Genomic DNA, 57,671 nt, shown 5'->3' with positions numbered 1-57,671 from the left:
ATATGTGCCAAGGCCGTTGTTCTGGCCAGGAGTAGTCAGCTCGATAAACTCGAGGCGATCTCCACCTGCCTGACCTGTGCCGACAACAGTAATTGTGAAGTTTGACCAGTCAGTGCTGTCTGTCGAATAGACACCATCGCCAACTTCAACACCGTTCCACAGCACTCTCACATCACTGCCCGGATCATTGTTAATGCGGTCAGCAAGGTCAAACGACAACTCATACTGCGTGTTCGCCTCTGTGCTGATGTTCTGATAGATGCCGTCTACTTTATTCGAGTTAGCTCCATCCTTGTCCAGCTCTAGATACTGGCCTCCGTCAGAAGATGGACTGAAGCTGTTGGAATGGATCTCAAACTTAGTGCCGTTGGTAGACATCCAGCCAGACATTGTGTCGACAGCTTTATGCCCTTTAGAACCGATATCAGGATCCTCAAAGGAGCCATTTATTACAAGGTTCTGGCCATAGACGCCGTCGTCAAGCACTGGGCTGTCATCGTCAACCGTCACAGTGAAGTTTGAAGACGCTGTGTCTCCATCACTGTCTTTCGCGACAAAGTTGAAAGTCAGATCAATATCATTCTCATCATCACCCGCTGGATGATCAAGGTTGCCCTTCAAATCAAAGCTGTAAGAGCCTGTGCCCTCATCTGAAAGAGTAACAACGAAAACAACTTCGCTAGAACCAGCCTTCGTCGCTGTAAGAACAGTATCACCCTGGCTAAGGGTATAGACGAGAGATACACCATCAGAGCTCAGCCCTGCTGGCAACACCGAGTTGGATGCAAATGTGACAGAGCGATCACCGGCGCCACCAGCATCACTGTTGGCATTGTCAGCACCCCAGCTGATGTCGAGCGCAACATCGTCAACCATTGTCTCAGTCGCAGCTGCATCACCAGGAGCGTCGTCCTTATTACCAGCTGCCAGACCATCTTCATCAACAACACTATCAGCAGGTGCACCAATCACCGGCATGTCATCATCGACAGTGACAATGAAACTGGAAGAAGCGGTATCCCCATCACCATCAGTCGCAACAAACTCAAATGACAGATTGATATCATTCTCATCAGCACCGGCTGAATGATCAAGGTTGCCCTTCAAGTCAAAGCTGTAAGAGCCAGTACCCTCATCTGAAAGAGTAACTACGAAAACAACTTCGCTAGAACCAGCCTTCGTCGCTGTTAGGACAGTGTCACCCTGACTAAGAGTATAGACGAGAGGCACACCATCAGAAGCCAACCCTGCTGGCAGAACTGAGTTAGAAGCAAATGTGATAGTGCGGACACCATCATCTGCACCCCAGTTGATATCAAGAGAGACATCACTTACTGAAGCTGAAGTTGCTGCTGCATCTCCGCTGGCGCTGTCTTTGTTACCGTCGAGCAGTCCATCCTCATCAACGGTGCTGGCCAATGGCGATCCGATCTCAAGCAGATCATCATTTACAACAACCCTGAAGCTGCCAGATGCAGTATCACCATCACTGTCTTTCGCGGTAAAGCTGAAGTCCAGCAGTAGGTCTTCTTCAGACCCAGCAACATCGTGATCAAGATTACCAATAAGCGTGAAGGTGTAAGAGCCTGCATCTGCATCAGACAAAGTCACTGTAAAGACTTCGTCTCCACCAGGGCCTTTCAATGCCTTAAGCGTGGTTCCATCCGCACTGAACTCATAGACCAGTTGAACGCCGTCAGAACTCAAGCCACTTGGAGGATTGGTGCTCGATGTATCGAAGACAACGGACCTGTCACCAACACCACCAGTGTTGGTGTTCGCATCATCAGCGCCCCACAAGATGCCAAGAGAATCCGTTGCAACAACTGGCGCAGCTCCACCAAGTTCAGCCTCATCAACATACCCTGCTGTTTTGTAAAGCTGGATGTTATCAAGGTACGTCCCAAGTCCATTGTTTTGGCTTGAACCTGAAACCTCAACAAACTCAAGGCGATCACCGCCATCCTGACCAGTACCAACAACGTTAACTGAGATGTTTGTCCAGTCGGTACTATCAGTCGAGTAAACACCAACTTCTACACCATTCCAAAGGACACGCACTTCACTGCTTGGACCATTGTCAGAACGATCCGCCAGACTGAACAGCAGCTCATACTGAGCATCTGCTTCTGTTACGATGTTCTGATAGATGCCATCAACAGCACCACCTGCATCCATATCCAGCTCTAGATACTGCTCACCATCTCTTGGTTGGCTAAAGCTATCAGAATGGATCTCGAATCCAGTCCCATTGGTAGACTGCCATCCATCTATAGAGCTGAAGAAGCTATATGAGGAACCAATATCAGGCTGCTCAAAAGAACCATTTACAACGAGGTTCTTTTCATAAGCGTTGTAATCGACGTAAGGAACATCATCGATGATCTGGATTGTGAACTTACCATTCAGATTGACGCGATCGCCATCACCATCAACAGCGTCGATGACACTTCCAAAATCAATCAGCAGCTCTCCGCTGTGTTCGTTCTCCAGATGGCCAGCAACATGATCAAGCTGATCAAACAGTTTGAAGACCACATCACCATTGTCAGACGTCAACTCAAGTGAGAACACCGGATGATCATTAGCAAAACTGTACTCTGTGTCTCCCGTAGTTTCGAGATATCCAACCAGCTTACTGCCAATCACCACATAAGACAGTTTTCCACCACCTGATTTCAGGTCCATGCCCTCAAGTGTAGAAACAGCGTCATCAGCAATAACAAACGTGCCCCCGTCATTACCAAAATCAACGAGATTGCTAATGTTTTCGGTCACATAAGCAGGGCCTTTGACGTCATTGGCACCCGTAGTCGAACCATCGCCATTGCCATCATTTGGTTGGTTACCCGGCACACCAGATCTGTCACCGACAATATCGTCTTCATCTGCTTTCGCAGAGACTGTATCACCCGTGAGAACAACTTCATCATCCTGAACCGAGATTACAGCTGTTGCTGTCGACGTATCTCCATCACCATCAGTGACAGTAAAGCGCAGACGCAGGTCGATGCTATCGTCGCTACCAGCTTCACCTGTATCTGGATGGTCAAAGCCGAGTATCTGAGTAAACTCATAGGATCCATCAGGCTGAACAACCACCGTAAAGGCAGAGCTACCACTCGTTTCGGTCGTACCTTCAAGTGTGATGATGCCACTCGCATCCGTAGTGCTGGAAAGAACAATCTTCTCACCACCCACAGTCAGGAAATCGCCACGCTGCCCTTGAGGCTCTTCCATGTCATAGCGGCGGACATAGCCCTGAGAATTGCGGAAGTGAGCGCCAGTAACCGTCGCACCATCAGCACCTTCTTCAAACTGCAATTGGCCAGAGACGACAGTTCCAAGATCAGTGGCCTCATCCACCACAATCTGAGAGCCAGAGCGAATGGCATCGGGCTCATCATCATGGAAAATGATCTTGTCGCCAATCACAGTAGTTGCTGTGTCTGTATCACCATCACCATCTGTGATGGTCAGACGAGCAACGATCAGATCACCAAGATCAAGACTGTCGTCATGCCCCGGCTGAGTATGCTCAAGTGAAGCATATTGAACCACACTGACCGTTCCATTGTCATCGATGGAAACAGCAAAGATTACAGCCGCATCACCGTCACCCGCACGACCAACAATCAGATCACCCTCTGTGTAAAGGTTGATCTGAACACCTTCAGTCGTCTGCAATCCGGAGTTCAGACCTTCAGCAGAAATTTCCAGAGAAACGGCAACATCACTAACACCGTCAGCCCCTCCAAAGATCTCAGCATCCAGAACACCCTGCTGCTGGCCAAAGATCGTCTCCATATCCGGATCAACAGCAGCGTCAACCTCAACTGCAGCAAACAATGCACGAATATCAGAATCCGGAGCCGCAGCAACTTCATCATACTGCTCACCGCTTGTCTCATCCAGCTCAACAGTTTCACCGGTGGTGAAAAACTCCTCAATATGTGGTCCGTCATCGTCGAAGGTCAGCAAATGCCCGACAGAAATCTCCGTTGAAACTTCATCACCATCTTCATCAGTAACCGTCAGGATTGCAGTGACTTTTCCATCAAGAGACACATGTTCATCGGAAGAGTCGGTATCCGGATGTTTAATGGACATGTATTGAACCATTGAAACATTGCCGTTCTGATGCAGGTGGATCGCAAACGCTGCCTCTCCACTTGGAACACGGCCAACAATCTGGCCGTCTTCCAGAGTAAGCGTAATCTTTTCACCTTCTGTCGTGGTCAAACCAGACGTAGCATCATCAATGCGGAACACGAGTTCATGGCTGCCACGCTCATCAGCACCAACATGTCTATGGAAGTCCAGAACATCATTGCGCGCGTAGATCGGGCCACTCAGGTCTGGGTCACTGCCTATGCTATCAACGTCTTTGAATGTGTTAAAGCCGAACCAAGGCGGAATATTATCGCTATGAGGCCCTTCAGTCTCATCGATGCGAATATGATCATCCACCCAGATATGTGGTTCTGGAACATCATCAACAACGGTCACATTCAGCTTGCCGTCCAGATCAACGGTATCCCCGTCCCCGTCTGTCGCAACAATCACGGAACCGAAGTCGATGGCATCAATCGTGGAACCATCACTGAGCTGAAGCGCAGTATTCTCACCATGACCGGTAACGTGATCCAACTGGTCCGCCTGCAACACAGCAAACTCACCAGTTTCACTGTTCAGGATCAAACCAATAACCGGACGGCCATCAGCAATGCCGACCATCAGTGTAAGCTTGGCATTCAGCTGAACACTCTGGAACTCAACGGTATCTCCATCTGAGGTCAGTCCCAGATCTGTCAGCTGTTGTTCTGCATCACCTGCAAAGGTGAAGGAACCTGAACCAGCATCTCCATCAGCTCCAAAGTCGACAACACCCTGTAAACTACCAGTATTAATCGCAGAACCGGTCCAGAAGTCAGTCCAGTTGCCGTCACCCTCAATCCCCCAATAATCAGGGCTGGTGCCGGTAGACAGAGGCGTATCGATATCATCTTCATCAATGGTGACATCCCGCTGCTGATTGGTTACACGCGGACCGTCGTCATCAAATGTCAGCAAGCCACCAACAGCAATCTCAGTTGAAACAGCATCACCATCTTCATCTGTAACCGTCAGGATCGCGGTGACTTTTCCATCAAGCGATACGTGCTCATCGGAAGAGTCGGTATCCGGATGCTCAATGGACATGTACTGAACCATTGAGACCTTTCCGTTCTGATGCAGGTGGATCGCAAACGCAGCCTCTCCACTTGGAACACGGCCAACAATCTGACCATCTTCCAGAGTAAGCGTAATCGCTTCACCTTCTGTCGTGGTCAAACCAGACGCAGCATCATCAATGCGGAATACGAGCTCATGGCTGCCACGCTCATCAGCTCCAACATGTCTATGGAAGTCCAGAACATCATTGCGCGCGTAGATCGGCCCACTCAGGTCTGGGTCACTACCTTTATCATCAATGTCTTTAAACAGCTTGCGAATACGCCACTTCGCAGGAACGTTGTCGCTGTGATCACCTTCAGTCTCATCAATGCGGATATGATCATCCACCCAGATGTGAGGCTCAGGAATATCATCAACGACAGTCACATCCAGCTTGCCACCCAGTTCGACGGTATCCCCGTCTCCATCCCTGGCAACAATCACAGAACCAAAGTCAATGGCATCAATCGTGGTGCCATCACTGAGCCGCAATGCAGTGTTCTCACCATTACCTGCAACATGATCCAGCTGATCCGCCTGTAACACGGCAAACTCACTAGTTTCACTATTCAGTGCTAGACCAATAACAGGACGACCATTCGCGACACCAAGCATCAGAGTGATATTTGGTGTCAGCTGAAGACTGTCAAACTGAATGCTATCTCCGTCAGAGGTCAGACCAAGACTGGTCAGCTGCTGCGTGGCATCATTGACGAATGTGAACGAGCTAGCGCCCGCATCCCCATCTGCACCAAAATTAACAACACCTTGCAGATCGCCGAATGAGATTGCTGCACCAGTCCAGAACTCAGTCAGGCTCTCATCGCCTTCAAAGCCCCAGTAATCAGGGCTGGTACCAGTAGAGAAGATGGTATCGATATCATCTTCATCAACAGTAACGCCCTGCTCTTCACCTGTCAGGCTTGGACCATCATCATCAACAATCACAGTGAAGCTTGAGCTTGCAGTGTCGCCGTCGCTATCGGTTGCAACAAAATCGAAAGTCAGGTTGATGTCATCTTCAGTGTTGGCAATTGAGTGATCCAGAGGGCCCATGAGCTCAAAGCTGTAAGTACCTGCAGCGTCATCGGACAAAATCACTTTGAAGACGGCTTCACCACCATCACCTTTGGTCGCGGTCAACTCAGTACCGTCATCGCTGAGGGAGTAGACCAGAGCAACACCCTCGGAGGTCAGTCCTTGTGGCGCCTCAGGAGTTCCGGCAAACTTAACAGAGCGATCACCAATGCCGCCCTGCTCGCTGTCTGCATCATCAGCACCCCAATCAATATCGAGAGATGCTGTTATCGTATTGGAGGTTGCCGGCGCATCGCCATCAGCATTGTCGTTGTTGTTGCCGATATCAGGAATACCATCTTCATCAACGGTACCGGTGGTTGGCTCACCAATTTCTGGCAGGTCGTCAGCAACGTTCACGATCAGGAACGAGTCTGCTGAATCACCATCCGCATCAAAAGCCTGGAAACCAAATTCAAGTGCCAGAATGTCTTTCACATCTGCTTCCAGATGATCTAGATTACCGCGCAGCGTAAAGGTGTACGCCCCCGTCTCGGTAAACGTGTTGAGCAGAACCTCGAAAACAACTTCACCATTCGGCAGCTTAGCTGTCAGCAACTGGCTTCCATCGCCAATTTCATTGGCAGCATCCGCAGTCAAGTCCTGCACTTCATAGGAAAGAGGCTGCCCGTCAGCTGTTAGGCTCAAAGGGTTGCCTGCACGATCAACCGGTACACCATTGTCCAGCTGGAACTGCAAAGAACGCTCAGCAACACCATCAAGACCGAAATCAACGTTCAGATTACCTGTAAAGGAAAGCGGTCCTTTACCAGCATCTGCCCAGTCAGTCTCATCAAGAGCACCAACTTCTGCAATACCGGCAACAGGAACATCATCCACGTCCTGCTCAGGGTCATCATTGGCCGCAGCTGCACCTGCATTGTCTTCTGGCCTCAGCAGATCATTAACATTCAGCCCTGGCCCCAGTGGCCCACCGTCAGGGTTGTCGTCAAAGTCCTGACCGGAACTTCCTGGCTCTTCCAGCTGATCAGCAATCGGCGTGCCATCACCTGCAGCGGTCTGCAGAGTATCAACTGGCAGAATTTCAACCAGAGCCCCAAACTCTTCGATGGTCAGTGCCTGGTTTTCACTCAGGATCAGAGAAGCGTCGGTCTGGTCACCAGTAAAGAACCCTTCAACAAGCAGTGTTCCCCCACCAGAGAACAGGATCTGCAGGCTTTCGCCATATCGGAAGAGACTGACAGGCACCTCCAGCATCTGGCTGAAGTCGACCAGCTGACCTGGCTGCCGAACGAGAACCTCAGAGCTTCCTTCTGCAACAACGCCAATCTTCAGCGTTTGCGGAGGAATCGTAGCTTGGGAGGTGTTGGTGGCTGTGTTCGTGGAAGACGCTTGACGCTCTGACATAGTAGCAAACCCGACGCATAAACAGTTTTAATAAAATTTTAGCAATTGCGCCGATAATTTTGCCAATCCTGATAAAAGTCAAATCATTTCCTTAAGGAAATTTTAACATCGTTAATTCCGTCACAGTACGGCAACACCCTGAAATCGCGCGTTTCTGCGACCAAGGTTTTAATTTGATTAAATTTTATTGAGTATTTTACTTTTTGTTAAACACCGCTCCCTATACAGGGTGGCGAAGTTATTAACGGGATATGGTGCTTTTTGAGAGCTGATTGGCAGGAGAAAGGGCTTCCCGAACAAAAAAAGAGCGCGTTCTTTGCCCCTTGTAACGCGCTCAAAAAATAGGTTTTGTAAACTGGATTCGCGGTTCTAGTTAAACGCGCGGGTCATTGCAGCAAGAGATGTATACTTGGTCTTTTGCGGGAGCTGCTTGCCACTACCGGCAACATGCACCCATTTATAGTTTTTAGTGTCTTGCTTAAGTGCGACACGACCAAAGCGATTATCCAGCACGTACTCCCCTCCTTTATAGGAGAGATTGAGGATCGCGTGGTACTGGCCAATTTTGGTATCATATACCGCAACCACTTTCATATCTTCCGCCGGAATACCAAGCTCTCTCAAGGTCCAGTACTTCAGGACAGCATAATCCTCGCAATCCCCCCGGCGCTGGCTCAGCGTTTCTATCGGAGAAGCCCAGTAGTCGCTTTGCCCCCACACTTGCTGATCACTCTTGTAACTGATCAGCGCGTTAATTCCGCGATTAACGTAGGAAAGCTGCTTGTGACGAGGAAGCTTGCGAGCTGACTTAATAAGATTGCCCCAGGTGTTCAGCACGCTGACTTCACATTTCTCGCTGCTTTTCAAACACTTGGAAGAGCTCGTGATACTATCCATCTGACTGGTAATAATACTCCAGCGCATATCGATAGTAGTTCCTGCAGCAGAGCGAACTACACTTTGAAGCTTGCTGGCAGGCTTATCAAGAACAGCATCAGCCCCATGAGCAGAAGCCGTTTCGATAGCAGGAAGCTCAGGCTTAGCCATTGGCACAGGCATGCGAGCTTTGGCCAGAACCACCGGTTGAGGGGTAGAAACAGAAGCGAGATCCGTTGGAAAATAAGGGGTTTGCGGCTCCAGTGCAGCAGCCGCAGTAACAAACTGAGAAAGTCCAAGCGCAACACCGGCAAATCCGAGAACTGCAGCTTTGTAGACACAATAATCCTTCGTTGCCGCACGGTGTCTGCCGGCGGCCCAAAACCTATTACAAAACATCCTGACGCCCCTTGTCAGGCGCTCGAAATTACCTTTCGCGGAGTGCTTCCGAACGCACTTTGTTTATAGGTTTAAGGATGTAATCCAACACCGTTTTAAAACCGGTTAAAACGTCTACTGAGGCCACCATTCCTGGAATTATTGGTAAAGGATCCGTTTCCGTCCCAAGATAGTTTTTATCTGTTCTGACGTTCACTTTAAAAAATCGATTTCCCTGCTCGTCCTTGGTGGAGTCCGCAGCGATCCTTTCCAGCTTGCCTTTCAGACCACCATAAATGGAATAGTCATAGGCAGTGATTTTGACCGTAACCTCTTGACCTGGCCTAAGAAATGCCACGTCTTGAGGACTGATCTGCGCTTCAATCAGAAGCGTATCTTCCAGCGGAACAATCTCAACCAGAGGCTCTCCAGGCTGCACGACAGCCCCGATTGTGGATATATTCAATTGATTAACCACACCGTAGACAGGCGCCTCAAGATCGGTCCGCTGAACCTTATCGCGAGCAGCTTTAATGCTCTCATTTATTACCGCCAGCTCAGCACGTGCTGCAGCTAGTTCCTGACGGGCCTTGGCATGAAACACAGTCTGCGCATTGGCAATACGTTCTTCCGCCTCCTGCCCCGCTGAAGTCACACGCCGGATAGAAGCATTCAGCACTTCCAAACTGCCCTGAGCCTCGTCCAGCTGGCGCTTAAGACGCAGGAACTCAATCTCTGGAAGCACCTTGCGCTTAAAGAGCCGCTCGTTAATTTCAACTTCACGCGCCAGCGTTTCGGTCGTCACAGTCGTTTTGCGCTGTTCCGCCAGAAGCTCTTCCAGCTCCTGCTCCCGCTGCAAACGCTGATTTTTGAGCAAAGAAATCTCACTCGCCAACTGTTGTTTGCGGGCTAGATAAACCTGCTCTTCTTCAAAGCTATGGCCCGGCGCATTGTTTCTAAGCTCCTCAGAAAGCTCCAGAGGTGCATTGTTGGCCTCCGCCATCAACCTTTCTGCACGCGCCAAAAGGCTCCACTGACGCTGCTGAAGCTCACCAAGCTGCGAGGAAAAGCCTGTATCATCCACGCGCACCACGATATCGCCCTTCTGGACGATCTGCCCTTCTTCCACGAGTAGAGATTTCACGATCCCTTTCTCCGGCGCTTGAACGATTTGGATCTGGCTGGATGGCACAACACGCCCTTCACCACGTGTTACTTCTTCAAGCTCAGCTTGAGATGCCCAGACGATACCGGCAATCAGCGCAACAAAAACAATCAGAATAACGCGTGTTGCTGCCCGTGGTGGGCGCGTCTGCAGGCTGGCGCGGATATCGGTCGCATAATCCCAGTTTTTCATCTTACACGCCCTCTGCACTGCGCTGACGTTGCTCTTGTCGCGTCGTCCCAAGTGTACGTAGCTTTTCAATCACAAGATCCCGTGGACCATCCGCCACCAACTGGCCCTTATCCAGCGCAATCAAACGGTCTGTCAGCTGCAGCAAGGACGTCCGGTGCGTGCTGATAATCATGGTCGTGTCTGGTGAGTTGTATTCTCTCAAGCGTTCCAGAAGACGGCGCTCAGAGGCCGTATCCAGATGGCTGGACGGCTCATCGAGGAACAAAAGACGTGGTTGACGCAGCAACATTCTGGCCAGCGCAACACTTTGCTTCTGTCCACCAGAAAGCAGCCGACCACCCTCACCCACTTGCATATCAAAGCCATGCGGATGGGTCGCAACAAAATCCTCAACACCGGCAATGTGAGCTGCACGATAGATATCTTCATTAGACGCCTGAGGACGCCCGACAACAATGTTCTCCCTCAGACTGCCGCTGAACAGCACGTTATCCTGAGACAGGAACCCGACTCCGTCACGAAGATCAGCCGGATCGTACTGGCGGGTATCAATCTGATCGACGAGGATTGCCCCGTCGGATGGCGTATAGAGCCCTGCCAGCAAGCGACCAACAGTCGATTTACCAGCACCAACACGGCCAATCAGTCCAATCGTCTCACCTGGCCTGATCTCAAAGCTCACATCACGCAGTGAGTCTTCAGCCGCTTCCGGATAACGGAAGGAAACGTTCTGGAAGGAAACTGCACCGGAAGTGATCCGGCTGTTTACATACGTCCGGTTAGGCCTGCGTTCAGCTGGCAGATCCATCAACCCAGACAACATCTTGTAGGAATGCATGGTCTGGCGCAGGCGCGTCAACGTACCCGCAATGGAGGACAGCGGCGCAAGCACACGACCAGAAAGCATCATCGCTGCGATCAGGCCACCCATATTTACAGTGCCCTCATTAACCAGATAAACGCCCCAGACAACGATACAGATAGAAACCAACGCCTGCGCAAAGCCAGTAAGCGACTGCGCCAATGTGGACCAGTAGCGCCCTTTAAGAATGGCAGCAGCACTGGAGGCAACGGAGCGCTCCCACTTGATTTGCATGGAGCTTTCAGCATTGAGCGCACGAATGGTATCGATATTCGCGATACTCTCCACCAGCACCGAATGGCGCATAGCGCTTTCCTTGGTCGCTTGATCAACGGATCCGGCAAGCGCAGGCTGCACCAGCAGATTAATCAGAACAACAACCGGAACCGCAGCAAGCGGCACATAAGCAATCGGCCCAACAATGATGAACAGCACCATCACAAACAAACCGATGAAACACATGTCAATCAGAGCAACCAATGAGGAGGACGTGAAGAACTCACGAACAGTCTCAAACTCTTTGATATGGTTGGCAAACTGACCGGTTGATCCTGGACGGTTCTCCAGATCCAATCCAAGAGCATGGGAGAAAATCCGAGAGGCAATAGCAAGGTCTGCCTGCTTACCCGTCATGTTAATGATTGAGCTGCGCGCAGTCTTTAAAACTCCATCAAACACCAGTGCCAGCACAACCCCAGCAGCAAGCGCCCACAGTGTTGGAACAGCAAAGTTTGGCAAAACCCGATCATACACGTTCATGATAAAGAGCGGAGACGCCAGTGCCAGACTGTTGATCACCAGCGCCGCAATCGCAACGTGAATGTAATCCTTCCAAAAACCCGCGATAACACCCCAGAACCAATGCCCGTCTCGCCCGGAGCCCATACCACTGTTCTCAGAGGTCATGTTCACCGGTTTGAAGAAGATCGCGTGGCCGCTGTAGAGCTTCTCCAGGGCCGCAATAGAAAGGATCTGCTGTTCCTCAGGCTTCTCGGCATCCACGATGGACGCATGCCCGGTACTTTCATTCAGCTCTTTCAAAATACGAAGACTGCCGTCCTCAAACACAAGGATCGCAGGAAGCGAGACTGCCGGAATGGTGGCTGTTTTCTTATTGACGACCAACGCCCGCATCCCGCAGTTGGATGCTGCACGCTCAACCAGCTTGATAGAAAGCCGCTGACCATCGTATGGCAACCCTGCAAGGATGACCGAAGCCGTTGCATAGTTGCCGTAACTTCTGGCGATGTACTTGATCGCTTCAATCAGCGGATCTTTGACGCTCACTTCAGCTGAGTTTTCAGTCTCGACAGTCATTACAATCTCATCATTCCTAACGACAAAAGGGAGCCGCAAAGGCTCCCTTCCTGAAGAAAATTTCGGCTATGCGTGCAGGTTACACCATTAACGAAGTGGTTCAATCTGGAAACCTGCTGCCTGAGGGAAGACTGAAGTATTCCCGCGGCGATCAGCTCTTGCCTCAGCTGGTGGCGTGATGTCGAACATCGCCAGCAGATTACCAGTGGTACCCTGTAGCTGGTAGGTAGAGAACTTGAGGATGTACTCAGCTGAAATCAGATCGATACGGCTGTTAAACAACGCATTTTCTGCGTTCAGCACGTCCAGCAAAGAACGCTGTCCGATGTTGTATTCCTGACGGTATCCGCTCACAACGCGCTGGTTTGCAGAAACAGTCTGGCGCAGTGCAGAGATACGCTCGCGGGTTGTCTGAACAGACGCCCATGCCTGCTCAACAGCCTCATCGGTTTCACGGCGCATACGGTCTACACGAGCCTGAGCTTCAGCAAGCTGCTCAACAGCACGACCACGCATCGCGCTGTCATAGCCACCGTTGTAAAGGTTCCACTTCAGACGCACCATGATGCGGTAGTCATCACTGCGGCCTTCATAACCATTCAGATCATCACCAAAATTAGCTGAACCGTTCAAAGTAACGCGTGGCATGAAAGAAGAGCTGCTCTGCTCAAGCGCAAAACCAGCAGCGTCTGTATCTGCCTCAGCAGAAAGGATCAGCGGGTTGCTCTGACGAGACATGGCAAGCGCAGAAGAAAGGCTCTTAGCAGCAGCAGAGTTTGCGGCAGAAACAGCCATCAGATTATTTGGAGCAACACCAACCACGCGGCGATACTTCGCCATCGCATCCAGCAAAGATTTGCGGACGCTTGCAGTGATCATACGGGTAGCAGCTACACGTTCCTGAACCTGAGCAAGGTCAGCAGCGCCGGTTTCACCGCCGTCGTAACGCTCTTTAACTTCACGTGCGAGCCGCTGGTGAAGAGCGGTGTTCTCTTTAGATCTGTTGAGGATCTTCTGGTGACGCACAACGTCGATGTAAGCTTCAACGGCATCAAGTGCGATCGCTTCAGAACGCTCCAGCACGCGCAGAGCAGCACCATCAACGCGGGCGCTTTGACGGTAGATCTCATTTACAGAGCCAAAGCCATCAAACAGCAGCTGTTCAGCTTCTATGCTAACCTGCTTGGCAGCACGCCACTGTTCCGTTGTGTTGGACTGTGCTCTGCGAAGGCGTTCAGCACCAAAGGATGCGTTCACGCTCAGCTTTGGCATGAAGGCGCTTTGCGAAGCGCGCAGTTCCTGATCACGCGCTCTTCTGTTTGCTGCAGACTCTACAATGTCCGGATTTGTGAGAACGGCGGTTTCAACGGCATCTCTTAAAGACGCGGAATGAGCAGACGTTACCCCCAACGCGCACATCAAAAGTGCAACAGAAGTACCTCGAAAAAGCATTGCCCTACACCCCAATGACTTTTCCACGAACGGCGTTTACCTCAACCAACCAAAGACAATGACATTTCATCTTCACATCGCCCCTGATTTTCCGCCCATGGGAAAAACAAAAAGAAAATCTAAGAGAGTAAAATCACGTGTTGAGATTTTTATCAATATATTTTTTCACATCACAAATGATACCCTTAAATTTAAAGAGAACCCTTGAATATATGCAACACTCAGCACAGCAAACTTATAGAAAACAGCAAGAATACTTAAATAGAGACCCAACACACCCAGAACGCATTACAGCGTTCCTTGAAAAACATATCTATTAGAACTCATCTAGGAAGAAATAGAGTCACCTCTACTCATCCTCGATATAGTACTGAGGAAAATTAGAAAGATAAAATTTTAGAGATATTCATTCCCAGTCGCTAAAATACCACCTGTCATTGAATTTTATTTACGCTACTGGAACCTAAGAAATCCAACAGTTCCCACAAATTAACCATAAGACAGAAAACCGAATACTGATTCTTTTAATTTCCATCGCGGTGAAGCCCTCCACCTCCCCCTTATTTCTCAAGGAACAAGCAAAGAAAAAGGCGGATGCCTGTGGCACCCGCCTTGAATTGATCAGCTCGCTAATTCCGGAACACTTAGTTCAGCAGCAGGTCTGGTACGAAGAGCGCCAACTGCGGGATGAAAGTGGTCAGGATCAGCGTTGGCAGCCACGCGAAGAAGATGAACATCAACGTCGGCTTCAGCATCTTATCGACGGAGGTGTCTGTCACCTTAGACCCCAGATACAGCAGTGGTGCGGTTGGCGGTGTAATGTTCGCCATCCCCAGGTTCACACCCAGAACAGCTGCAAAGTGGATCGGGTCCATACCTACGCCCTGCACGATTGGCAGCAGCAGAGGTGTTGAGAGCAGAATACCAGAGATGTCATCCATCAGCATACCGATGATGATCATCACCAGGTTCACCATCAGCAGGATCATGATCGGATCTTCAGAAACGGAGTAGACGAACTCCTCTGCAATTGCAGGAATGTCTTCAAAGATCAGGAAGCGGCTGACGATCAGAACCATGAAGATCATCGCCATCACCACACCAATGGTAATGCCGGAGCTCAGCACAGTCTCGCGGAAGGTCTTCCAAGTCAGGCCTCGGTAGACGTAGATCGCAACAGGGATCGCGTAGATCACAGCCACACCAGCAGCTTCTGTTGGCGTCATCACACCACCGTAGATACCACCAAGGATGATGACCGGCATCATCAGCGCAGGAAACGCTTTCAGGCCGCGTTTCTTGAACTCGAAGTTGAAGTTCTCAGGACGCTCTTCCAGCTTGATGTCTTTGTACTTGCGCAGCATGATCTGGTTCACCACGATCAGCAGAGTGATCAGGATCAGACCCGGAATAACCGTAGACAGGAACGCGCGCAGCACGGACTGCTGAGCAACCCAGGCATAAAGAATGTGAGAAGCACTCGGCGGGATCAGCAGACCCAGCGGCGCTGCACTTACGATCAGCGCAGCAGACTGGCCTTGCGGATAGTTCGCCTTGCGCAGGTGCGGCATCATGATGCCACCAATACAGGTCAGCGTCGCGTTCGCACTGCCGGAGATAGAACCAAACACGCCGGAAGCCAGAACAGTTGCCGCAGACAGGCCGCCTTTGATGTGCCCGATAAACAGCTCAGCAAGTGCCACGAGAGGCGCAGCGATACGGCCCTTCTCCATGATACCGCCAGCCATGATGAACAGCGGAATAGCCAGCAGCACCACATTGTTCATCTTCCAGTGACCAGTTGGCAGATAACCTGCCACATCGTGACCGCCCATATAGGCGAGGAAAATCAGAATTGCGCCAAACGCCAGATGCACGCTGACACCAAGCAGCAGCAGGCCGCAAAGAATGGCGATAGAACCTACAATAATCATTGCGCAGCCCCTTGTGCTTTTACTTGTTCTTCTTCAGGGTCAACACTCTCCGCGATCTCACGCGGTTCACGCTCTGGCCATTTAGGACCGTTTCTGAGCAGCAGGTAGAAGTGCAGCACAGCAAACAGGGTCATAAACAGGAAGCCGAGGAAAATGCCGAGACGCGGCACGAAGAATGGGATCTTCAGCGCAACAGTAGTCTGCCAGATTGGATAGGAAGCGACCTCTTCCTGAAGCATCAGGAAGCCCCAATACGTCACAGCGGACAGCACACCAATCTCGATGATTTCAACTGCAACCTCACGCCACCAGATGATGCGTGGGTTTTTGATAAGAAAGCCAAGCACGTCTGCGTTCACGTGCTCTTTGCGTGCCGAGGCGACAGCAGCAGCCATGAAGAACATCCAGAAACTGATGGTCATCAGCCATTCTTCATAGGCGAATAGGTTACCACCAAAGCCATAACGGACGATCACCACCATAAAGAATGTGAGCGCCATGATTACACCGCCTGCTGTAATCATGAGGTTCATCAATTTAATGACGCCGTTCAGCGGTTTAGCCACTGGTCTTGGAAGTTCGCTTGTCAGAATACTCATCTGATATGCCCTTCGTTATAAAAACAAAAAACTCATAGAAAAGGCCGACGCAGGGTATGCGTCGGCCTCGAAGAGAAGGGCTTATTTGAAGTCTTTCTTCAGACGGTCAATGGTGTCCTGACCAACAACTTCAGCCATTGCAGGCCAAACCTGCTCACGAACACGCTCAGCCAGAGCCTGTTCCTGTTCTGGGGTGAAGCTCAGGATTTCATAACCGGAGTCTACGAGTTTCTGCTTGAAGTTCGCATCGTTCTCTTTGTTGAACTGGAAGTACTGCTTGGAAGCTTTGTCAAACGCAGCTTTCACAACAGCTTTCTGCTCGTCGTTCATCTTGTTCCAGGTTTTCATGGAACCGTAGAAAGAGTTGATTTCAGAGATCGCGTTGTACTCTACGAAGTACTTACCAACGTTGGATTTTGCGAAGATGGTGTAAGCAGCCTGCTTGGTGCAGCACAGGGTACCATCAACAATACCGGACTGCATTGCTGGGAACATGTCACCCCAAGCCATGGTGGTGGTGTTGTAGCCCAGTGTTTCAGCCATGTCTTTAACAACAGCAGAAGACCAAACGCGGATGTTCATGCCTTTGTCGCCAAAGCCAGCGTAGTCTTCAGGCTTCTTGTTCGCAACAACGCCAACAAAACCTTCTGGGTTGTGGTTGAACAGCTTCAGGCCGAGTTTTTCAAGACGCTCGTTGATGATCTTGTTGTACTCGGACTCTGGGTTCAACATCACGTTTTCCAGATCATCCCAGCTGGTAAACAGGTAAGGCATGGACATGATGTCGAGCACTGGGTCTTTGTGGGAGTAGATGAACGCCATCACAAAGTCCACGTTACCGCGGATGGTATCTTCAACCAGAGACTCACCGGAACCGAGCTGGCTTGCAGGGAAGACAGAAACTTTCAGTCCAACATCTGCAGCCTCAATTTCCTTTTCGATCTGCTTCAGCATTTTAGTGCCTTCGTGATCGACAGGAACCGTACCAGCAATTTTCAAACGCAGGTCAGCTGCGTAAACTGAAGAAGCCAGTGTCAAAGCAACTGCGCTTGCTGCACCTACGCTCAGAACGCGACGGAAACCCTTTGATACAGATTTAAGGCTAGGTTTGTTCATTCTTGTCTCCCTAATAACCATCCAGATATGCATCTATTGCTTATCATTGGCTCCCGGATGGCCGATTACGCCTCTCGCGACACGACGATTTGCACCGGACCGGATCGCTTAAGATTTTTTAGATTGCTACAGCTCAGGGGCCGCGACCGAAAACATCTTTCATTGTTCTTGATGAGTGATGTCCTCGTAAGTGCTTGTCCCCTTTTGCCCGAATAGATGCGAAGAACTGGCAATAAAGCGCAGTGCGTTTCGCATGCATACTTTTACTAACTCGGGAAACATACTAGATATAATTCAAATGATCCATATTTTTTTCACTATTGACCATTTGTCACCTTATGAACTAGTCATATCTACTGAATTTGAAGAAATTTTGGGCGGAAAGCTCTTCAAATTATAGGGTTTTAGGCAAACCAAATGGCAGCAGCAATTTTCTGCATGAAAAAAAGACACTGATATATCAAATTTATATCGGTTCAAAATCGAGAGGAACATCGCAATTGCAGAAGCGCTCCACACAAAAAACGATAATTCAGAGCGACTGATACATTTGATCCATTTGGGTCGAAATTTTTGAAACAATGATTCGTTTGGGAGGGGAAACTATGACGAAAAGCTATCAGGAGACGATCGATCAACTCACGAAGGCCTATCCGAACTTAAGCAAGCAGCTCAAGAAGAGCGCGGCTTATGTGCTGGAGTATCCAAGTGACGTTGCAACACTCTCCATGCGTCAGGTCGCAGCCCGTGCGGAAGTCCCTCCCCCAACAATGAACCGGCTCGCAAAGTCATTGGAGTTCGACACCTACAACGCGATGCGCGATGTCTATCGCGGCGGGTTTGAGGATTTCTCCTCCAACTACCCGTCCCGCGCAGGTGAACTTCAGGCCACACACGGCACGTCTGACATTGAAGCCTCACTACAAAGCTTCAAAAGCGCTGCCATCGGCAACCTGAAACACCTCTTTGACACCATCGATCGCGACCACCTGCAGCAGATCATCTCGTCGCTAGCAACCGCGCGAAACGTGGTTGTCGTAGGCATGCACGCCTCTCATTCACTGGCGAACTATCTCCATTACGTCGCCTCCATGTGCTTTCGCAACTGGCGCCTTATCAATCGCAGAAACGGCGAGATCGCAGATCAGGTCGAGTACATCAATGCCGACGACGTGGTCGTTGCAATCTCCCTGAACCCGTGCGCCGCAGACACCGTGCTCGTGGCAAAGCGAGCCTATGAAGTGGGCGCAAAAGTCATCGGGATCACCGATACCCGCACCTCACCACTTGCCACCTATTCAACCGACCTCCTGCTCACACCAGTCCAGAGCCCGCATTTCTTTGAAAGCTACGTTGCAACAGCAGCCCTGCTTGAAATGATCCTCGGCTTTCTGGTGGCAGACAGCGGACAGGTCGTTATCGATAACATCACAAGGCTGGAACGTTGCCGCAATGAACTCGGCGAATACTGGCCAGACCAATAAGCCAATAAGAACTCGGAATACTATATGACAAAGCTCAGTCTCCTTGCCGGACAGATCAACATCCCTGCGATGACAACAGCAGAGGAAAGAGATGCGCATCTGCGCGTCGTGACCGCCAAGTTGCATCAGCAACTCACCGCAAAACCGCATGATCTGGTTGTTTTGCCTGAGCTTTCCACCGTCGACTACTCCAGAGCAGCCTTTGCCGAACTGAGTGTACTGGCGGAAGACCTGAATGGTCCATCCGTCAAAGCATTCGGCGCACTAGCAAAAGAACACAACACCACCATCGTCTTTGGCATGCCGCGCAAGTCACAGGATCACTTCAAGATCTCTCAGGTTGCCGTTGGACCTGATGGCTCTGTGATCGGTTACTACGACAAGCTCCACATCTGCCAGTATGGTGCCTCCATGGAGAAAGAGTATTTCGAGAAAGGTGATCACCTCTTCTCCTTCTCCGTAAAGGGTGTGAAAGTCGCACCAATCATCTGCTACGACATCCGCATTCCAGAGTTGAGCCGCACTCTGGCCCTGCAGCATGGCGTAGATCTCATCCTGCACAGCGGCGCTTATGCCCGTGATGAAAGCTTCTTCAGCTGGCACGATTTTGTGGTCACCAGAGCTCTGGAGAGCCAAATCTTCTTCCTCAGCCTCAACCGCGCTGGCGAGAACTTTGGCAACTCCACCTTCTGCCCACCATGGACAGACGAGAACACACCACGTGTCTCCTTCCCGCAGACAGACGAGCATTTTGCAAGCATCGAGCTGGACACAGCAACGCTGGATCAGGTGCGCGAAGATTACACCTTCCGCAAAGACCTGCTGAAGGACTACGCCAGGTTGCAGCATCAGGAACCTGAGCTCCTCAACCAATAGCTATCTCTGCTCCCGCAAGTTTTCCCTCTAGTATCACCCGCAAGAATGCGAAGCACAGCGATTTCCTTTGAATTTCAGTTGATTGGAAATCGCACTCAAGGGCTCGCAGCACTACATTTTTCTGGAGGGGAAACACACTATGACAGATCTGCCAAGTCTCACCGATGCAACTCTGACGCTTGAAAACCGCGTCGCGACATTGACCATGAACCGTCACGACCTGCGCAACGCTCTGACGGGATCAGCCCTCATTGACGACATAGTTGCAACTGCGGAGTGGGTGAACACCTGCCCCGATGTCTCTGTCCTCCTCCTCACCGGAGCAGGATCTGCTTTCTCCTCCGGTGGCAACATCAAGGACATGGCCGAGCGCGGCGGCGACTTTGCTGGCAATGTTGCTGAGGTTGAAAATCACTACCGCCGTGGCATCCAGCGCATCCCGCTCGCTCTGCAAAACGTGGAAGTGCCCATCATCGCCGCCATCAATGGCCCAGCCATCGGTGCTGGCTTTGATCTTGCCAACATGTGCGACATTCGTCTGGCCTCCACCAAAGCCAAGTTCGGCGAAACCTTCCTCAATCTCGGCATCATTCCAGGCGACGGCGGCGCATGGTTCATGCAGCGTCTGATCGGCTACCAGCGCGCAGCTGAACTCACACTGTCAGGCCGTGTTATCAATGCCGAGCAAGCCAAAGAATATGGCCTCGTACTGGATGTCTATGAGCCAGAAGAACTGATGAATGAGGCCAACAAAATGGCCATGCAGTTCGCCTCTCAGCCACCAAAGGCCACCCGTCTTACCAAGCGCCTCCTGAAGATGGCCCAGCGTACCGAGCTCAAAGACTTCCTCGATCTCTCCGCCTGTTTCCAGGGCATGAGCCACAATGAGCCTGAGCATCTGGAAGCCGTGCATGCCTTCATGGCAAAGATGAAGTAAGCAAACAAAAAACGCTGCACGCGCTCGGAAGTATCCGGCAGCGTGCAGCGCTTAATTCTAAAAAACCCAATAGCTTACTGCGCAGGCCTGCGAATGGAAGGTTCGGCTTCAACCACCAGCGGATTGAGCCCCTCTCCGCCATCCTTCACAATATCAAACAGCTGCAACCGCATCCGCGGCTCCCAGAAATCATTGATGTGATTGGCAATGCCTTCAACGGCTTCATCATGCGGTTTATGCTTGAAGAAGCTTGCGATCTGGTTTGCCATGTAGGTGAGCTTTTCTGGCGCCATGCTCCAGCTCTCCTCCCTTTTAAATCTTTGTTCCTATGAGCATGGACTGCATAAGCGCCAGATAAATCACCAGCACCCATACAGCCCAGCGTCGGCCCGTTTATTCAGCAGCCTCAATCCGCCGTGAACGCGCGGCATGCTCCTGATACTCTTCCTGCCAGTCTGTCTGACCGTTAGAAAGAGAAACCTGAACCGCTGTCACCTTGTACTCTGGACAGTTGGTAGCCCAGTCAGAATAATCGGTGGTCACCACGTTGGCCTGTGTCGTTGGATGGTGGAACGTGGTGTACACAACACCCGTCGACACACGGTCCGTCACATTCGCCCGCAAGCTGGTTTCACCGGAACGGCTCATAAGCTTGATCCAGTCTCCATCCTTGATACCGCGCAGTTCAGCATCATGCGGATGGATCTCAAGCAGATCCTCTTCATGCCAAACCACGTTGTCCGTACGCCGTGTCTGTGCACCCACATTGTACTGGCTCAGGATACGGCCAGTGGTCAGCAGAAGCGGGAAACGAGGTCCGGTTCGCTCATCTGTCGCCACATAGTCGGTACGAATGAAACGGCCCTTACCACGAACAAACCCATCAAGGTGCATCGTTGGCGTGCCTTCCGGCTTCGCTTCGTTACACGGCCATTGAACAGATCCCTTCTCTTCAAGAAGGTCATAAGTCACATTGGCAAAGCTTGGAGTGGTCGCCGCAATCTCTTCCATAATTTGTGAAGGATGAGTGTAGGTCCAGTTCGCACCCATGGCATTGGCCAGCAGCTGCGTAACTTCCCAGTCAGCATAGCCATTGCGCGGTGCCATCACCTTACGCACCCGGTTGATCCGGCGCTCAGCGTTTGTGAACGTGCCATCTTTCTCAAGGAAAGTGGAACCCGGCAGGAACACATGCGCATAGTTCGCGGTCTCATTCAAAAACAGGTCATGAACAATCACGCATTCCATGGCCGCAAGACCAGCCGCAACATGCTTGGTGTCCGGATCCGACTGCAGGATATCTTCCCCCTGCACGTAAAGGCCCTTGAACGTGCCCTCAACAGCCGCATCCAGCATATTCGGAATACGCAGACCCGGCTCGTCGGAGATGGTCACGCCCCACTGCTTTTCATAGATATCGCGAACATCAGCGTTCTTCACATGGCGATAGCCTGGCAGCTCGTGCGGGAAAGATCCCATATCACAGGAACCCTGCACGTTGTTCTGACCGCGCAGCGGGTTAACCCCAACGCCCTTCTTACCAATGTTACCAGTCAGCATCGCAAGGTTGGCAATACCGATCACAGTGGTGGAACCCTGACTGTGCTCTGTCACACCAAGGCCGTAATAGATCGCTCCATTACCACCACGCGCATAAAGCCGTGCCGCGCCGCGCACTTCCTCAGCAGGAACGCCGGTCAGCAGCTCAACCGCTTCTGGACTGTTGGCAGGGTCAGAAACGAACTCAACGTAGTCCTGAAACTCATCCCACTCACAACGCTCTTGAATGAAGGATTCATCAAACAGGCCCTCAGTCACAATCACATGCGCCAATGCTGTCACAATGGCAACGTTTGTGCCCGGACGCAGTGCCAGATGATGCGAGGCTTTGATATGCGGAGACTTCACCAGATCAGTCCGGCGAGGATCAATCACGATCAGCTTGGCGCCCTGACGCAAACGCTTCTTCAGGCGAGAGCCAAACACCGGGTGTCCGTCAGTCGGATTCGCCCCGATCACCATCACCACGTCGGAGTGCTCAACACTGTCAAAGTCCTGCGTTCCCGCAGATGTGCCAAAGGTCTGCCCCAAACCATAACCGGTTGGAGAGTGACAAACGCGTGCACAGGTGTCTGTGTTGTTGTTCTCAAACACCGCACGGGTCAGCTTCTGAACCAGGTACGTCTCTTCATTGGTACAGCGAGAAGACGTGATCACCCCAACAGCCTCTTTGCCGTACTGCTTCTGAATGCCCTTCATCTTGGTCGCTGCAAAGCTCAGCGCCTCATCCCAGGAAACTTCCCGCCAAGGCTGATCAATGCTGTCACGAACCATCGGGTTCAAAATACGGTCCTGGTGGGCGGCATACCCGTAAGCAAAGCGACCCTTCACACAGGAATGACCCCGGTTCGCTTTACCGTCTTTGTACGGCACCATACGCACCAGCTCATCACCACGCATCTCCGCTTTGAACGAGCAGCCAACACCACAATAAGCACAGGTCGTTACAACGGAGCGTTCCGGCTGACCGATATCGATCACGGATTTCTCCTGAAGCGTCCCTGTCGGACAGGCCTGCACACAGGCACCGCAAGACACACATTCAGAATCCAGGAAGCTCTCAGACATGCCCGCGGTCACACGAGAGTCAAAACCGCGCCCGGTAATGGTCAACGCAAACGTGCCTTGTACTTCCTCACAGGCACGTACACAGCGTGAGCAAACAATGCATTTGGCTGGATCATAGGTGAAGTATGGATTGCTCTCATCCTTCGGCTTCCAGCAGGCATTCACCTCACCGCCACCATCACGCATCTTGAAGTGGTTCTGCCCATCCGCTTCATAGCGCACGTCACGCAGACCAACAGCGCCAGCCATATCCTGCAGTTCACAGTCACCATTGGCGGCACAGGTCAGGCAGTCCAGCGGGTGGTCAGAGATGTAAAGCTCCATCACACCGCGGCGCAGGCCTTTCAGACGATCTGTCTGCGTACGAACCTGCATCCCCTCTTCCACCAGCGTGGTACAGGAGGCAGGTGTTCCACGGCGGCCTTCAATCTCCACCAAACACAGACGGCAGGAACCGAATGCATCAACCATATCTGTTGCACAAAGCTTTGGAACCTGAATGCCAGCTTCCATGGAAGCCCGCATCACCGAGGTTCCCTCAGGCACAGTGACATCAAAGCCGTCAACGTTGATGGTGACGTTCTTTTCAGAGGTCGATTGAGGAGTGCCGTAATCTGTTTCTTTAATCAGGGTCATGGGTTCACTCCGCGGCGTCTGTTAATGGCTTTACATGAAAATCCTGCGGAAAATGCGTCAAAGAGCTCATCACAGGATAAGGAGCGAACCCGCCAAGAGCACACAGCGAGCCCATCTTCATCGTATCGCAAAGGTCGGTCAGCAGCTCAATCTGCTGCTCCGGCTGATCACCTTTGGCAATCCGGTCCAGCACCTCCACACCGCGCACAGAACCGATACGGCATGGCGTACACTTGCCGCAGCTTTCAATGGCGCAGAACTCCATGGCAAACCGAGCCTGCTTGAGCATGTCGACTGTGTCATCAAACACCACAATCCCCGCATGACCAATCATGCCGTTGCGCTCAACAAACGCCTCATAATCAAAGATCGTGTCAAACAGGGACGGCGGGAAGTAAGCACCCAGCGGACCACCAACCTGAACCGCTTTCACTGGACGGCCACTCAAAGTACCTCCGCCAATGTCATAGATCAGCTCGTTCAGCGTCAGGCCAAAAGCCGTCTCAAACAGGCCGCTGTTCTTGATGTTACCGGTCAGCTGAATTGGAATAGTGCCGTGAGAATACCCAACACCATAGTCCCGATAGAACCGCGCGCCCCGATCCATGATGATCGGCACGGACGCCAGAGACATCACGTTGTTGACCACAGTCGGCTTGCCAAACAGGCCTTCAATCGCCGGAAGCGGAGGCTTGGCACGCACGATTCCGCGTTTGCCTTCAAGGCTGTTCAGCAGTGACGTTTCCTCACCACACACATAAGCACCAGCCCCTTCACGCACTTCCATATCAAAAGCGTGTTCTGAGCCCATGACGGAAGGCCCAAGAATACCGGCCTTGCGCGCAATCTGGATGGCATCATGCAAAATGGCGATAGCATGCGGATACTCAGAGCGGGTGTAGATATACCCCTTCGTCGCCCCGACAGCGATCCCGGCAATCGCCATCCCTTCGATCAGGACGAAAGGATCACCCTCCATGATCATCCGGTCTGAGAACGTGCCACTGTCACCTTCATCAGCATTACAGACAATGTACTTCTGATCGCCTTGCACCTTCAGAACGGTGTTCCACTTGATACCAGTCGGGAAACCCGCACCACCACGACCACGCAGTCCACTATCGGTCACCTCCTGCACGATCTCAGCAGGCGTCATCGCAAGAGCCCGCTTCAAGCCGAGGAAGCCGTGATGCGCCTCGTAATGCTCAAGAGAAAGCGGATCGGTGATACCACAGCGGGAGAAGGTCAGACGCGTCTGCCGCTTCAAAAACGGCATCTCTTCAGTCAGGCCATGGCACAAAGCATGGTCAGCGCCTTCCAAAAGCCCCGCATCCAGCAGGCCAGCAACATCAGCCGGGGTCACCGGACCGTAAGCAATGCGGCCGCGCTCAGTCTCAACTTCAACCAGCGGCTCCAGCCAATGCATACCGCGTGAGCCATTGCGGACAATCTGCGCATCAACACCACGCGCGCTCAGCTCTTCCGCAAGCGTATCGGCAACCCGGTCGGCACCAACAGCGAGTGCCGCAGCATCGCAAGGAACATAAAGGACAGCACCCATCACTTCACCTCCTCAACCAGCTTCAGCACAGCAGCTTCATCAAGGCGCCCGTGCAGATTGCCATCCATCATTGCAGCCGGCGCACAGGAGCATAGGCCAAGGCAATAAACGGGCTCCAGCGTCACCTTGCCGTCAGGCGTGGTCTCATGCCATTTGATGCCAAGATCTCTTTGAATGTCTTCAGCAAGTTTCTCACCGCCAAGAGACTGGCAGGCTTCCGCACGACAAACCTTCAGCACATGGCGCCCGGCAGGCTCCGTGCGAAAGTCGTGGTAAAAACTCATTGTTCCGTGAACTTCGGCGCGGCTCAGGTTCAACCGATCAGCGATCTGCAACAGCGCATCTTCGGGAACATAACCAAATTTCGCCTGCACATCGTGCAGGATAGGCAGGAGCGGCCCTTCCTGATGTTCGTGGACATCAATAATCGCGGCCGTGTCTTTTTCTATATCCTGCGATTGCGTCTGCAAGGCCATAAGTTCCTCCCTCCTCGCACGTCAATGCTTCGTGTTGGCACAATATGTCGCAGGCAATCAATATGATATATCCGTTGGGCGATTGCACATCCCTATCGTTGAAATCACGTAGAGAGCTCTTGCCCCTGCGAAATTCTGCTTACACGCTTGAGGAAGGCATCCAGAAGTGGCGCGCGCGGCTCGCGCTGTGTCGCAATCAGGCCAACCATGATGCTGGCGTAAGGGTCTGAAATCGGGATGATCTCCAGATGATCGGAGGCAATCGTCTGCGCCACTGCCTGTGGGATAATCGTCCCCCACCGCCCGGTGCGCACATGCGCCAATAGGCACATGATGGAATCTGACTGCAAAACAGGCTTGGGCTCCACCTCCACATCATGAAGGATATTGTTGATGATACGCCGGCATTGCATATCGCTGGTTAGCAGACACAGCGGCACACCACTCACATCCTGCAAGGTGGCATGCTCGCTGCCGGAAAGAGGGCCACCCTCGGCCACAACAAAGCAGTAGCGCTCACGATAAAGCGGAATTTGCAGAACACGGCCCAAAGGCTCGTTGTCCAGATAGGTCAGCCCTACATCGATCTCCAGATTTTCCAGCTGCGCCAGAATTTCCGAGGACGGTCGCGAGAACACCTTGAAGTCAACGCCCGGGTTCTCCTCGCTAAAGCATGTGGTGATTTCAGGAACATACGTCAGAGCTGTGGGAATGGAAGCAATCCGCAAGGTGCCAGACTGGCCATCGCTGACCGCCTTCAGCTCCTGCTTCATGGTCCGCGTATCAGCCACCAGCTTGCGCGCCCACTCCAGCACGCGCTTCCCTTCAGGCGTTAGCCCCTGAAAGCGTGAGCCACGCAAAACCAGCAGAACACCCAGTTGCTCTTCAAGCTGCTTGATATTGGCAGACAGCGTTGGCTGCGTCACACCGCACTCATCTGCCGCCTTCCCAAAATGCTTCTCACGCGCCAGCGCAATAAACATCTCCAGCTTGTCGATCATGGCTCTCCCTCTCAAACACTCCGGTAACGACCAGTCAGATCATGACCAACGGGACTGCTCATAACCTCCCTATGGGCAATCCCTTAGATGTTTTCTCTTAGCTCTGAAATGAACTAGCATATTCAGAGCCAGAACCATAACGGCGAAAGTCAAGAAGACCGGTGGACTTGGATAAATCAGCGGATCAAACGTTCATGCCGATAAAGCTAACTCCGGCAACCATCAGCACGGCTGCCAGCAAGCGGCGCACCCAGTTGCCTTCACCCAGCAGCACAAAACCGATCAGAGCCGCGAAGATAACGGAGGTTTCTCGCAGTGCTGACACTGCGCCCAGCGGGGCAAAGTTTTTGGCATAAAGAACCAGGCCATACGCGATCATGGAAACCACACCACCCGTCAGCCCCAGCGCCCAGGTCTTCCTAGAAAGCGTTGGCAGCATTGACCAGCGGCGGATGCCAATGAAGGCGGCAATAAACACCTGCAAAAACGCACCCCACGCCCAATAGCTCAGCGTATTGCCAGAAAGCCGGACACCAACACCATCCACCAGCGAATAAGCTGAGATACAAACACCCGTGGCAATGGCAAAGCCAAGCGCGGCACCGCCAACCCCCTGACGCAGGGCAGACCAGCTGGAGATCTGAATACCAAACGCAATCAGGCCAATGCCAAACCACGCCCAAAACGGTAAAACTTCGCCCACGAACAGCATGGCCCAAAGAGAAACCAGCGCAGGCACAATCCCGCGGGCAATCGGGTAAACCACACTCAGATCACCATGACGATACGCCTGCCCCAACGTGTAATAGTAGGCAAAGTGAATGCAGGTGGAGAGCAACACATAGCCAAAGCTCTCAGGCTCCGGAAGCGGCAATACGGCAATCATCACCGCGGCCGGGATCACATGCCCAAAGGCCACAAGGCCCAGCGTGATTGTGCGGTCACCCGCCGTTTTTACAATCGCATTCCAGATTGCATGCAGCATGGCCGCAGCAAGGATAATCATTATGATGGAAACGCTCATCAATCAAAACCATTCGTAATCGGAAGCACCCAATGTTTCGGCTCGTTCTGAGCTCTGTCCTCCAGCCTGCAACTGACCTTGCAAGCGCTGGAACACGGGGCTTCCTATGAGTTCTTGTTTATTCTTTAAAATGCTGGAATTTCGAAGGTTTTCGATTTCTGCACTTTACTCTGGTAATCAGTTTTTTCGTGAAGCAATCAAGGTCTGGATGCCCCACTCAGCAAAGGCTGAAGCAAACGGTTCTTCAGGCGCTCTGTCCGTCACCACATAGTCCACACTGCCAGCAGCTGGCCCTACATACGGTGCTGTTTCACCCAGCTTGCCATGGTCAAAGGCAATCAACACCTGATCCGCACTTTCGGCAATCGCAGCACTCAACTGAGACTCCACGCTGCTTTGATAGAGAAAGCCCTTGCTGGCAGAGACTGCATCCAGGCTGAAAATCGCCATATCCAGCGCAAACCGCTGCACCTGGGTGTAAGTGTCGTGCCCAAAGGTGCCCCGGTCATCCTCCTGCATTTCCCCGCCAAGCAAATGCACGCGGTTGCCATTCACGCTGACCAGCGTCTGCGCAACACCGATGGAGTTGGTCACAACCGTCAGGTTCTTTCGCAGTCTCAGATCTTCCGCCACATAAGCCGTGGTTGACCCCACATCCAGATAAAGGGTCATGCCATCTTCCACCACATCACACACAACAGAAGCAACCAGACGCTTCTCATCTGTGCGCTGCGAAATCCGGCGGAAGAAGCTTGGGTCATTCTGCGTACCAGCCAGATAAGCCCCGCCCCGCACACGCTCAACATCAGAGGTCTGCGAGAGAGTTTTCACCGTACGCCGAACCGTCTCTTCAGACACATCCAGCGCCTTTGCCAGATCGGAATTGCGCGCAGATCCGCCGAGCCGTTTCAGAACATCCAGCAGTTCAAGTTCGCGATGGCTATGAGACATCTGCCCCTCGTGCTTTGCATCTTTGCTACTCTGGCACTGCCTTACTCCACAATTACAGTCAAATTCCAACACATATATCGATTTATGTTGGATTTTGTGCGTAGTTGTGGATTATTCGCTGGCAAACAACCGCAGTTACATCTCTCTTTCATATTGCGGGAGTATCGGTCTGTCGGATTGCGCCACGAACCGTGGCAGTGGGGGATCAGGACTATGCAGAACAAGCGCAACGTACTTTTCATCATCATCGACCAGCTGCGCGCAGACTGCGTCCTCGGGGATCTGGCAGATCATGTGGACCTGCCCAATCTCAGAGCATTCATGGAAGACAGCGTCACTTTCACCCGGCACTTCTCAGTCACCAACCCCTGCGGCCCATCCAGAGCATCCCTGCTCACCGGCCAGTACGCCATGAACCACCGTTCCGTACGCAATGGCACACCTCTGCGCCACGACACGCCAAACATCGCAACAGAAATGCGCAAGGCGGGCTATCTGCCAATGCTGTTTGGTTACACCGACACTTCACAGGATCCTCGGGCATTCCACCCCAATGATCCAGCGGTCAGAACCTACGAATACCCGATGAACGGCTTCCACGAGATGAAGGAGATGCGACTGGAAATGTCATTTCCATGGCAATCCCATCTCATGAACCGGGGCTACACCTTTGAAAATTACTGGGACGTCTACAAACCTGTCTCACCCAATGGCCAGCAACCGCGCCTAAACGATCCAGCGCTCTATGCCGCTGAAGACAGTGACACAGCCTTCCTCACCAACGCCTTCCTGGAGATGATGCCAGCCTACCGCCAGCAAAGCTGGTTTGCGCATCTGACCTACATCCGCCCGCATCCACCGCTTGTCGCCCCTGCTCCATACAACACCATGTATGACCAGCAGTCTCTGCCGCTGCCAACACGCCTGGAGCAACCAGAAGACGAACAGGCCCTCCACCCGTTCTTCACGCCCACCATGCAAAACAGCAGCGCCGCCAGCTTTGTTGAAGGTTTCCCAGATCTGGAACCAACCGACGAGAACATCCGCACCTTGCGTGCTATCTATCTGGGACTCGCCACAGAAGTAGACCATCACGTTGGCCGTGTAGTTCAGTTCCTCAAAGACACCGGACAATACGACAACACCATGGTGGTAATCACCGCAGACCACGGTGAGATGCTGGGTGACCGGCACAGCTGGGGGAAGATGACCGTTTATGATGCGGCCTACAACACCCCGCTCATCATCCGCATGCCAGACGGTGAACGCGGAACGCAAGTCACAAAAGTCACTGAATCCATCGATATTATGCCAACCATTCTGGACTGGGTCGGACAGGACCTGCCAAGTTCAGTGGACGGCAAATCTCTACTGCCATTTCTGGAAGGAAAAACGCCCGAAGACTGGCGCACTTTCTCCATGTCTGAGCTGGACTTCGCTGATCCTCTGGAAGCAACCCTATGGCAGCAGCAACTGGGAACCAATCTGGACAACTCCTGCCTGAGCATCCTGCGCGATGATCGCTTCACGCTGGTCGAGTTTGCAGCTGATCTACCACCCATGCTGTTCGATGCAGAAGGCAACGGAGAGATGGAAAACCTTGCCGACAAACCCGAGCATGCCCCAACACTGACCCGCATGACCCGTGAACTCCTACGTCACCGCATGAAGAACATGGACAAAACCCTGTCCAACTGGATGATCACCACAGATGGCCCAAAGCACTAACAAAAAAGCGGGGCAATCCTCATTGCTCCGCTCTCCATAATCAGCTCACAGCAAGCACTCTTAGCGCTGCTGGATCTCCTCAATGATCGCCTTCCCGATTTCAGCGATAACAGCATTGCGCTTTTTGAAGTTTGCATCACTGCCCGTCATGTAAACAGCTGCGAGATACGGTTCGCCTGTCTCAGGCCAGATTGCAGCAATGATCCCGCGAGAGCCATTGTGACCGGCGCCAGACTTATCTGCGATGCGCCAGTCAGATGGCAGGTGTTTGCGGATCAAAGCATCCGCCACTTTGTCATCCACCATCCATTGCTGCAGCTGCGCACGAGAGGACGGCTGTAACACTTCCTCAAACAACAACCGATCCAACGTCTGAACGACAGCCCTTGGCGAGGTGGTATCACGTGCATCACCGGGTTTCGCCTCGTTCATCTCTGGCTCCCGCCGATCTAGCCGTGTCACACGATCCCCAAGCCCACGCAAAAACCTCGTCAGCCCTTTGGGTCCATCAACACGCTTCAGCAGAAGATTGGCAGCCGTGTTATCGCTCATCGTGACTGTCGCTTCACAAAGCTCCCCAACACGCATTCCCTCAGCCACATGCTTCTTCGTGACAGGTGAGTAGGAAACTAGCTCCGCTTTTGAGTAGGCAACAACCTCCCCCAGCCGTTCCTCACCGCGATCCACCCGCGCCAGAACAGCACCACACAGCAAAGCCTTGAACGTGCTGGCCATGGGAAACCGCTCATCAGCTCGGCTCTCAATAGCCCAATCAGAACCGGTGTGCTGCAACACCACACCAATCCGGCCGCCAACTTCATTCTCTAATCGGTTGACCGTGTCCAGAAGCTCTCCGGCAGCTCCCACAGCAGGCACACCACAGGCAACAACCAATGCGAAAGAAACACGCTTAAAAGGCACGGCTATATGGTCAAAACAACGCCACATACTCAAACTCCTTGAATGACGAAACATGTGCCCGGCAACAAATAAATCTCATGAAACAGGTACAGCTTGTCCCCTGCCGCAAAGCATAACACTCAGCAGCACAAAATCGCCAATAACTGCGCTTAAACACGAAATATCTTGATGGTGGGCACCATCTTAATCAGATGCATCCTTAGGACTAAACACTTTAAGGTGGAGCCACAAACGACTAATTCTCGACTTGAATATTAGAAAAACTAATAGCTATGGACAGACCCAACATTCCTCTCAATGCCCTGCGCGCCTTCGAAGTCGCCGCCCGGCAAGGCAGTTTCACCCGCGCTGCTATTGAGCTGCGCGTCACTCAGGCCGCTGTCAGCCACCAGCTCATTGCTTTGGAAGAGCTGCTCGGCACAACGCTGTTCCTGCGCACCCCCAAAGGCCTTGTGCTGACAGATGAAGGCACCGCCCTGCATCCGGTCCTAACCCAAAGCTTCGACAGGATCGGCTCCGTACTCGACCGTTTCCTCGATGGTCGCTATCAGGAAACACTCAACCTCGGTGTCGTCACGACGTTTGCCACCGGTTACCTGATTGAACGCTTACCGGATTTTCAGGCAAAACACCCCGGCGTGAACCTGCGCCTCTTTACCAACAACAACCGCGTTGATATTGCCAAGGAAGGCCTCGATATCGCCATTCGGTTTGGAGAAGGCCTATGGCCGGGCCTGCACGCAGCCCCCTTGCTCACCACACCACTCACCCCGCTCTGCTCACCCGAGATCGCACAGAGCCTCAAAAACCCGCAGGATCTGGCGGATCAACCCTTATTCAGATCCTACCGCTCTGATGAATGGGAACTCTGGTTCCAGCAAGCTGCAGCTCCATGCCCCAAAATCGAAGGCCCCGTCTTTGATTCATCCGTTGCCATGGCAGATATGGTCGAAGCCGGCCTCGGCATCGCTTTGCTGCCCTACCATATGTTCGCACGGCGACTGGCAACCGGACGGCTCATCAGACCATTCCCTACCCAGATCACAACCGGCAAATACTGGCTCACCCACCTAAAATCCAAACCAGCCACCCCGGCTCTCACCCTCTTCAAAAACTGGTTGCTTGCTCAGGAACCAGTTCCCTCTACCTAGGAATGATGAAACAACGCAGCGAATTGAAAGGAAAACCAAAACCTCTCCCATACGCCTTCCCCCTATTCTGATCTGACCGCCCGCAAAAGTGGGCAACGGAACTCAGGTGCGAGGAATGCTTCTCAGCGACAGAGCAAAGGACGCCATAAAAGTTGCACTGGCCATGGTGATCGCTTACGCCATCGCACTCTATATGGACTGGGACCGCCCGTACTGGGCTGGCCTTGCCGTTGCTTTCATATCGCTGGAAACCTCAGGACAGTCCTTTCACAAGGGCCTTCAACGCCTCGGCGGCACATTGCTTGCCGCAATCATGGCCCTCACCTTGCTTTCGCTGTTCCCGCAGCAGCGCTGGATGTTCATGATTGCCCTGTCCTTCTATGTGTTTTTCTGCACCTACATGATGAAATCCAGGCACAACCCATACTTCTGGAATGTCGCAGCTTTCGTCACCATCATTGTTGCCGTGGATGCAGCTGCCAGCAACCAGCCTGCCTTCTACACCGCTGTTTTGCGCATTCAGGAAACCGCTCTGGGCGTAATCACCTACAGCATGGTCTCAGTCATCCTGTGGCCCAGAACCTCATCAAAGATCCTTGTCAGAACTTCAAAGAACCTGACCAAAAGCGGTCTTGCTCTTTTTCAAAGCACAATAGACCGGGAGTTCGCCAGCAACCCGCACAAGTACCTGCAGCAACAAGGTGAGTTTTCAGCCTTACAAGCCAAGTTCGCAGACCTCTCAAACATCGCGGAACTGGAAAGCTACGAAGTCTGGGAGGTCAGCAAGCAATGGAAGGACACCGGCAAACTCTGGACCCAATATGAACGCGCACTGGAAGTTTGGCGGCAAAGCTTCAACGAAGTCGACGATCTGGAGCTGGAAACCCGCATCCCGTGGCTCACCAGATATGAGGCAGAAATCACCAGACGCTTCAAAACCATCATAGATCTCACAGAAGGCAAAGACGTCAAACCAAAACCGCTTTTCAGAGACTTTCACATCAAAGAGATCGACATATCCGGCCTGCAGTATTTCCAGAAAGCCGCCCTGTCCCTGTACATCCATCAGTTGGATGAGATCGAGCGCATCACCTATCAGCTTCATGAACTCACCACGGTCATCTTCAGTGAGAACACCAGCAATCAACTGGACTTTCACGTCAAGGAAAGCACACAACCAGACGTGATCAACATGGGCCAGTTGAAGGGAGCTTTACGCGCTTTCCTGTGCCTGTGGGCCGCGTATCTCTCTTACATCTACTTTCCCAACCTGCCAGCAGGAACGGTGCTGGTCATTCTGGCGGGCGTTTACAGCGTCACCCTCTCCAGCAATCCCTACCTGAAACCCGTCTCCATTCTTGTTCCAGGTATCCTATCCTCCGCCTTTGGGGCTTTCATCTATCTGCTGATCATGCCCCACTTGCACAGCTTCTGGTCTCTGGGAACTGTCATTTTTCTTTCAGTATTCTCCATCGCCTACCTCTTCCACACGCCTCAACTCATTTTGGGCAGAATGTTCGGTCTGGCAAACTTCGTGATGATGACCAACATCAGCAACCATCAAAGTTACAGTTTCAATTTCGTAGCCGATCAGCTTCTGGTCTTCCTGTTGGTCATCGCTATCTACGCAGCCATATCCATCTTCACTTTCAACCTGCGCCCGGAGGTGCAATACCTCAATCTGCTGCGCCGCTTTTTCGCCAGCACCAACTTCCTCCTGACCGAACACCAAAAAGAACCGCATCTGGAACCTACAAAACTGCGCCAATACATCAGAAATCATCACCTCAATGAGGTCGAGAGCATCCCCCACAAAATGACAGGCTGGATCACAGGCACCTCTCCAGGGCTCGACAAGCATCAGTTACGCAGAACAGTGATCATTCTCGAAGCCCTGTCCATCCGCTTGTCCGTGCTCATCAATGAACTTAAAATCGCTCAGAGCTCACAGCTCTATGCCGCTCTGCGAAAAGACATCCACGACTGGAGTGCGCAGCTAAAAACGGACTTCGCTGAACTGGTCAAAGACCCGACTGGCGCAACCATCGGAGACGCCGTCAGACAGTGCGCCCTCAACATGCCGGAGATGGAAAGCACCATCGCCAAAGTGCTGGAAGAACGCGGCAAAGACAGCATTGATCTGGATGAACGATTAAATATCTATCGCATTCTTGGAGGTATTCGCAGTGTTTGTCGGGCATTAGAGGACTATGAGGATCAGTCCCTCAAGATGGATTGGCCTCAACTGCAAGAAGCCCGGTTTTAATGGAGGAGCGCTGATGAATGGTTTTCCAAGCGAATGGGCCATCGGGACCGTCTACCTCCCTCCTGTTTTGGTTGCCGCTGCCCTTGGCCTGCTTCTCAGCTGGCTCACCGCCCGGTTGATGAACAGATATCGCCTCTCCAGATTTCTGCTCTATCCCCCCGGCGTTTTCGTTGCTCTAACCATCATCTACACCGTCATCCTTGGGAGCTGGGTTATTCCGATATGAAAGCACTCAAACCCATTCATAAACTTGCAATCACTGGCACAATTATCGGCGTGGCTGTTCTGGCCTTCGCTTTCAAATATTACCAATACCTGCAAAACCCATGGACCCGCGACGGTCAGGTCCGCGCCAACGTCATCCAGATCGCCACCCGTGTCTCCGGCCCCATCGTGGAACTGCCCATCGTAGACAACCAGAAGGTCGAGGCAGGCGAACTGCTCTTTATCATCGACCCACGCACATTCCAGGCCACCTACGCGCAAAAGAAAGCAGACCTCGACCAGACTGTCGACCAGCTCAACGCACTGGAAAAAGAGCGTGAAGCCGCAGAAGCCAACGTCGCCCAGTATCGCTCCAATGTGGAGCAAGCCAGCTCAGAACTCCGCTCTTCCATCGCAACCCTGAAGAACATCAAGGGCAATCTGGACAGAAACGCCAAGCTTTTAAAAGACGGCTACGTCACCCAGCGCACCTACGATCAGATTGAAAAAAGCTACATCGTCGCTCTGGCTGATACAGAGCAAGCCCAGTCCGGTCTGGCACAGGCCGAAGCCGCTCTGGTCGAAGCACAGGCAAGTCTTGCGAAAGTCGTGGCGAGTTTAGGAGCAAAAGGAAAAGACAACGCCCAGCTCCGCTCCGCAATGGCCGCCCTGCAAACCGCTGAACTGGATCTGGGCTTCACGCAGGTCGCCGCTCCTGTCTCCGGTTACGTCACCAACCTCAACTTGCGACTGGGCAGCCAGACCGTAGAGAACCAGCCTGCCCTTGCCCTCGTGGATTCCTCAAGCTTCTGGATTGACGCCTACTTCCCGGAAACCAAGATCAGCCGGATCGACATCGGCGATAAGGTGGTCATGACCCTCATGGCCTACCCCGATCAGGTGGTCCATGGAGAAGTAGAAAGCATCGGCTGGGGCATCTCCCAATCAGACGGCAGCACCGGCTCCGACCTCCTGCCCAACATCAATCCAACCTTCGAATGGATCCGCCTCGCCCAACGCATCCCCGTCCGCGTAAAAATCACAGACCTCCCCCAAAACATCCTCCTCCGCGTCGGCACCACAGTCTCCGTCCTGGTCCTAACCGGCACCGCCTCAGAAGATAAAAGTTTGGATGCTCCACCAGCACCGCTGGTGTTTCAGTAGGAAAACTCCGCCTGTACTCAGGAGTACAGACGGAATTTAATACCTTGAGCTTATACAATGCTAATAGTTACTTCAGCCCGATCTGGTGGGCGCAGAGCATGGCGGCGTAGACCATTTCTGGGGTAACGGGGAAAGGCATGTTGTGGATGGTTTCGCCTTCTGCGCAGGAGGCTTCTGCGACTTCCATGAGTTTGGCATGATCCAGTTCTTTGACGCCCATGTCGAACAGATTGGTTGGGAGGCCGACGGAGCGACAGAGGGTGAGGACTTCTTGGATTTCTTCCATTGGCGCATTTTCAAGAAGCAGCTGGGTCAATGTACCGAAAGCAACCTTCTCGCCGTGATAGAGATGATGGCATTCTTCCAGTTTTGTCAGGCCGTTATGGATGGCATGAGCGGCGGCAAGACCAGAGCTTTCGAAGCCGAGACCAGAGAGTAAGGTGTTGGCTTCAATGATGTTTTTCACTGCTGTTGAGGACACTCGGTTTTCAACGGCAACCTTGGCCTTGTAACCATCAGCCAGCAAGGTTTCGTAGCAGAGCTTGGCGAGAGCTTGGGCGGCTTTGGTTGGGAGGCCGCCTGCCATGGTGGCTTTGCCGGAAAGACCGTTCGCACGGGCCTCAAAGTAGGTGGATAACGCATCACCGATACCAGCGACCAGAAGGCGAACTGGAGCCCCTGCGATGATCTTGGTGTCCATGATGACCAGGTTCGGATTGGACGGGAACAACAGATACTCTGAGAACTCGCCCTCAGGGGTATATATCACCGCAAGCGCAGAGGTTGGCGCATCAGTTGAGGCGATGGTTGGCACCACGACCACTGGAATTTTGTGATAAAAGCCAATGGCCTTGGCTGTATCGAGCGTTTTACCGCCACCGATACCGACAACCACATCAGAACCTTCTGCCTTGAAAATCTCCATCAGACGATCAATTTCGGCACGGGAACATTCACCACCAAACTCTTCCATACGCTGCTCGATCCCAGCGTCCGCACAGCTCTTTTTGACAGTGTCTCCAACAAGGCCAGTCACGAAGCTGTCGGCGAGGATAGCTGCTTTTTGGCCCAGGGGTTTTATGTAGTCACCGATTTTGGCGATGGTGTCTTCGCCCTGAACGTATTTGCTCGGAGAAATGATGATCTGGTCCATGGTGTAATCTCACTGTTGGAGTTTGCCGCTTATCCCCGGACAGAGCGTACCGAAGCGGGTGTACAGGCACCCTGAAAGCGTCGTCATTCAGTGAAATACTAGGTGTCACTTTTCGGAGACACCATTCGGATAAATCCGTAAACGATCATTAATTTACATTATTTGTCATATTGAAGTTTCATAATGTAAAAATACAATCAAATCAGTCATCAAAGATCGAATGTACAGTGGACTACTGGATACACCAAAACACCCGCTTGCCGAGGGGGCAAGCGGGCATGGTTATCCGACACTTATGAGATCAACTCAGGGAGGTTTGTCTGATCTGTTCTTTCAGTGCCGGCAGCAGTGAGGCGCTGGCTGAGAGCTTGGAGATACCTGCTTTGAGCAGCAACTCGGTGACCTGAGTGTCTCCTGCCATTTCACCACACATACTCACGGGTATCCCCGCGCGTTTCCCCGCCTCACAGGTCATCCGGATAGCCCTGAGCACTGCAGGCTGGGTATAGTCAACCAACTCAGAAACCTTAGGATTTCCGCGATCAGCAGCCATCACATACTGGGTCAGATCATTGGTGCCGATGGAGAAGAAGTCTGCCTCAACTGCCAGGTTATCCGCATCCAGCACAGCAGAAGGCACCTCAATCATGATCCCTACGCTCATCGGTGCGTTGCTATGTGAAAGCCCGAGCTCTTCACGCGCTTCCTCGACCAGCTTTTTGCAATCTTTCAGCTCAGAAACCATTGAAATCATTGGGATCATCATCTGAATATTAGGCTGTTCAGCGGCTGCGCGAATGAGTGCGCGAATTTGCGTTGAAAAGAGTTTCTTGTCAGCAAGGCACATTCGCACCCCACGATGTCCCAGAAACGGGTTCTCTTCCGCCTCCATCGGGTAGCTTTCCAGCGGCTTATCCCCGCCAACATCGAGCGTGCGGATGGTGATGGGATGGTCTCCAAAGGCGACTGCAATGCGCTTGTACTCTTCGTACTGAGATTGCTCATCCGGCAACTCAGCGCGTGACTGGAACAGGAACTCCGTCCGCATCAGGCCGACGCCTTCTGCGCCTGCAGCAACGGCCTTCTCAGCGTCTTCAAAGCTACCGATGTTGGCTTGTACCGGGAAGTGAACACCATCGAGCGTGATGGCTGGTTCCATGGCCTTGGATGCGGCTTTGGCCTGCTCTGCTTTCCATGCTTCATGCTGAGCAACCAGATCCGCTTCCACTTCCTCCGAAGGATCCGTCCAGAGCAGGCCTTCAAAGCCATCAAGCACGACCTGCTGACCATCTTCCAACAGATCAAACGCACCAGCCGCTCGAACAATCGCTGGGATGCCCATGGCTCTGGCGATGATCGCACTGTGAGAGGTTTTGCCGCCACCTGTCAGGCAGATGCCGAGTACGTGTTCTTTATCCAGCTTCGCTGTGTCAGTTGGCGTCAGATCCTCAGCAATCAGGATTGAGTTGGCAGGCACAGAGGCGCCCTCACCTTCCGATCCAGTCAACTGAACCATGACTTGTCGCGTGATGTCCCAGATGTCTACAGCCCGTTGGCGCATATAGTCACTGTCAGCGGCTTCATACTGGGCTTTGAGCTCAAACATCACCGAGATCCAAGCCTGTTCGGCTATCCCATTTTCGTCCGCTATGTAACCACGCAGTTTCGGTTCCAGTTCTGGATCCGTCAGCATGGCAATGTGAGCGGTGAAGATGCCGGACTGGTCTGCATCCTTCGCAGACTTTGCGTTGCGTCGCATTTCGCTGGCGATGGAACCGATTGCTACAAACAGGCGGTCGCTTTCTTCATCAACACCAGCAAAGGCCCGATCCGGCACAGCTGGCATAACAGGTTGGAAGAAGGCAACACGGCCCAAGGCGATGCCTTGCGACGCTGGAAGGCCTGCGATCACGCCTTCAACACTTTGCAAGGGAGCTGGAGCTGGTTCCGCTTCCGCAACCACAGGCTCTGCGGTTACATCTTCACCAAACCCATTTTCAGCCAGGGCTTTGAAAGCCGCCAAAGCTTGTTCTGCCTGCCTGCCACTGGCAATAAATGTGATTTCATCATCGCGGCGCACGGAGAGCCCAGCAATGGCATTGAGGCTTTTGGCATTGGCCCGTTCTTCTGCTTTTTCAATTTGAAGAACAGCATCAAAACCAGCAAGGGCACCGACAATAGCAGCTGCGGGGCGCGCGTGTAGGCCGTGAGGATTAAGTACAGTCCAGCTGAACCGAAACTCCTCTCCAGCCGGGGCCTCAGGCGCCGCAGTGACGACTACCTCTTCTTCAACACCCAGATGCTTCTTCTTGGCACTCAGCGCGCCAAGCGCTTCCTCTTTTACGGCAGCCAGTGGCAAACCAGAGCCAGCAGCAACAGCAGCTGCCATGGTGCCTTCCACAATAGGAGCCGCGCAGAGTTCGACGGAGGATGCAACTTCATCCCCCAGCAACTCCAGAGCCATCTCGGCACTCAGCAGTGCGCTGCCAAGGTCCATAAGAACCAAAACGCCATCGTCATCCATTACGGTTTCGATGGCGGTCATCACTTGAACGGGGTCTGTGCCGATTGGGTTGGCGGGATCATCAATCCCGCCCGCCACTGCAAGGGCACACTTGTTCTGTGTCATCTGCTGCGCCAGCTCAGCAACACCTTCTGCCAGCTTGGCGCTGTGAGACACAACGACGATGCCTACCACTTCGCTTAACTCCCAACGACCGCGCGGGAAAGCGCTTTGACCATGAACATGGTTGAGGTTGCGCCAGCATCCTGATGTCCGATGGAGCGTTCACCCAAATAGCTCGCACGTCCCTTCTTTGCCCGCATATCAACCGTGGAGGCAACGCCAGCATCTACTGCTGTTACCATGGAAGGCAAAGCAGCCTCTAGGCTCTCAGCTGCTTTGGCCGCGTCAAGCACAGGCCACCAGGCATCACACATGGTTTTATCACCCGGTTCAGCCTTGCCGCGTGCAACGATGCCAGCGACACCAGCCTCCAGCACAGCTATCAGGCCTGCCAGATCCAGCTCATCCTTGCCCTTTGCGGCCGCTGCTGCACGAATGAAGAAGGTGCCATAGAGCGGACCAGAAGCTCCACCAATGGAAGACATGAGTGTCATGCCCGTGGTTTTGAGGATCATCTCAATGGACATGGCATCCATGGTCGGCAGCTTTTCCAGCACCTTCTCAAAACCGCGGTTCATGTTGATGCCATGGTCAGCATCACCAATATCTGCATCAAGCTGCGTGAGGTAATCACGCTGTTCGGCAAACACCGCTGCACAGTCTTTAAGCCATTCCAGGAGTTGTTCTTTTTTTACTGTCATAGCCGTAATCCTTAAACTCCCCAGCGCAAGGCTGGTGCATTGACCGGAACATCCCAAAGCTTCAGAGTTTCTTCATCAGCCTTCAGCAAGGTGATGGAGAAGCCTTCCATATCCAGCGCGGTGCAGTAGTTGCCGACAAGGTTACGGGCCAGCTTGTAGCCAGCTTTGTCGAAGCACTCTGCCATTTTGCCGTAAACGCCATACAGCTCACCCTGAGTGGTGCCGCCCAGACCATTCACCATCACGATGAACTGATCGCCCTGCTTGAACTCTTCTGTGGTGATGTCCTTCTCTTTCCATTCACCTGCCTCACGGTCCCATGTACGAACGGTGCGGGTGTACGCCGGTGTGTTGATGATCTCATCGCACATCTGCTCAACCAGTGTGTTCAGGTCGCTGTAGGAGCGGCGTTCGATACCCGGTTCCCCGTGAATACCGACACCAAACTCGATTTCATTATCTGCCAGTTCAAAAGATGGCTTGCCGTTGGCTGGTACTGTGCAGGCAGACAATGCAACACCAAAGGAACGGGCCCGATTGTTAAGGCGCAGCGTCAGTTCCTCACACTGGGCCAGATCATATCCAGCCTCAGCTGCAGCACCCACAATCTTCTCAATCAACACGGTGGCGCCAACGCCGCGGCGGCCTGCAGTGTAGAGGCTGTCTTTTACGGCCACATCATCATCAATGGTGATAGAGCCCACTGGGATGTCATCGAAATGAAGAAGCTCAACAGCAGATTCAAAATTGAGGACGTCTCCGGTGTAGTTCTTGATGAAGAACAGAACGCCCTTGCCGTTGTTTACCTGCTTGCCGCATTCGTACATCTGGTCAGGTGTTGGAGAGGTGAACACTTCGCCCGGGCAAGCGGCTGTCAGCATGCCTTTGCCGATGTATCCGGCATGAAGCGGTTCGTGACCGCTGCCACCACCAGAAATAAGAGAAACTTTGTCTGTGTTGTCCTCCCGCCAGATGTAGCGCGGCTCCTCAGAGAACTTCAGTTCCGGTCGTGCTGCACGCATGCCAGCCAGCTGTTCAGCAACGACATCTTCAACGCGGTTGATCAGTTTCTTCATTGTTTTTGCTTAACTCCCGAGCAGCAAATCCGGACCTGATTATTCCGTTGGTTCAAAGAGCCTTCACGAACTTAAAGTCTCTAACATTTCACCTTGTTGCTCAGGTGCCAGAAGGCATCTGATTGACGAAGGCGCATCCCATGCCAAGATTGTGCAAGTTCCGTGTTCTCTGAATACCTGCGGAATATCGTCCTCTTCATTTGGTAGGTTGAAATCTGACAGTGATCGGCATCGCGCCGAGGGTGGTTTTCGCGGGCCAAGCAACCTGCGAAAACCGAAGAGTATTAGGCTTTTGCGACCTGAGGCAAAGCTGCAAACAGGTCTGCATATTCGCTGGATTTACGATAGAAAACAGGCGGTTCACCAAGCGGTGCATCCACGGTGACCCAGCCACCTTTGAACTCCTGCCCCGACCACGCATGCACCCAGTCATCTTCCGGCAGGTACAGCTTCCACTCAGTCTCTTCCTTATTGTAGACCGGTGCGACCATCACATCGCGGCCCAACAGGTATTGGAACTGAATGTCGTAGGCAGTTTCATCTTGCTCATAATGCATGAACAGCGGGCGCATCACCGGAATGCCTGCCTCTGTGTTTTCCGCAATCGCGGCTTTCAGGTAAGGCTTCATGCTGGCGAACACGCGGGACATCCGACCAAGATGGAAAAGTGTTTCATCATCGGTGTCGAACTGGTGATTATCACCCGGACGGTTGCCTTCATGAGAGCGCATCATTGGCGTGAAGGCGCAGAAATCAATCCAACGCATCATCAGCTCTTTGGTGCGCTTCATGCCATGCAAAGTGGTGTAACCACCCACATCTGAGTGGTGGATGCCGTTGCCCATCAGGCCAGCGGACAGTGCGCCCGGAATGACGGAGGCCAGACCATCTTCAATGCACCAGTCCACGCATTGGTCACCTGCCCAAAGCACATGGCAGTACCGCTGGAAGCCCGTGCCCCCTGCCCGCATGAAGAATAGAATGTCATCGGTCTTGCCGCATTCTTCAATGGCTTCGTGGTTGATCTTCGCCCAACGACGCGGCCAGTCGTTATGCTCCAACTCAGCAGAGCGACCATTAGAGAGGGTGCAGTCGGTTGGCAGGTACTCGCTGAAGTCAGCCATCCAGCCATCAAGACCAAAGCCAATCAGATTTTCCTTGATGACGCCCTTGTACCATTCGCAGGCCTCATCATTGGTGAAGTCCACCACACCACAATAGAACTCGCCGAAATCAACCAGATAGTCACCACCATCAGCCTTGGTGGCCAGATAGCCTTTTTCCTTGGCGATTTTGTAAAGGGACTGACCTTCCAGCACATACGGATTGATGTAGCCGAGGAAGCGGACACCATCTTTTTTGAGCTCATGGATCTTGGTATCAAGGCCCGGATACAGTTCAGGGCTCCATTCCCAGTTCCAATGCAGGCGCTTACCGAAGGAGGTCATCTTGATGCCCTGCCAGTCCTGGTTCCAGACACCCGCGACTTTGACGCCCGCCTTTCTGGCCCGCTCAATTTTCTCAAGGGTGATATCGGTGCCACCCTGAATGCCAAGGATCACGCCATCCAGCACCCAATCCGGCAGTTCTGGCTGCGTGCCAAATACATCGGAGATATTGCCGACGAGCGCGGTGAAACTATCTTCCCGGTCAAACAGCATATAGTCTGGAATGTTCCAGGCCTGCAGCTCATGAAAGTCATCGTGGCGGAAATCAAAGTCCGCGTAGGCAGTTGTCTGTAAGTGGCAAAAGTACTTGTCGTTGGAGACAAAGGTCGGCTGCGGGTAGTTGGTGTTGTAGTAATCACCGCCCGCTTTATCCTTGGTGTCCGCCAGCCATGTCACGTAGTTGTTCTTGTTACGGCCAACGCCTGGTTCAGACGTCCAGAGCGGGAAGTTCTTGCCACGCAGATTGAAGTAGGTCAGCTGCTCACCGCAACCGTAGACCTTCTCTTCCGGTGTTGCATGGACGCGCATCCAGAAACGGTTCACCTCATCTTTCAGGCTGTTGAAGTCCACTTTCAGGCGGCCTTCTTCCGTCTCATAAATGGTCAGCGTGAGGTAGTCCTCGCCATCAACCTCAAGTGTGATGCTTGCCTTATCGGCTTCCTCATCGATCCTGAAAGCACGCATTGGCAGGCGGGATTCGACATAATCTTTGATGTCAAAGTTCCCGCGATACATATCGAAAGTGCCTTGACCGCTTCCCAGAAAGATTGCCGGTTTATCCAAGCTGTGCGTAAAGACGGTGCGGTCTTTGTGCAGAACAGTGAAGCCATTTTCTTGTTTAACAATGTTCATTTGAGTGCCTGCGGAGTTAGTGCGACACCGGCCTGTTCTGGCGGGTCGGCCTGTCAGCACCGGGCTATCGAAAATCTGGAACGGATAGAAAAAGGGCGCGGATGATGTGGTCCGCGCCCTCTTGTCTTACTTCAGAGAAGCTGCGTAGGACGCATCGATCTTAGCTTCACATGCTTTGATTTCATTTTCAAAGCGCTCCAGCCAAGCCTTGCCGTCTGCGTCGCTGTTTTCGATGAAGTAGTCGCGCACGCCAGCAGTTGCTGCCTTGAATGCTGCACGGTCTTCTGTGGTTGGGGTGTAGATGGTGCCACCTGCTTCGCGGAACTCCTCAAACGCTGCGAACTCACGCCATTTTGGATAGGAGCGCAGATACTGGTTCTGAGCTGCTACACCATCAATCACCACTTTGCGCAGTTCTTCTGGCATGGAGTTGAACTTGGCGTTGTTCATCACCCAAACGCCGCCCATGTAAGCATGACCATCCAGCGCAATGTATTTCAGGCTTTCCTGGAACTTCATCATGGTGATGTCCACGATGCCGTTCTTGGTGCCGTCAACAACACCGGTAGACAGGGCGGTGTAAACTTCCGGCCAGGAGATTGGAGTTGGCGCTGCACCGAGCTGCTTCACCAGTTCCTGCTGGATTGGAGCTGGCACGGTACGCAGTTTCAGGCCTTTCACATCATCAGGATTTTTCACCTGCTTGTCAGTGGTCGCAATGTTACGCCAGCCACCGGAGTTGGACACCATCATCAAGCGCAGAGTGTCATTGGTTCTGCCCAGAACGTTGCCGCGAACGTCTGCAAGGAACTCATCGTTGTCATAGACACACTCAGCAACACGGTCATCACGCAGCATGTAGGGTAGATCGAATGCGCTCACTGGGGACCAGTAGTTTGCCAGCTCCGGAATGGTGGTCTGGAAGTAATCGAACATACCGTTCTGAACGCCTGCCAGACACTCTTTTGCTGTGCCGCAAAGCTGACCGCCCGGATAGATCTCGACTTCGATCGCGCCATTGGAGCGGGATTCTACAAAGTTTTTAAACACGAGCAGTGACTGGTGGTTGTAACCGTCAAGGTTGGTTACGTGCGGAGCAGTCAGAGTGTAATCCGCCGCCTGTGCACCCGCAGCCATGAAAACTGAGCTGAGCAATGCGATTGCTGTTTTCTTAAAGTTCATGTTTTCCTCCACATGAGTTTTAAAGTCTGCTGCCCCACTCCCGTTGCAGCACGTTGGTAAGGGTTGGTTCGCCTACATCACGCCCAGCAGTTTCGGGAAACCGATGACGAGCGCAGGGAAGAATGAAATCAGGAAGATGACTACGAATTCGATCGCCAGGAACGGCAGGATCGCTTTCGAGATCTTTTGCAACGGCACCCCGGAAACACTTGAGGCGACGAAGAGAACGAGACCCATTGGCGGTGTTGCCAGACCGATGGAAAGGTTGGCGCACATGACCACACCGAAGTGGACCGGATCGATACCTGCCTGTGTCATGATCGGCGCAAGAATTGGCGCGAAGATCAGGATTGCCGGACCTGCATCAAGGAACATGCCGACGATGAACAGGAAGACGTTGATGATGAAGAACAGCAGATAAGGATCACGGGTGATACCGAGGAAGAAGGAGGTGATGTCCTTCGCGATACCGGACAGAGAGATGGCTGAAGCAAACCCGCTCGCCGCGGCCACGATGATCAGAATTGCCGCTGCATTGACAGCGATGCGCATGAACATCGGGAAGACGCTGGCAGGCTTGAGCACTTTCAGCACGACCACGGACAGGATCAGCGCATAGAACACGGCCACAGCAGCTGCTTCCGTTGGCGTGAAGACGCCTGAATAGATACCGCCCAATATGATCACCGGTGTGAGCAGCGGGAAGAAAGCCATGGAGAAGCTGTTCCAGCGCTCTTTGCGGCTGGCCCGTTCAAACTGCTCCACATCAGGGTACTTCTTGATCTGCCAGCGGTTGATGATCATCAGGCCGATACAGAAGATGATGCCTGGGACCACACCCGCGATGAACATCGCAGCCACGGAGGTGTTCATCACGAAAGCATAGATGAGCATGATACCGCTTGGTGGGATGATGGTGCCCAGAACTGTTGCCGCTGCCGTCAGAGCTGCCGCATAGGTGCGGTCATATTTATAGCGCTCCATCTCAGGGATCAGCATGTTGCCAATCGCAGAGGTTGCCGCCACAGAAGACCCAGTCAGCGCTGCAAACAGGGTGGAAGCCAGGATCACCACGTGACCGAGACCACCACGGAAGTGCTGCACCATGGTTTGTGAGAAGGTGATGATACGAGTGGTGATGCCACCGTTCACCATGAACTCACCCGCCAGCATAAAGAACGGCAGCGCCAGCAGCAGGAAGTTGTCGAGACCAGCGTAAAGGCGCTGGTAAAGCATGTTGATGAAGAGAACCTTGTCGTCCTGGAACAGAGCAATCACAGGGGACAAACCAAGCGCGAAAAGCACCGGGGCACCAATCAACAAGAAGATCAAGAAATATAGAAGGAAGATCGGAGAGACCATACCTATACACTCCCGTTAAGGTATTGGAGCCTAAGCGTTTTCGCTTTTGTTATTGGCGTTGAAATGGATGAACTGGTCCAGCTCGCCTACCAGCTTCTGCAAAGCCGCGAGGCAGGTGATTGCCAGCAGCGCAGGCGGCGCGATGTAGATCACGTACATAGGGATCGGCAGACTATCTGCGGTGACAGAGCCCGTGCCAAAGAACACCCAACCAAACTTAATCCAGACTGCGAACAGAACCAGTGCGATCACATGAATGATGGCTTTCAGCAGATGCCCGATACGTGTTCCCTCCACTGCATCCAGCACAAACGTCATGGCGATATTTTTGCCTGTCAGATAGATGACCGGCAGCGCCAGATACGTCATGTAAATCATCAGAAAGCGCGAGGCTTCATCCGTCCAGCTGATGGGACTGTTGAGGATGTAGCGGAAGAAAACCTGCAGCAGCACAATTGAGGTCATGATGACCAGGAAAAGTCCACCAACATACTCGCCTGCCCGGGCGATGGGATTGTTGATGGCGGCGAGGCCTTTTTCGATCGCCTTAAGCATGATGCTCTTTCCTTGCCTTAAGAGTTGCCCAAAGAGAGGAAAGAGCGCTCTGAAGCATGAGAGCCAAAGACAGCTTCAGAACGCTCCGGGTATCAGGTGAGTTCGACCACCTCGATACCGAGGCGCTTGGCAAGCGCGCGAAGAACCGGACGATGGTCGCCGTAAGTCAGAGCAGTGTGATGCTCCAGCCCTTCAGCAATCATCTTTTCCATGAAGTCTTTGACCGGTGTGTCCAGCTTTGCTGTGCCAGCAGTGCCAGAGAACGCCAATGGAGCACGTACCATTTCACCACCAGCCAGTATGAGGCGCAGCTTGCCATGCCCCTGACTGAAGCGCGCCATCGTGATACGCCCCGGCTTCAAAGCAAACTCGGAAAGCAATGGCAGCTTGCGGTTGCTATGGATCGTTCCCTGCACTGGCTGATCGCGATCGGCCATATCAATTGGCGCCTGCCCGCAATGCCAGAACACAACCGTGTCATCTTCAACATTTACGTCAACAAGATCTGTGTTGAACACGCTATTGCCCGATGCGTGCTGCAATGTGAGTGATGTCACGACACCCATCATGTCAGCTTCACAGCCACTTGGGGTCCGGTCTTCATTCAGGAGAGCCAGCGCACCACACGCGGCACATCCGTATTCGGTAAAGAAGTCTGGCCAGCAGCGCACTGCAACACCGGCATAATCTTTTTCATCTGCTTCGGTGCGCAGCTTGGAATAAACCTTGAGTGTTTTGCAGGTGGCTTCCTGATCCAGATCCGCCAGATTTGGAAAGTCCTTTGCGCGTCGCTCATAAGGTGCGTCCGCGACTTCATCCGGCAGCTCCTTCACCTGATCGATGAAGTCGATCACCGGAATACGATCAACACTGATGCCAAAGCGGTCTGCCAGTTCCTGCTCATTGAAGTTGCAGGCATCAAACCCATCCGGATGCTCACCAACCAATTTGAGCTTTGAACCTTTGAGCTGGTTGACGATTGCACCGGCACGCGCCAGCAAACGCAACTCTTCAATCGCTTTTGGATTTTCAGCAGCTGCATGGACATAATCGAGACGAATGTTGCTGCGGCTGAGTGCGTGGGATGCCAGATTGACACCGCAGAATGAGTTGAGACGCAGGCGTCCACCTGTTCTTGCTTCCGGATAGGACCACATGACGAGCGGCGCATCGATGGCTTTGCCAAGCTCAACAGTCATGGTGGCATCGGTGAAAGTCACCTGCAGCAGAAGAAGCATATCCAGCGGCTTTTCCTGAAGCTTTGGCATCACTTCCTTGACAGCGTCCGCATCAAACAGCAGCTTTGGTTCACCAACAAACTCAGCGTCCAGTGTCTGGAGGTTCTTCCAGGCTTGCGCGAGAATTTCTTCTGCATAGGGAACATCAAAGGTTGGACGACCGAGCGCGACGATGCCAATACGGGGTGTGTCGACGGACATTATTAACTCCCTACTGTATTTAGCCGAGAGTGACGTTTCCGCGTCTGAAACCTCTCTCCCCCAGGCCTTTTTATCGAGGGCTCCCCAGCCCTCTTATCTTGTAAAAACAGACTACTTTGAACCTTAGTGACTAACCATGAGTAATACCACATAAATGGTCATTATTTTTTCTTTTATGCTCATTTATTTGGTGTTATTTGACATTTTTGTCCACTTTTCAACGTTCACTGTTATTTTTTGACACAAAGAACGATCATGTGCTTGGAACTGGAGTTTTCAGAGTAGGTCAGCGGAGAAAACAAGCAATGCGGTGATATGTCTGCGTTAAAATGCGCAGTTTTCTGCGCTTACGAAGGGTACACACGGCATAATTGAGCGTTTTCTTACATACCCTTAAAACAAGAAGTGCCAGCCTGTGGGGCAGACTGGCACTTGGCTGCTCATCTCGGGAGGAGTTGCAGCATCGGGAATCACATTGGAAGATTACCTAGGCTTTTCCATTGGACCCGAAGACACGAATCTTCTCTTTTACTTTCTGTTTCATGACTTCCTCACCGCGACCGAGTGAGTGCGCCAGATGAAACTCTTCAGGATCGTTTGCAAAGACTTCCTGCACACCCAGCGTAAAGGCCTGGCGAAGTTCAGTATCTACATTCACCTTTGCAACACCTAGCTCAACTGCCTTCTTAACTTGCTCATCCGGCACACCAGAACCACCATGAAGAACCAGTGGCTTCTTCACCTGCTCCTTGATTTCCTTGATGCGCTCAAAGGCGAGCTTCGGTTCGCTTTTGTACACGCCATGCGCGGTGCCGACGGAGATCGCCAGATAGTCCACGCCGGTCTTTTCGACAAACTCTTGCGCCTCTTCCACTGTGGTGATCATGGCATCCGCTTCATCAACGGTGATGTCATCTTCAGTGCCGCCGATCTTGCCGATCTCACCTTCGCAGCCAATGCCCAGAGCATGGGCAACATCAGCTACTGCTTTGGTTGTCTTGGTGTTTTCCTCGAAAGGAAAGCCAGAACCATCAAACATCACTGACTGAAAGCCTGCGCGAGTAGCTTCCATGGTCTGCTCAAACTGGCGACTGTGATCCAGATGAATGCAGACAGGCACAGTGATGTCTCGCATGAACGTGTCGATCATGTCTTTCATCTGATAGAGGCCGAGCGTATTAATCACTTTCTGACCAACCTGGATCATGATTGGAGCGCGTTCTTCTTCAGCTGCAGTCAAGATCGCACGAATAGACTCCGCGTTGTGAGCGCTGAATGCGCCAATAGCGTATCCGTTCTCCCAAGCGTGCTGGATCATTGTTTTTCCTGAAACGTAAGGCATTTGTTATGTCCTCGGGGTCATTCCACGTTCTGCTGGATGGCTCCTCATGCCAAACCCGAACCCGTGGCTGGCATTTTCGCTTTCCATTTATGGTTATGACTGTAAATTCTCACAGATATGATCAAATAACAACATTAATGATCATTTTTATGTCCTAATTTGCTCACAACAGTATTGCTACGTAGGATATTGCGTTCAAATTGGTAGATTTTTGACTATCAACATCAGTCCGATGACCAAAAGCAGTCCATGAATGATTTTGTGATAGTCAATTTTGTAGGTGTGCAACAGATGGTAGCCAAACATGCCAAGCGACATGCCGATGACGAATGCAGGCAGCGCTTTGACCACATGGCCAATCACCACATCCGTGAGCAGTCCCTGAAACCAGAAGCCTGTGATCGCCCCAACCATCTGAAGCATAAAGAAGAAAACGAGCGTGGATTTGGCCTGATCTGCCGTCCATGGCTGCATGGAAGTGTAAGCAATCACTGGCGGTCCCGGCTCACCAACACTCGCGCCCAAAGCTCCTGAAAAGAAACCGGTTCCGACCGTGATCGGTTTCGAAACTTCTTTGAACAAAGCCTCTCTGGAAAGGAACGAGTAGATGCTTGAGGCAACAAGGACGACACCCATGGTGATCAGAATAGCTTCCGCTGGTAGCCGCTTGAGCAAGTCCGCTCCCAGATAGGACCCTGGCAAAGAGCCAAGAAACAGCAGCAAAGCTGGCTTCCATCTGACATGAGCACGCATTTTCCAAACGATCGGGAATGTCACCAACCAACCGAAGATACCAGCTACCGGAACAGCAGCTTTCACATCAATGGCAAGGGACAGAAGGGGGACCGAAACAAGCGCCAGACCGAAGCCTGTGAGGCCCTGGGTAAAGCTACCCAGAGCTATGATCGCTGAAACGACGATGATTTCGAATGTCATTGTATTTCTCTGGCGCCCGACTGGCGCAGATGATTAGCGTGTGCTGAACCGATGGATCGTCTTTTGTTTATAGACATCTTCCGGGTCCAGCCGGATGCTAGGGAAGTGCGGCTTGTTCGGGCTATCCGGGAAGTGCTGCGTTTCCAGACACAACCCGCCAAACGCCTCATACTTATAGCCATTTCGCCCAAACCAGGGTTTATTGGAAAGCTTGAAACCGTTGTAGAACTGGATCGCAGGCTGCGTTGTCTCCACTTCCATCACACGACCCGAGGCTGGGTCATACAGCTCAGCCGCTTTCTTGTATTTGCCTCGACCCTCGCCGTTCAGAACGAAGTTATGATCAATCCAGCGACCATCGAGCTTATCCATATTCTGACCGATGACAGCCCCCTCACGGAAGTCCAGCCCTGACCCTGCCACGCTTTTCACTTCCCCTGTCGGGATCATGTTCTCCGCAACAGGCGTGTAATGATCCGCAAACAGCTTCAGCTCATGGTTCTCGACCGAGCCTTTGTCGTGTCCCGCCAGATTGTAATAGCTGTGGTTCACCAGATTGAGGATGGTTGGCTTGCTGGTATGGGCACAGAAGTTGAAGTGCAGCTGGTTCGTATCATCCAGAGCGATGGTGTGAGTGACACTCAATGTCCCCGGATAGCCAGATTCCCCATCTGGCGACACCCGGTGCAGGTGCACACGAACAACATCTGCTTTTTCTTCAATATCATAGCCCCAGACATACTTGTCGAAACCCTTGCTGCCGCCATGCAGGTGCTGCACGGTTGGTGGCTCATTGGTTTCAAGCAGATACGCCACGCCATCCAGCGTAAACTTGCCATCCTGAATACGGTTTGCACACCGCCCGGCAATCGCCCCGAAGAACGGATGCCCTGCCAGATATTTCTCCAGGGACTCGTATCCCAGCACCACATCTTCCTTGTTGCCATTGCGATCAGGAACGATCAGCGATGTGACGATGCAGCCATAGTTGGTGAGTGAAACCTGAAGGCCATTCTTGTTGGTGATCGTGATCAGATCTGCGGTTTTACCGTTCACTTGACCAAATGGAACCACAGTGACTTCCATTGGAACCTCCCGATTTTACTTTGCTTTGGTTTCAAGCCCTGAAAGCGCACGCAATTGCTCTAGAACGGCGGACCAGTCCTGACGCCCTCGCCCTGCACTGCGCGCGATATTGTAGGTTTCGCGGGAAGCTGCCCCCATTGGCATCGGCACACCCACCTGATTGGCAAGATCAAGCGCAATGCCCAGATCCTTGTGCGCATGGTCAATCATAAACGCCGGGCTCAGATCCCCAGTCAACACCTTATTTGGCCATGTGGTGGTGAAGTGCCCTTTGCCCGCTGGCGTCCCACTCATGACAGACATGGCCGCGTCAAACTCAAGCCCAATGGCTTCTGACAGAGCAACCGCTTCTGCTGACAGTGTGTTGAGCGCAATGCTCATGTAGTTGTTGATGATTTTGACGCGAATGCCCTTGCCCGGGCCACCTGCATCCACCGTATCTGATCCCATCAGATCAAAGAGCGGCTGCGCTTTTGCAATCTGGTCTTTCGTACCACCCGCCAGAACCAGCAGAGTACCAGCAATCGCGTGGTCGGACGTTCGGCCAACCGGCGCTTCCATCATGGAAAAACCAAGCTTCGCCATATCAGCAATCATCGCATCCGTTTCCAGCGGATGCACCGTGGACATATCAATCACCAGTGCATCGCTGGAAAGCGTTGTTGCAACACCGTTTTCACCAAACAGAGTTTCACAAACCAACGCCCCGTTTGGCAGCATGGTTACAACAAAATCTACCCCATCAGCAGCCTCTGCCGGACTGCTTGCAGCAACGGCGCCTTTGGTAACCAAGGAGGCAACAGCCTCGGGGCTGACATCATAAACCCGCAGCGCATGACCACCTTTGGCCAAGTTCGTCGCCATAGGTTGTCCCATTTGGCCCAACCCGATAAATCCAACTGTTGCCATGTCTGTGCCTCGTCATGGTTAGAACTGTCATTGTGTCCATTTAGTACTGAAGATGCGCAAATTACAACACATTATGATTGTTATTGTTCTTTTTTGGTGATAAATTTGTACAGAGATGAGTAATAACACGCAATATCTGGTCTATATTCGCTAAAAATGATCAGAGTCTGCGTATAATAACGGAGAGATAAATGGTCATTGCGTGCGTTGGCATCACAGTTCTGGATCGTGTTTTCAGAGTCGAGCAATTGCCCACCACCGGAGGTAAGTTTGTCGCTTCGGATTACTTTGAGATTGGAGGAGGCCCTGCAGCGACTGCCGCTGTCGCCGTGAGTAAACTTGGGTATCCAGTTGATTTCATAGGCCGTGCTGGCACCGATGACGTCGCCACCACCATGATCAAGGGGTTGGCTGGTTACAATGTCAACACTCAGCATCTCCACCAGATTGCCGGTGCTAGCTCATCCTTCTCGGCTGTTTTGGTGGATGATCACGGTGAGCGAATGATCATAAACTACCAAGGCGACCAACTCTCTCCTGAAACCAGATGGCTCGAAAAAGTTGATTTTGCGCGCTACAACGCTCTTCTGGCCGACGTTCGTTGGCATCAAGGCGCTCTCTTTGCCCTCAAGGAAGCGAAGAAAGCAGGTGTTCCTACCGTCCTTGATGGGGACGTAACCCCCCAAGATATAACGGATTTGGTGGAACTGGCCGATCATGTTGCCTTCTCAGAGCCGGGTCTGGCGAAATTCTCACAGGTTGATGACCCTGTGGCAGGGTTGCGCATTGCGCAAACGAAAACAAACGCTAAACTCTATGTCACAGTTGGTTCTGAAGGATGTTACTGGCTGGAGGGAGACGAGATCTGCCACCAAGCTGGCTTCAAAGTGGATGTGAAAGACACCACAGGTGCAGGAGATGTGTTCCACGGTGCCTTTGCCGTTGCAATTGCTGAGAAAATGGCACCTAGAGAGGCCGTTACATTCTCCAGCGCAGTGGCCGCGCTCAAGTGCACACGTCTTGGTGGACGAGATGGAATCCCGGATCGCGCCAGTGTTGAAGCATTCCTGAAGGCTGATGCCTGAAAAAATGCTCCGGTAAGCCTGCCAGAGCTTTCGTTTTGACAGAGTGATCAGCTGTCCTATACGCATTTTGTTGTTTTCTGATCAGAGATTTTGAGGCCTCTATGGTTGATACGGTCATCATTGGAAACCCGCGCCACGAGCGACTGGTGAATTACGTCAATGAAAAAGGCTACGCCAGCGTCGAAGAGCTTGCAAGCGCACTAGATGTATCAGCTCAGACAATCCGTAGAGATATCAAGCGATTAGCGGCTCAAAAACTACTCATTCGGCATCATGGTGGCGCTGGCAGGTGTTCCAGCGTCGTCAACTTGGATTATGAAGTTAGGCAGGTTTCCGAAACCGAAGAAAAGGAAGCAATTGCAGAAGCAATCGCAAGTTCAATTTCTGACAACAGCACTGTCTTTGTGTCCATCGGTTCCACAACAGAGATCATCGCCAACCACCTGCTCAAGCGCAGTGGCTTGCGCGTGATCACCAACAGCCTGCGTGTTGCCAACGTGCTTTACAGCAAACCTGATTTTGATGTGATGGTTCCGGGCGGCAAACTGCGCAGCAACAACAGCGGCATCATCGGCACAACAGCGCTGGAGTTCGTGAAGAAATTCCGCGTCGACTACTTGATCACCAGCCTCGGCTCTATCGATACGGACGGCACAATGCTGGACTATGACTTCAACGAGGTTGCCATTGTCCAGGCCGTCATGAGCACCGCCCGCAACACCTTCATAGCCGCCGACGCCACCAAGTTCTCCACCTCCGCCGCCGTAGAACTCGGCAACATAAAAGACGTCACCGCCCTCTTCACCGATAAAGAACCACCCACCGACCTAGTAAAAATCCTGAATAGCAACAACGTTCAACTGAATGTGGTGATGTGAGGCAGGCAGGCTTTACATAAGAGCTCCATTCTCAATTAGATGCTGAGGCACCTGCTATTTCCGCAGGTGCTTGCCCTGCAAAAGCATGCGGTCCCGTTCATCATCTCCGCCCGTATCCTTGGGCCACTGGCGTGGATCACCCCATTTCTCAGCGGCGCCAGCAACATCCCTGCCTCTCGTTTCCTGCCAGCAACAACAGGTGGCGTCCTCCTCGGTGTCGGCCAATTCTGTCTCTACGGCGCATTAGGCACCAAAGGCCTCGAAGCCCTGCACCCTTATTGGCAACAAATCACCACCTTCCTCCAGACCCACTACAAACTCCTCCTCCTCACAGCCACCATGGCCCCCACCGCCTACCTGACCTTCCGACACACACGCCTCCTCCTCACAGACAAACTACTGCTGGTAACCATCATTTCCGGAGGTATTTTCCTCACGGCGAACATGATCTGACTTACGGTGCCAATTGAGATGAAGAACGATAGCTCAGGCTTGATACAGGCATCTGACATCTGGCATCTGGCATCTGGCATCTGGCATCTGGCATCTGGCATCTGGCATCTGGCACATATTGAAGCATCAGCTATTCAGCAAACCAATTTCCACGAGCTGGCAGCCTACTCAAACAGCAAGTCACCCTGATTACCGACAGGCCACAGGAAGAGATCATGAACGACATTGGCTGGTACAAGAACCACACCTACACCCGCAACAACATCAGCCTGTTCAAATACATCGAACTTGCCCTTCAGAACCCTCTGCCTCTCTCAAGGCTTATCTCTGGACCCAGCTTGCAGTGAGCGCCTATCAACTCCGGAGTTGGCTCAACCGGATCCACTGATGCTAGTGGTGGGTTACTCAGAGCAGCGGTACGAGCACCTATATGGGTGCCATCGGCCGGGACCATAACCTGTCGATCACCTACGACAATGCCATCCCCACCCTGCTCCACGGCATCGCCCCGGACCTTGACCGTGACCGGGTTCTACTGAAGTCCCAACTGGAGCAAAGCGGACTTATTTAGAGAGCCGCCATGCCAAAGCTGGCCTCCGCAATTACGATAGAGGATTACTAGGAGTACATCACAGACGAGCGCGCACTGGTTGCCTGGACAAAGGGAATAACTCTGAGTAAGCAGTGCCGTGAGTGCGTGGATTGCAAGGGGGATAAGTTGGTCCGCTATGGTGTTTGAGCCAGCTTCAGCCAAGCTTGCGTGATCAGCAGCTGCATTCACTGCGATTAAGAGATATTCCCTCCATATCCCCGAGGACCTACAGAAGGCTATCTCCCAGAGATCTCCGTGGTGCGGTGATATCTCGTTGCAGCGGTCCTCACCGAGAACCATTTCTTATGGCGCCACCTTCTGAGTTGTCCTCGTAACCTATAAGCTCCGCCAACACTCCCAAAGACCCCCGCTTAGCCCCGGTTTCAACCTAGCAACGCCATCTGAACGTAAATCTTTCAAACCAACGCGCATAAGAACGCAAAATTATTCCAGCCTTAGCAGACAGCTCGATTTCATTACGGATGACGCTGCTTCTTCGATATCAACCGCTGAGTGTCAGGCATGTGTGATCAACTCATTGAAGTTTCAGTTGCTCTGTTTGGTTGAGGGATTATTGGCAGTTCTGAGAGGTATATTTAGGCTTTTGCCGCTGGTTCCAAACGCAGAAAAGCCCCCGAGCGTTATGCATCGGGGGCTTTTGTGTGATTTTGTGTTCTGTGTGTTTTGAGGAGTTTTGTGCTTTATTCATGCCCGGCGGCGCCCTACTCTCCCGCGTCTTAAGACGAAGTACCATTGGCGCAGGGGCGTTTCACTTCCGAGTTCGGGATGGGATCGGGTGGGGGCGCCCCGCCATAGCCACCGGGCAGGAATAAGTCACATTATGAACTGGTCTGTTTTGTTTAGTTGAAGCTTTGTTTTTGGATTTAAGCTTTATGATTATAGCTTAATGGGAGTGATCAAGATCGATCGAGCTATTAGTAAGGCTCAGCTTCGGATGTTACCACCCTTCCACATGCCTCCTATCGACGTGGTGGTCTTCCACGGCTCTCAAGGGATATCTTGTTTTGAGGTTGGTTTCCCGCTTAGATGCCTTCAGCGGTTATCCATTCCGTACATAGCTACCCTGCAATGCGGCTGGCGCCACAACAGGTCCACCAGAGGTACGTCCATCCCGGTCCTCTCGTACTAGGGACAGATCCTCTCAAATTTCCTACACCCACGGCAGATAGGGACCGAACTGTCTCGCGACGTTCTGAACCCAGCTCACGTACCGCTTTAATTGGCGAACAGCCAAACCCTTGGGACCTGCTCCAGCCCCAGGATGCGATGAGCCGACATCGAGGTGCCAAACAATGCCGTCGATATGGACTCTTGGGCATCATCAGCCTGTTATCCCCGGCGTACCTTTTATCCGTTGAGCGATGGCCCTTCCACGAGGGACCACCGGATCACTATGACCGACTTTCGTCTCTGC

At 52.5% G+C, this 57,671-nt stretch carries 43 protein-coding genes and 2 rRNA genes (2 of these 45 cut by a window edge); 14 read left to right on the top strand and 31 right to left on the bottom strand.

Annotation, left to right across the window (positions count from 1 at the left end; genetic code table 11):
* The 8 genes from PJE062_RS00235 to dctP (PJE062_RS00200) form a co-directional block, all read right to left on the bottom strand.
* Positions 1-7,662 carry the 5' portion of a DUF5801 repeats-in-toxin domain-containing protein gene (locus PJE062_RS00235; RefSeq protein WP_008547202.1) on the bottom strand. The gene continues 2,658 nt to the left of window position 1, outside the view, so the window shows 7,662 of its 10,320 coding nt (coding positions 1-7,662); its start codon is at positions 7,660-7,662; its stop codon lies off the left edge, out of view.
* 369 nt (positions 7,663-8,031) lie between these two features.
* Positions 8,032-8,937 (bottom strand): transglutaminase-like cysteine peptidase, encoded by a 906-nt coding sequence (locus PJE062_RS00230; protein WP_008546537.1) that lies wholly within the window; start codon positions 8,935-8,937, stop codon positions 8,032-8,034.
* Positions 8,938-8,965: 28 nt separating this feature from the next.
* Positions 8,966-10,273, bottom strand: a complete 1,308-nt coding sequence (locus tag PJE062_RS00225) for an HlyD family type I secretion periplasmic adaptor subunit (RefSeq protein ID WP_008546644.1) — start codon at positions 10,271-10,273, stop codon at positions 8,966-8,968.
* A gap of 1 nt (position 10,274) precedes the next feature.
* Positions 10,275-12,452 carry a type I secretion system permease/ATPase gene (locus tag PJE062_RS00220; RefSeq protein WP_008546590.1) on the bottom strand — a complete coding sequence of 726 codons (2,178 nt, stop codon included), beginning with the start codon at positions 12,450-12,452 and terminating at the stop codon, positions 10,275-10,277.
* Positions 12,453-12,539: 87 nt separating this feature from the next.
* A complete protein-coding gene (locus PJE062_RS00215; RefSeq protein ID WP_008546901.1) occupies positions 12,540-13,904 on the bottom strand; it encodes a TolC family outer membrane protein in 1,365 nt (454 codons plus the stop codon).
* A 644-nt stretch (positions 13,905-14,548) separates the two neighbouring features.
* Positions 14,549-15,838: a TRAP transporter large permease gene (locus tag PJE062_RS00210; RefSeq protein ID WP_008546510.1), complete on the bottom strand. Its 1,290-nt coding sequence runs from the start codon at positions 15,836-15,838 to the stop codon at positions 14,549-14,551.
* Positions 15,835-16,437, bottom strand: coding sequence for a TRAP transporter small permease (locus PJE062_RS00205; RefSeq protein ID WP_008546401.1), 603 nt, complete (start codon positions 16,435-16,437; stop codon positions 15,835-15,837). The genes PJE062_RS00210 and PJE062_RS00205 overlap by 4 nt, the downstream gene beginning before the upstream one ends.
* Before the next feature lie 81 nt (positions 16,438-16,518).
* On the bottom strand, positions 16,519-17,553 hold the full coding sequence (gene dctP / locus PJE062_RS00200) for a TRAP transporter substrate-binding protein DctP (protein WP_008546954.1): 1,035 nt from the start codon (positions 17,551-17,553) through the stop codon (positions 16,519-16,521).
* A 605-nt stretch (positions 17,554-18,158) separates the two neighbouring features.
* Between dctP (PJE062_RS00200) and PJE062_RS00195 the strand changes: the two genes are divergently transcribed.
* The 3 genes from PJE062_RS00195 (at position 18,159) to PJE062_RS00185 (ending at position 20,850) form a co-directional block, all read left to right on the top strand.
* Positions 18,159-19,037: a MurR/RpiR family transcriptional regulator gene (locus PJE062_RS00195; RefSeq protein ID WP_008547237.1), complete on the top strand. Its 879-nt coding sequence runs from the start codon at positions 18,159-18,161 to the stop codon at positions 19,035-19,037.
* A gap of 24 nt (positions 19,038-19,061) precedes the next feature.
* Positions 19,062-19,913 carry a carbon-nitrogen hydrolase family protein gene (locus PJE062_RS00190; protein WP_008546443.1) on the top strand — a complete coding sequence of 284 codons (852 nt, stop codon included), beginning with the start codon at positions 19,062-19,064 and terminating at the stop codon, positions 19,911-19,913.
* Between the two features lie 139 nt (positions 19,914-20,052).
* A complete protein-coding gene (locus PJE062_RS00185) occupies positions 20,053-20,850 on the top strand; it encodes an enoyl-CoA hydratase-related protein (protein WP_008546422.1) in 798 nt (265 codons plus the stop codon).
* Between the two features lie 74 nt (positions 20,851-20,924).
* On the opposite strand, the gene PJE062_RS00180 is transcribed toward PJE062_RS00185, so the two are convergent.
* From PJE062_RS00180 to PJE062_RS00150, 7 genes are all read right to left on the bottom strand, one after another.
* A complete protein-coding gene (locus PJE062_RS00180; protein ID WP_008547049.1) occupies positions 20,925-21,143 on the bottom strand; it encodes a formate dehydrogenase subunit delta in 219 nt (72 codons plus the stop codon).
* Positions 21,144-21,243: 100 nt separating this feature from the next.
* Positions 21,244-24,114: a formate dehydrogenase subunit alpha gene (gene fdhF, locus PJE062_RS00175; protein WP_008547242.1), complete on the bottom strand. Its 2,871-nt coding sequence runs from the start codon at positions 24,112-24,114 to the stop codon at positions 21,244-21,246.
* Positions 24,115-24,118: 4 nt separating this feature from the next.
* Positions 24,119-25,675: an NADH-quinone oxidoreductase subunit NuoF gene (locus PJE062_RS00170; protein WP_008547035.1), complete on the bottom strand. Its 1,557-nt coding sequence runs from the start codon at positions 25,673-25,675 to the stop codon at positions 24,119-24,121.
* Positions 25,675-26,151: a formate dehydrogenase subunit gamma gene (locus tag PJE062_RS00165; RefSeq protein WP_008546629.1), complete on the bottom strand. Its 477-nt coding sequence runs from the start codon at positions 26,149-26,151 to the stop codon at positions 25,675-25,677. The genes PJE062_RS00170 and PJE062_RS00165 overlap by 1 nt, the downstream gene beginning before the upstream one ends.
* A 104-nt stretch (positions 26,152-26,255) precedes the next feature.
* Positions 26,256-27,152 (bottom strand): LysR family transcriptional regulator, encoded by an 897-nt coding sequence (locus tag PJE062_RS00160; RefSeq protein WP_008547289.1) that lies wholly within the window; start codon positions 27,150-27,152, stop codon positions 26,256-26,258.
* A gap of 184 nt (positions 27,153-27,336) precedes the next feature.
* On the bottom strand, positions 27,337-28,176 hold the full coding sequence (locus PJE062_RS00155) for an EamA family transporter (protein WP_193384373.1): 840 nt from the start codon (positions 28,174-28,176) through the stop codon (positions 27,337-27,339).
* 177 nt (positions 28,177-28,353) lie between these two features.
* The gene (locus PJE062_RS00150) at positions 28,354-29,127 is read right to left on the bottom strand and encodes a DeoR/GlpR family DNA-binding transcription regulator (RefSeq protein ID WP_008546787.1); all 774 of its coding nucleotides are present in this window, start codon (positions 29,125-29,127) and stop codon (positions 28,354-28,356) included.
* Between the two features lie 213 nt (positions 29,128-29,340).
* On the opposite strand from PJE062_RS00150, the gene PJE062_RS00145 reads away from it, so the two are divergent.
* Positions 29,341-30,855: an alkaline phosphatase family protein gene (locus PJE062_RS00145; protein ID WP_008546706.1), complete on the top strand. Its 1,515-nt coding sequence runs from the start codon at positions 29,341-29,343 to the stop codon at positions 30,853-30,855.
* A 60-nt stretch (positions 30,856-30,915) separates the two neighbouring features.
* Here the strand turns inward: PJE062_RS00145 and blaPSV are convergent, their stop codons facing one another.
* On the bottom strand, positions 30,916-31,803 hold the full coding sequence (blaPSV, locus tag PJE062_RS00140; RefSeq protein ID WP_008546521.1) for a PSV family class A beta-lactamase: 888 nt from the start codon (positions 31,801-31,803) through the stop codon (positions 30,916-30,918).
* Between the two features lie 245 nt (positions 31,804-32,048).
* Between blaPSV and PJE062_RS00135 the strand changes: the two genes are divergently transcribed.
* The 4 genes from PJE062_RS00135 (at position 32,049) to PJE062_RS00120 (ending at position 36,561) form a co-directional block, all read left to right on the top strand.
* Positions 32,049-32,927 (top strand): LysR family transcriptional regulator, encoded by an 879-nt coding sequence (locus tag PJE062_RS00135; RefSeq protein WP_008546855.1) that lies wholly within the window; start codon positions 32,049-32,051, stop codon positions 32,925-32,927.
* A 115-nt stretch (positions 32,928-33,042) separates the two neighbouring features.
* On the top strand, positions 33,043-35,193 hold the full coding sequence (locus PJE062_RS00130; RefSeq protein ID WP_008546879.1) for an FUSC family protein: 2,151 nt from the start codon (positions 33,043-33,045) through the stop codon (positions 35,191-35,193).
* 13 nt (positions 35,194-35,206) lie between these two features.
* A complete protein-coding gene (locus tag PJE062_RS00125; RefSeq protein WP_037035712.1) occupies positions 35,207-35,419 on the top strand; it encodes a DUF1656 domain-containing protein in 213 nt (70 codons plus the stop codon).
* Complete coding sequence (locus PJE062_RS00120; protein WP_008546775.1) at positions 35,416-36,561, top strand: HlyD family secretion protein; 1,146 nt, start codon at positions 35,416-35,418, stop codon at positions 36,559-36,561. The genes PJE062_RS00125 and PJE062_RS00120 overlap by 4 nt, the downstream gene beginning before the upstream one ends.
* Before the next feature lie 67 nt (positions 36,562-36,628).
* Here the strand turns inward: PJE062_RS00120 and PJE062_RS00115 are convergent, their stop codons facing one another.
* The 13 genes from PJE062_RS00115 to yihU all read right to left on the bottom strand — a co-directional run bounded on the left by PJE062_RS00115 (position 36,629) and on the right by yihU (position 53,228).
* Complete coding sequence (locus tag PJE062_RS00115) at positions 36,629-37,714, bottom strand: glycerol dehydrogenase (protein ID WP_008546477.1); 1,086 nt, start codon at positions 37,712-37,714, stop codon at positions 36,629-36,631.
* Between the two features lie 301 nt (positions 37,715-38,015).
* Positions 38,016-40,412 carry a phosphoenolpyruvate--protein phosphotransferase gene (ptsP, locus tag PJE062_RS00110; protein ID WP_008546700.1) on the bottom strand — a complete coding sequence of 799 codons (2,397 nt, stop codon included), beginning with the start codon at positions 40,410-40,412 and terminating at the stop codon, positions 38,016-38,018.
* Positions 40,413-40,417: 5 nt separating this feature from the next.
* Positions 40,418-41,041, bottom strand: a complete 624-nt coding sequence (gene dhaL / locus PJE062_RS00105) for a dihydroxyacetone kinase subunit DhaL (RefSeq protein WP_008547271.1) — start codon at positions 41,039-41,041, stop codon at positions 40,418-40,420.
* Between the two features lie 11 nt (positions 41,042-41,052).
* Entirely contained in the window at positions 41,053-42,117 is a 1,065-nt protein-coding gene (dhaK, locus tag PJE062_RS00100) for a dihydroxyacetone kinase subunit DhaK (protein WP_008546615.1), read from the bottom strand.
* A 284-nt stretch (positions 42,118-42,401) separates the two neighbouring features.
* Positions 42,402-44,417 carry an alpha-glucosidase gene (locus PJE062_RS00095; protein WP_008547105.1) on the bottom strand — a complete coding sequence of 672 codons (2,016 nt, stop codon included), beginning with the start codon at positions 44,415-44,417 and terminating at the stop codon, positions 42,402-42,404.
* Between the two features lie 126 nt (positions 44,418-44,543).
* Positions 44,544-45,599 carry a TRAP transporter substrate-binding protein DctP gene (gene dctP / locus PJE062_RS00090; protein ID WP_008547109.1) on the bottom strand — a complete coding sequence of 352 codons (1,056 nt, stop codon included), beginning with the start codon at positions 45,597-45,599 and terminating at the stop codon, positions 44,544-44,546.
* A 72-nt stretch (positions 45,600-45,671) separates the two neighbouring features.
* A complete protein-coding gene (locus PJE062_RS00085; RefSeq protein WP_008547030.1) occupies positions 45,672-46,961 on the bottom strand; it encodes a TRAP transporter large permease in 1,290 nt (429 codons plus the stop codon).
* Between the two features lie 30 nt (positions 46,962-46,991).
* A complete protein-coding gene (locus tag PJE062_RS00080; RefSeq protein ID WP_008547275.1) occupies positions 46,992-47,516 on the bottom strand; it encodes a TRAP transporter small permease in 525 nt (174 codons plus the stop codon).
* Positions 47,517-47,608: 92 nt separating this feature from the next.
* Positions 47,609-48,955 carry an L-fucose/L-arabinose isomerase family protein gene (locus PJE062_RS00075; protein WP_008546408.1) on the bottom strand — a complete coding sequence of 449 codons (1,347 nt, stop codon included), beginning with the start codon at positions 48,953-48,955 and terminating at the stop codon, positions 47,609-47,611.
* A 487-nt stretch (positions 48,956-49,442) separates the two neighbouring features.
* A complete protein-coding gene (locus PJE062_RS00070) occupies positions 49,443-50,297 on the bottom strand; it encodes a ketose-bisphosphate aldolase (RefSeq protein ID WP_037035710.1) in 855 nt (284 codons plus the stop codon).
* Positions 50,298-50,492: 195 nt separating this feature from the next.
* Positions 50,493-51,233: a sulfite exporter TauE/SafE family protein gene (locus tag PJE062_RS00065; RefSeq protein WP_008547126.1), complete on the bottom strand. Its 741-nt coding sequence runs from the start codon at positions 51,231-51,233 to the stop codon at positions 50,493-50,495.
* Positions 51,234-51,266: 33 nt separating this feature from the next.
* Positions 51,267-52,319 carry an aldose epimerase family protein gene (locus PJE062_RS00060; RefSeq protein ID WP_008546928.1) on the bottom strand — a complete coding sequence of 351 codons (1,053 nt, stop codon included), beginning with the start codon at positions 52,317-52,319 and terminating at the stop codon, positions 51,267-51,269.
* Between the two features lie 15 nt (positions 52,320-52,334).
* A complete protein-coding gene (gene yihU, locus PJE062_RS00055) occupies positions 52,335-53,228 on the bottom strand; it encodes a sulfolactaldehyde 3-reductase (protein WP_037035708.1) in 894 nt (297 codons plus the stop codon).
* Positions 53,229-53,419: 191 nt separating this feature from the next.
* On the opposite strand from yihU, the gene PJE062_RS00050 reads away from it, so the two are divergent.
* From PJE062_RS00050 to PJE062_RS26250, 6 genes are all read left to right on the top strand, one after another.
* On the top strand, positions 53,420-54,313 hold the full coding sequence (locus PJE062_RS00050; protein WP_008546563.1) for a sugar kinase: 894 nt from the start codon (positions 53,420-53,422) through the stop codon (positions 54,311-54,313).
* Positions 54,314-54,414: 101 nt separating this feature from the next.
* Entirely contained in the window at positions 54,415-55,191 is a 777-nt protein-coding gene (locus tag PJE062_RS00045) for a DeoR/GlpR family DNA-binding transcription regulator (protein WP_008547099.1), read from the top strand.
* 66 nt (positions 55,192-55,257) lie between these two features.
* Positions 55,258-55,644, top strand: coding sequence for a hypothetical protein (locus PJE062_RS00040; protein WP_208982076.1), 387 nt, complete (start codon positions 55,258-55,260; stop codon positions 55,642-55,644).
* Between the two features lie 18 nt (positions 55,645-55,662).
* Positions 55,663-55,833 carry a hypothetical protein gene (locus tag PJE062_RS00035; protein ID WP_157039008.1) on the top strand — a complete coding sequence of 57 codons (171 nt, stop codon included), beginning with the start codon at positions 55,663-55,665 and terminating at the stop codon, positions 55,831-55,833.
* Between the two features lie 26 nt (positions 55,834-55,859).
* Positions 55,860-55,991: a hypothetical protein gene (locus PJE062_RS26955; RefSeq protein WP_008546611.1), complete on the top strand. Its 132-nt coding sequence runs from the start codon at positions 55,860-55,862 to the stop codon at positions 55,989-55,991.
* 83 nt (positions 55,992-56,074) lie between these two features.
* On the top strand, positions 56,075-56,215 hold the full coding sequence (locus PJE062_RS26250; RefSeq protein WP_008546595.1) for a hypothetical protein: 141 nt from the start codon (positions 56,075-56,077) through the stop codon (positions 56,213-56,215).
* A 730-nt stretch (positions 56,216-56,945) separates the two neighbouring features.
* Here the strand turns inward: PJE062_RS26250 and rrf are convergent.
* Together rrf and PJE062_RS00020 are read right to left on the bottom strand one after the other, a co-directional pair.
* A 5S ribosomal RNA gene (rrf, locus tag PJE062_RS00025) occupies positions 56,946-57,060 on the bottom strand.
* Positions 57,061-57,149: 89 nt separating this feature from the next.
* Positions 57,150-57,671: ribosomal RNA gene (locus PJE062_RS00020) — 23S ribosomal RNA — on the bottom strand; it runs 2,203 nt beyond the window's last position.

This window comes from Pseudovibrio sp. JE062 (genome assembly GCF_000156235.1).
Lineage (GTDB): Bacteria > Pseudomonadota > Alphaproteobacteria > Rhizobiales > Stappiaceae > Pseudovibrio.
Note: the sequence above shows the minus strand (reverse complement) of the source record. Positions and strands in the feature narration are given on the sequence as shown.

Coding starts and splice junctions, on each gene's coding strand:
- PJE062_RS00065 (WP_008547126.1), bottom strand. CDS start 51,233: ATGACATTCGAAATCATCGTCGTTTCAGCGATCATAGCTCTGGGTAGC.
- PJE062_RS00085 (WP_008547030.1), bottom strand. CDS start 46,961: ATGGTCTCTCCGATCTTCCTTCTATATTTCTTGATCTTCTTGTTGATT.
- PJE062_RS00165 (WP_008546629.1), bottom strand. CDS start 26,151: ATGGCCTTGCAGACGCAATCGCAGGATATAGAAAAAGACACGGCCGCG.
- PJE062_RS00160 (WP_008547289.1), bottom strand. CDS start 27,152: ATGATCGACAAGCTGGAGATGTTTATTGCGCTGGCGCGTGAGAAGCAT.
- PJE062_RS00195 (WP_008547237.1), top strand. CDS start 18,159: ATGACGAAAAGCTATCAGGAGACGATCGATCAACTCACGAAGGCCTAT.
- PJE062_RS00185 (WP_008546422.1), top strand. CDS start 20,053: ATGACAGATCTGCCAAGTCTCACCGATGCAACTCTGACGCTTGAAAAC.
- PJE062_RS26250 (WP_008546595.1), top strand. CDS start 56,075: ATGGGTGCCATCGGCCGGGACCATAACCTGTCGATCACCTACGACAAT.
- PJE062_RS00095 (WP_008547105.1), bottom strand. CDS start 44,417: ATGAACATTGTTAAACAAGAAAATGGCTTCACTGTTCTGCACAAAGAC.
- dhaK (WP_008546615.1), bottom strand. CDS start 42,117: ATGAAGAAACTGATCAACCGCGTTGAAGATGTCGTTGCTGAACAGCTG.
- PJE062_RS00230 (WP_008546537.1), bottom strand. CDS start 8,937: ATGTTTTGTAATAGGTTTTGGGCCGCCGGCAGACACCGTGCGGCAACG.
- PJE062_RS00215 (WP_008546901.1), bottom strand. CDS start 13,904: ATGCTTTTTCGAGGTACTTCTGTTGCACTTTTGATGTGCGCGTTGGGG.
- PJE062_RS00170 (WP_008547035.1), bottom strand. CDS start 25,675: ATGGGTGCTGTCCTTTATGTTCCTTGCGATGCTGCGGCACTCGCTGTT.
- PJE062_RS00180 (WP_008547049.1), bottom strand. CDS start 21,143: ATGGCGCCAGAAAAGCTCACCTACATGGCAAACCAGATCGCAAGCTTC.
- PJE062_RS00190 (WP_008546443.1), top strand. CDS start 19,062: ATGACAAAGCTCAGTCTCCTTGCCGGACAGATCAACATCCCTGCGATG.
- blaPSV (WP_008546521.1), bottom strand. CDS start 31,803: ATGTGGCGTTGTTTTGACCATATAGCCGTGCCTTTTAAGCGTGTTTCT.
- PJE062_RS00060 (WP_008546928.1), bottom strand. CDS start 52,319: ATGGAAGTCACTGTGGTTCCATTTGGTCAAGTGAACGGTAAAACCGCA.
- PJE062_RS26955 (WP_008546611.1), top strand. CDS start 55,860: ATGAACGACATTGGCTGGTACAAGAACCACACCTACACCCGCAACAAC.
- PJE062_RS00145 (WP_008546706.1), top strand. CDS start 29,341: ATGCAGAACAAGCGCAACGTACTTTTCATCATCATCGACCAGCTGCGC.
- yihU (WP_037035708.1), bottom strand. CDS start 53,228: ATGGCAACAGTTGGATTTATCGGGTTGGGCCAAATGGGACAACCTATG.
- PJE062_RS00210 (WP_008546510.1), bottom strand. CDS start 15,838: ATGATTATTGTAGGTTCTATCGCCATTCTTTGCGGCCTGCTGCTGCTT.
- PJE062_RS00070 (WP_037035710.1), bottom strand. CDS start 50,297: ATGCCTTACGTTTCAGGAAAAACAATGATCCAGCACGCTTGGGAGAAC.
- dctP (WP_008547109.1), bottom strand. CDS start 45,599: ATGAACTTTAAGAAAACAGCAATCGCATTGCTCAGCTCAGTTTTCATG.
- PJE062_RS00075 (WP_008546408.1), bottom strand. CDS start 48,955: ATGTCCGTCGACACACCCCGTATTGGCATCGTCGCGCTCGGTCGTCCA.
- dctP (WP_008546954.1), bottom strand. CDS start 17,553: ATGAACAAACCTAGCCTTAAATCTGTATCAAAGGGTTTCCGTCGCGTT.
- PJE062_RS00150 (WP_008546787.1), bottom strand. CDS start 29,127: ATGTCTCATAGCCATCGCGAACTTGAACTGCTGGATGTTCTGAAACGG.
- PJE062_RS00045 (WP_008547099.1), top strand. CDS start 54,415: ATGGTTGATACGGTCATCATTGGAAACCCGCGCCACGAGCGACTGGTG.
- dhaL (WP_008547271.1), bottom strand. CDS start 41,041: ATGACAGTAAAAAAAGAACAACTCCTGGAATGGCTTAAAGACTGTGCA.
- PJE062_RS00205 (WP_008546401.1), bottom strand. CDS start 16,437: ATGAGTATTCTGACAAGCGAACTTCCAAGACCAGTGGCTAAACCGCTG.
- PJE062_RS00135 (WP_008546855.1), top strand. CDS start 32,049: ATGGACAGACCCAACATTCCTCTCAATGCCCTGCGCGCCTTCGAAGTC.
- PJE062_RS00125 (WP_037035712.1), top strand. CDS start 35,207: ATGAATGGTTTTCCAAGCGAATGGGCCATCGGGACCGTCTACCTCCCT.
- PJE062_RS00080 (WP_008547275.1), bottom strand. CDS start 47,516: ATGCTTAAGGCGATCGAAAAAGGCCTCGCCGCCATCAACAATCCCATC.
- PJE062_RS00120 (WP_008546775.1), top strand. CDS start 35,416: ATGAAAGCACTCAAACCCATTCATAAACTTGCAATCACTGGCACAATT.
- PJE062_RS00050 (WP_008546563.1), top strand. CDS start 53,420: ATGGTCATTGCGTGCGTTGGCATCACAGTTCTGGATCGTGTTTTCAGA.
- PJE062_RS00220 (WP_008546590.1), bottom strand. CDS start 12,452: ATGACTGTCGAGACTGAAAACTCAGCTGAAGTGAGCGTCAAAGATCCG.
- fdhF (WP_008547242.1), bottom strand. CDS start 24,114: ATGACCCTGATTAAAGAAACAGATTACGGCACTCCTCAATCGACCTCT.
- PJE062_RS00035 (WP_157039008.1), top strand. CDS start 55,663: ATGAAGAACGATAGCTCAGGCTTGATACAGGCATCTGACATCTGGCAT.
- PJE062_RS00130 (WP_008546879.1), top strand. CDS start 33,043: ATGCTTCTCAGCGACAGAGCAAAGGACGCCATAAAAGTTGCACTGGCC.
- PJE062_RS00115 (WP_008546477.1), bottom strand. CDS start 37,714: ATGGACCAGATCATCATTTCTCCGAGCAAATACGTTCAGGGCGAAGAC.
- PJE062_RS00155 (WP_193384373.1), bottom strand. CDS start 28,176: ATGAGCGTTTCCATCATAATGATTATCCTTGCTGCGGCCATGCTGCAT.
- PJE062_RS00225 (WP_008546644.1), bottom strand. CDS start 10,273: ATGAAAAACTGGGATTATGCGACCGATATCCGCGCCAGCCTGCAGACG.